Annotated in this window: 49 protein-coding genes, 1 tRNA gene and 1 pseudogene (1 of these 51 only partly in view); 32 read left to right on the top strand and 19 right to left on the bottom strand. The window is 62.8% G+C overall.

Annotated features, from left to right (window positions below):
• Positions 1–272: 272 nt before the first annotated feature.
• Positions 273–1679 carry a signal recognition particle protein gene (gene ffh / locus CEY08_RS08920; protein WP_063639456.1) on the bottom strand — a complete coding sequence of 469 codons (1407 nt, stop codon included), beginning with the start codon at positions 1677–1679 and terminating at the stop codon, positions 273–275.
• A 107-nt stretch (positions 1680–1786) separates the two neighbouring features.
• Here ffh and CEY08_RS08915 point away from each other — a divergent pair, with 107 nt between their 5' ends.
• From CEY08_RS08915 to CEY08_RS08900, 4 genes are all read left to right on the top strand, one after another.
• Complete coding sequence (locus CEY08_RS08915) at positions 1787–2629, top strand: cytochrome C assembly family protein (RefSeq protein ID WP_063639455.1); 843 nt, start codon at positions 1787–1789, stop codon at positions 2627–2629.
• A gap of 1 nt (position 2630) precedes the next feature.
• Positions 2631–2894, top strand: coding sequence for a PP0621 family protein (locus CEY08_RS29930; RefSeq protein WP_042795333.1), 264 nt, complete (start codon positions 2631–2633; stop codon positions 2892–2894).
• Between the two features lie 75 nt (positions 2895–2969).
• A complete protein-coding gene (ampD, locus tag CEY08_RS08905) occupies positions 2970–3548 on the top strand; it encodes a 1,6-anhydro-N-acetylmuramyl-L-alanine amidase AmpD (protein WP_042795334.1) in 579 nt (192 codons plus the stop codon).
• A gap of 17 nt (positions 3549–3565) precedes the next feature.
• Positions 3566–4186, top strand: coding sequence for a glutathione S-transferase family protein (locus tag CEY08_RS08900; protein ID WP_042795335.1), 621 nt, complete (start codon positions 3566–3568; stop codon positions 4184–4186).
• Between the two features lie 23 nt (positions 4187–4209).
• On the opposite strand, the gene CEY08_RS08895 is transcribed toward CEY08_RS08900, so the two are convergent.
• On the bottom strand, positions 4210–5028 hold the full coding sequence (locus tag CEY08_RS08895) for an IclR family transcriptional regulator (RefSeq protein WP_063960801.1): 819 nt from the start codon (positions 5026–5028) through the stop codon (positions 4210–4212).
• A gap of 338 nt (positions 5029–5366) precedes the next feature.
• Between CEY08_RS08895 and CEY08_RS08890 the strand changes: the two genes are divergently transcribed.
• The 4 genes from CEY08_RS08890 to CEY08_RS08875 are packed head-to-tail and all read left to right on the top strand — an operon-like array spanning position 5367 to position 9529.
• Positions 5367–6368 (top strand): 2-dehydro-3-deoxygalactonokinase, encoded by a 1002-nt coding sequence (locus CEY08_RS08890; protein ID WP_042795336.1) that lies wholly within the window; start codon positions 5367–5369, stop codon positions 6366–6368.
• Between the two features lie 9 nt (positions 6369–6377).
• Positions 6378–7031 carry a 2-dehydro-3-deoxy-6-phosphogalactonate aldolase gene (locus tag CEY08_RS08885; protein WP_063639453.1) on the top strand — a complete coding sequence of 218 codons (654 nt, stop codon included), beginning with the start codon at positions 6378–6380 and terminating at the stop codon, positions 7029–7031.
• Entirely contained in the window at positions 7028–8176 is a 1149-nt protein-coding gene (gene dgoD, locus CEY08_RS08880; protein ID WP_063639452.1) for a galactonate dehydratase, read from the top strand. The genes CEY08_RS08885 and dgoD overlap by 4 nt, the downstream gene beginning before the upstream one ends.
• Positions 8177–8218: 42 nt before the next feature.
• On the top strand, positions 8219–9529 hold the full coding sequence (locus CEY08_RS08875) for an MFS transporter (protein WP_063639451.1): 1311 nt from the start codon (positions 8219–8221) through the stop codon (positions 9527–9529).
• 90 nt (positions 9530–9619) lie between these two features.
• Here CEY08_RS08875 and CEY08_RS08870 read toward each other — a convergent pair whose 3' ends face one another.
• From CEY08_RS08870 to CEY08_RS08850, 5 genes are all read right to left on the bottom strand, one after another.
• On the bottom strand, positions 9620–10795 hold the full coding sequence (locus CEY08_RS08870; RefSeq protein ID WP_084738653.1) for an amidohydrolase: 1176 nt from the start codon (positions 10793–10795) through the stop codon (positions 9620–9622).
• A 51-nt stretch (positions 10796–10846) separates the two neighbouring features.
• Positions 10847–12154: an MFS transporter gene (locus tag CEY08_RS08865; RefSeq protein ID WP_104653848.1), complete on the bottom strand. Its 1308-nt coding sequence runs from the start codon at positions 12152–12154 to the stop codon at positions 10847–10849.
• 222 nt (positions 12155–12376) lie between these two features.
• Entirely contained in the window at positions 12377–13576 is a 1200-nt protein-coding gene (locus CEY08_RS08860; RefSeq protein WP_076817380.1) for an MFS transporter, read from the bottom strand.
• A 205-nt stretch (positions 13577–13781) separates the two neighbouring features.
• Positions 13782–14558: an IclR family transcriptional regulator gene (locus CEY08_RS08855; protein ID WP_042795341.1), complete on the bottom strand. Its 777-nt coding sequence runs from the start codon at positions 14556–14558 to the stop codon at positions 13782–13784.
• Positions 14545–15345, bottom strand: a complete 801-nt coding sequence (locus tag CEY08_RS08850; RefSeq protein ID WP_076817378.1) for an IclR family transcriptional regulator — start codon at positions 15343–15345, stop codon at positions 14545–14547. Before CEY08_RS08850 ends, CEY08_RS08855 begins: the two co-directional genes overlap by 14 nt.
• 192 nt (positions 15346–15537) lie before the next feature.
• Here CEY08_RS08850 and CEY08_RS08845 point away from each other — a divergent pair, with 192 nt between their 5' ends.
• From CEY08_RS08845 to CEY08_RS08825, 5 genes are all read left to right on the top strand, one after another.
• Positions 15538–16704 (top strand): acyl-CoA dehydrogenase family protein, encoded by a 1167-nt coding sequence (locus tag CEY08_RS08845; RefSeq protein ID WP_076817375.1) that lies wholly within the window; start codon positions 15538–15540, stop codon positions 16702–16704.
• A gap of 102 nt (positions 16705–16806) precedes the next feature.
• Positions 16807–17790, top strand: a complete 984-nt coding sequence (locus CEY08_RS08840; protein WP_063960806.1) for a Bug family tripartite tricarboxylate transporter substrate binding protein — start codon at positions 16807–16809, stop codon at positions 17788–17790.
• Between the two features lie 29 nt (positions 17791–17819).
• Entirely contained in the window at positions 17820–18989 is a 1170-nt protein-coding gene (locus tag CEY08_RS08835; RefSeq protein WP_076817373.1) for an acyl-CoA dehydrogenase family protein, read from the top strand.
• Positions 18990–19007: 18 nt separating this feature from the next.
• Positions 19008–20003 (top strand): acrylyl-CoA reductase family protein, encoded by a 996-nt coding sequence (locus CEY08_RS08830; RefSeq protein WP_076817371.1) that lies wholly within the window; start codon positions 19008–19010, stop codon positions 20001–20003.
• A gap of 17 nt (positions 20004–20020) precedes the next feature.
• Entirely contained in the window at positions 20021–22135 is a 2115-nt protein-coding gene (locus tag CEY08_RS08825) for an acetate--CoA ligase family protein (protein ID WP_076817369.1), read from the top strand.
• Positions 22136–22296: 161 nt separating this feature from the next.
• Here the strand turns inward: CEY08_RS08825 and htpG are convergent, their stop codons facing one another.
• Entirely contained in the window at positions 22297–24195 is a 1899-nt protein-coding gene (gene htpG, locus CEY08_RS08820) for a molecular chaperone HtpG (RefSeq protein ID WP_042795347.1), read from the bottom strand.
• A 134-nt stretch (positions 24196–24329) separates the two neighbouring features.
• Positions 24330–25733, bottom strand: a complete 1404-nt coding sequence (locus tag CEY08_RS08815; RefSeq protein ID WP_076817367.1) for a DKNYY domain-containing protein — start codon at positions 25731–25733, stop codon at positions 24330–24332.
• 171 nt (positions 25734–25904) lie between these two features.
• Here CEY08_RS08815 and CEY08_RS08810 point away from each other — a divergent pair, with 171 nt between their 5' ends.
• From CEY08_RS08810 to CEY08_RS08790, 4 genes are all read left to right on the top strand, one after another.
• Positions 25905–27293: a uracil-xanthine permease family protein gene (locus CEY08_RS08810; protein ID WP_042795349.1), complete on the top strand. Its 1389-nt coding sequence runs from the start codon at positions 25905–25907 to the stop codon at positions 27291–27293.
• A 120-nt stretch (positions 27294–27413) separates the two neighbouring features.
• Positions 27414–27498 (top strand) — tRNA-Leu (locus tag CEY08_RS08805).
• A 423-nt stretch (positions 27499–27921) separates the two neighbouring features.
• Complete coding sequence (locus CEY08_RS08795) at positions 27922–28548, top strand: hypothetical protein (RefSeq protein ID WP_076817365.1); 627 nt, start codon at positions 27922–27924, stop codon at positions 28546–28548.
• Positions 28549–28771: 223 nt separating this feature from the next.
• On the top strand, positions 28772–29584 hold the full coding sequence (locus CEY08_RS08790) for a DUF5677 domain-containing protein (RefSeq protein WP_126389516.1): 813 nt from the start codon (positions 28772–28774) through the stop codon (positions 29582–29584).
• A 241-nt stretch (positions 29585–29825) separates the two neighbouring features.
• On the opposite strand, the gene CEY08_RS29780 is transcribed toward CEY08_RS08790, so the two are convergent.
• From CEY08_RS29780 to CEY08_RS08775, 3 genes are all read right to left on the bottom strand, one after another.
• Entirely contained in the window at positions 29826–30446 is a 621-nt protein-coding gene (locus tag CEY08_RS29780) for a PIN domain-containing protein (protein WP_076817361.1), read from the bottom strand.
• Positions 30436–31584, bottom strand: coding sequence for a helix-turn-helix domain-containing protein (locus tag CEY08_RS08780; RefSeq protein ID WP_088607628.1), 1149 nt, complete (start codon positions 31582–31584; stop codon positions 30436–30438). Before CEY08_RS08780 ends, CEY08_RS29780 begins: the two co-directional genes overlap by 11 nt.
• Before the next feature lie 533 nt (positions 31585–32117).
• On the bottom strand, positions 32118–32807 hold the full coding sequence (locus CEY08_RS08775; RefSeq protein WP_076817358.1) for a metallophosphoesterase: 690 nt from the start codon (positions 32805–32807) through the stop codon (positions 32118–32120).
• A gap of 59 nt (positions 32808–32866) precedes the next feature.
• Between CEY08_RS08775 and CEY08_RS08770 the strand changes: the two genes are divergently transcribed.
• The 6 genes from CEY08_RS08770 (at position 32867) to CEY08_RS30140 (ending at position 40269) form a co-directional block, all read left to right on the top strand.
• Positions 32867–33178: a hypothetical protein gene (locus CEY08_RS08770; RefSeq protein WP_232033787.1), complete on the top strand. Its 312-nt coding sequence runs from the start codon at positions 32867–32869 to the stop codon at positions 33176–33178.
• Positions 33179–33837: 659 nt separating this feature from the next.
• Positions 33838–34071: an antitoxin VbhA family protein gene (locus tag CEY08_RS08760; protein ID WP_076817356.1), complete on the top strand. Its 234-nt coding sequence runs from the start codon at positions 33838–33840 to the stop codon at positions 34069–34071.
• A 111-nt stretch (positions 34072–34182) separates the two neighbouring features.
• Positions 34183–35469 carry an ABC-three component system protein gene (locus CEY08_RS08755; protein ID WP_126389513.1) on the top strand — a complete coding sequence of 429 codons (1287 nt, stop codon included), beginning with the start codon at positions 34183–34185 and terminating at the stop codon, positions 35467–35469.
• Positions 35466–35948: a three component ABC system middle component gene (locus CEY08_RS29775; protein ID WP_076817353.1), complete on the top strand. Its 483-nt coding sequence runs from the start codon at positions 35466–35468 to the stop codon at positions 35946–35948. The genes CEY08_RS08755 and CEY08_RS29775 overlap by 4 nt, the downstream gene beginning before the upstream one ends.
• Positions 35945–37966 (top strand): DUF3732 domain-containing protein, encoded by a 2022-nt coding sequence (locus tag CEY08_RS08750; protein WP_076817351.1) that lies wholly within the window; start codon positions 35945–35947, stop codon positions 37964–37966. The genes CEY08_RS29775 and CEY08_RS08750 overlap by 4 nt, the downstream gene beginning before the upstream one ends.
• Positions 37967–38118: 152 nt before the next feature.
• Entirely contained in the window at positions 38119–40269 is a 2151-nt protein-coding gene (locus CEY08_RS30140) for a nuclease-related domain-containing protein (RefSeq protein ID WP_076817349.1), read from the top strand.
• 504 nt (positions 40270–40773) lie between these two features.
• Here CEY08_RS30140 and CEY08_RS08740 read toward each other — a convergent pair.
• Positions 40774–41385, bottom strand: coding sequence for a fimbrial protein (locus tag CEY08_RS08740; protein ID WP_232033786.1), 612 nt, complete (start codon positions 41383–41385; stop codon positions 40774–40776).
• Between the two features lie 504 nt (positions 41386–41889).
• Between CEY08_RS08740 and CEY08_RS08735 the strand changes: the two are divergent.
• From CEY08_RS08735 to CEY08_RS08725, 3 genes and pseudogenes are all read left to right on the top strand, one after another.
• A pseudogene (locus CEY08_RS08735) lies at positions 41890–42282 on the top strand (HD domain-containing protein); the annotation flags it as partial.
• Between the two features lie 77 nt (positions 42283–42359).
• A complete protein-coding gene (locus tag CEY08_RS08730; RefSeq protein ID WP_076817347.1) occupies positions 42360–42986 on the top strand; it encodes an HAD family hydrolase in 627 nt (208 codons plus the stop codon).
• A gap of 51 nt (positions 42987–43037) precedes the next feature.
• Positions 43038–43505, top strand: coding sequence for a DUF1294 domain-containing protein (locus CEY08_RS08725; RefSeq protein ID WP_088607627.1), 468 nt, complete (start codon positions 43038–43040; stop codon positions 43503–43505).
• A gap of 229 nt (positions 43506–43734) precedes the next feature.
• Here CEY08_RS08725 and CEY08_RS29770 read toward each other — a convergent pair whose 3' ends face one another.
• The gene (locus tag CEY08_RS29770; protein WP_126389510.1) at positions 43735–43989 is read right to left on the bottom strand and encodes a hypothetical protein; all 255 of its coding nucleotides are present in this window, start codon (positions 43987–43989) and stop codon (positions 43735–43737) included.
• A 658-nt stretch (positions 43990–44647) separates the two neighbouring features.
• Between CEY08_RS29770 and CEY08_RS08720 the strand changes: the two genes are divergently transcribed.
• Positions 44648–45496 carry a DMT family transporter gene (locus tag CEY08_RS08720; RefSeq protein ID WP_076817344.1) on the top strand — a complete coding sequence of 283 codons (849 nt, stop codon included), beginning with the start codon at positions 44648–44650 and terminating at the stop codon, positions 45494–45496.
• A 7-nt stretch (positions 45497–45503) separates the two neighbouring features.
• Here CEY08_RS08720 and CEY08_RS08715 read toward each other — a convergent pair whose 3' ends face one another.
• Complete coding sequence (locus CEY08_RS08715; protein WP_076817342.1) at positions 45504–46634, bottom strand: FUSC family protein; 1131 nt, start codon at positions 46632–46634, stop codon at positions 45504–45506.
• A 189-nt stretch (positions 46635–46823) separates the two neighbouring features.
• Here CEY08_RS08715 and CEY08_RS08710 point away from each other — a divergent pair, with 189 nt between their 5' ends.
• On the top strand, positions 46824–47291 hold the full coding sequence (locus tag CEY08_RS08710) for a MarR family winged helix-turn-helix transcriptional regulator (protein ID WP_076817340.1): 468 nt from the start codon (positions 46824–46826) through the stop codon (positions 47289–47291).
• A 29-nt stretch (positions 47292–47320) separates the two neighbouring features.
• Here CEY08_RS08710 and CEY08_RS08705 read toward each other — a convergent pair whose 3' ends face one another.
• The 4 genes from CEY08_RS08705 to CEY08_RS08690 all read right to left on the bottom strand — a co-directional run bounded on the left by CEY08_RS08705 (position 47321) and on the right by CEY08_RS08690 (position 53450).
• Positions 47321–48637 (bottom strand): MFS transporter, encoded by a 1317-nt coding sequence (locus tag CEY08_RS08705; protein ID WP_042795386.1) that lies wholly within the window; start codon positions 48635–48637, stop codon positions 47321–47323.
• Between the two features lie 62 nt (positions 48638–48699).
• The gene (locus tag CEY08_RS08700) at positions 48700–51681 is read right to left on the bottom strand and encodes a cytochrome c (RefSeq protein ID WP_076817338.1); all 2982 of its coding nucleotides are present in this window, start codon (positions 51679–51681) and stop codon (positions 48700–48702) included.
• The gene (locus CEY08_RS08695) at positions 51678–52199 is read right to left on the bottom strand and encodes a (2Fe-2S)-binding protein (RefSeq protein ID WP_076817335.1); all 522 of its coding nucleotides are present in this window, start codon (positions 52197–52199) and stop codon (positions 51678–51680) included. The genes CEY08_RS08700 and CEY08_RS08695 overlap by 4 nt, the downstream gene beginning before the upstream one ends.
• 93 nt (positions 52200–52292) lie before the next feature.
• Positions 52293–53450 carry an FAD-dependent monooxygenase gene (locus CEY08_RS08690; protein ID WP_042795388.1) on the bottom strand — a complete coding sequence of 386 codons (1158 nt, stop codon included), beginning with the start codon at positions 53448–53450 and terminating at the stop codon, positions 52293–52295.
• 330 nt (positions 53451–53780) lie between these two features.
• Here CEY08_RS08690 and CEY08_RS08685 point away from each other — a divergent pair, with 330 nt between their 5' ends.
• The 4 genes from CEY08_RS08685 to CEY08_RS08670 all read left to right on the top strand — a co-directional run.
• Positions 53781–54617, top strand: coding sequence for an alpha/beta fold hydrolase (locus tag CEY08_RS08685; RefSeq protein ID WP_042795389.1), 837 nt, complete (start codon positions 53781–53783; stop codon positions 54615–54617).
• A gap of 57 nt (positions 54618–54674) precedes the next feature.
• Positions 54675–55748 carry a 2,5-dihydroxypyridine 5,6-dioxygenase NicX family protein gene (locus CEY08_RS08680; protein WP_076817333.1) on the top strand — a complete coding sequence of 358 codons (1074 nt, stop codon included), beginning with the start codon at positions 54675–54677 and terminating at the stop codon, positions 55746–55748.
• The gene (locus CEY08_RS08675; protein WP_042795392.1) at positions 55745–56413 is read left to right on the top strand and encodes an N-carbamoylsarcosine amidohydrolase; all 669 of its coding nucleotides are present in this window, start codon (positions 55745–55747) and stop codon (positions 56411–56413) included. Before CEY08_RS08680 ends, CEY08_RS08675 begins: the two co-directional genes overlap by 4 nt.
• A gap of 70 nt (positions 56414–56483) precedes the next feature.
• A protein-coding gene (locus CEY08_RS08670) for a xanthine dehydrogenase family protein molybdopterin-binding subunit (RefSeq protein ID WP_076817330.1) crosses the window boundary here: on the top strand, positions 56484–57671 show its 5' portion. The gene runs 1122 nt beyond the window's last position; only the first 1188 of its 2310 coding nucleotides appear in the window; it begins with the start codon at positions 56484–56486; its stop codon lies beyond the right edge, outside the window.

Raw genomic sequence — 57671 nt, 5'->3', positions numbered from 1 at the left:
CGCAACGTCTGGCCATTTTTTTCAGTCCGTCGGAGCGCTTGTTTAGTCCCCGCTAGAACGGCCGGCCCGTCGCCGGGCCGCCCCCAAGGCGGGCCAGCCCCCTCGGGGGGCAGCAAGCGCGCAACGCGCGCGCAGCGTGGGGGCAGGAACGCACGCAGTGCGCGCGCCGTGGGGGGCCCCTTTTCCCGCCGGGCCGTCCCAAGGGAAAAGCGCCCCCCTCGGGGGGGCAGGAAGCGAACGCAGTGCGCGCGCCGTGGGGGGGCCTCTCTACATCACTTCATGCCGAAACGGCCCAGGCCCTTCATGCCGCCCATCGCGCGCATCATCTTGGCCATGCCGCCCTTCTTCATCTGCTTCATCATGCCCTGCATCTGCTCGAACTGCGCGAGCAGGCGGTTGACCTCTTGCACCGGCACGCCGGAACCGGCGGCGATGCGGCGCTTGCGCGAGGCTTTGATGAGTTCGGGCTTGGCGCGTTCAGCGGCGGTCATGGAATTCAGGATGCCTTCCGTGCGGCGCAGCTGCTTTTCAGCCTGGCCGCCCTGCAACTGGCCGGCTGCCTGCTGGAATTGGGCCGGCAGCTTTTCAAGCAGCGAACCCATGTCGCCCAGCTTCTTCACCTGGCCCAACTGGTCCCGGAAATCATTCAGGTCGAACTTGTTGCCCGACTTGATCTTCGCGGCCAGCTTCTGGGCTTCGGCGATATCGATGTTCTTCTGCGCCTGCTCGACCAGCGAGACGATATCGCCCATGCCCAGCACGCGCTGCGCCATGCGTTCCGGGTAGAAGGGCTCCAGGCCGTCCAGCTTTTCCGAGACGCCGACGAACTTCAGGGGCTTGCCCGTGACGTGGCGCACCGACAGGGCCGCGCCGCCGCGAGCGTCGCCGTCCAGCTTGGTCAGCACCACGCCGGTCAGGGGCAGCGCTTCGGCAAAGGCGCGCGCGGTGTTGACCGCGTCCTGGCCCTGCATGGCATCGACCACGAATAGCGTTTCCACCGGCTTGACCAGGTCATGCAGCGCGCGGATTTCGCGCATCATGGCCTCGTCGATGCCCAGGCGGCCGGCCGTGTCCAGGATCAGCACGTCATAGTGATGGCGGCGCGCGTGGTCCACCGCGTTGCGGGCGATGTCCTCGGGCTTCTGGCTGGGATCGGTGGGCAGGAAGTCCACGCCCACCTGCGCCGCGACGCTCTTCAGCTGGTCGATAGCGGCCGGACGGTACACGTCGGCGGACACCACCAGCACTTTCTTCTTGCCGGTCTTGCGGCCGTGCTGCGTGTGCTGGCCTTCGGAGAGCCAGCGCGCCAGCTTGCCGGTGGTGGTGGTCTTGCCGGCGCCCTGCAGGCCTGCCATCAGGATGACAGCGGGCGGCTGCACCGCCAGCGACAGTTCGCTGGAGTCGGCCCCCAGGTCCCCGCCCATCAGGGCGGTCAGTTCCTTGTGGACGACGCCCACCAGGGCCTGGCCGGGGCTGAGGCTGCTGGCGACTTCTTCGCCCAGCGCTTTTTCCTTCACACGCGCGACGAACTCGCGCACGACGGGCAGCGCCACGTCGGCTTCCAGCAGCGCCATGCGCACTTCGCGCAGCATCTCCTGGGTATTGGCCTCGGTAAGGCGGGCTTCCCCGCGCAGCGTCTTGACGACGCGCGACAGGCGTTGAGTTAGGTTATCGAGCATGAGAGGCGTTTCCGCTTAAACTAGTTGATTGAACGGTGGCCGCAGGCGCGGATTCTGCGCTTTCGGGCGGCATGCGCCCTAAAGGCCCCATCCAGACAACGGTTTCTATGTCACTAGGCATTGTATTTCACACGGCGGCTGCCTTGGCGTACGCGGTGCTCGGGGGGTCGCTCTGGATCCGCCTGGCCGGCGCCGGCGGCGTGGAACAGACGGGGAAAGTCGCCCGCCTGTGCCTGCTGGGGGCCCTGGTCCTCCATGGAATCGGGCTGCAACAATCGATGCTGGCGACCCAGCACCTGTTCATCGGCTGGGCGCTGGCCCTGTCCGCGGCCATCTGGCTGGGCATGGTGGTTTTCTGGCTGGAAAGCCTGCTGGTGCGCATAGATGGCCTGCAATTGCTGCTGCTGCCCGCAGCCACCCTGGCCAGCGGCCTGGCCGCGCTCTTCCCGCAGGGGCAGTTCGTGCCGCACGCCAACGACGCCTGGCTGCGCGTCCACCTGCTGATCGCGCTGGCGGCCTACGGGCTGATCACCATCGCGGCGCTGCACGCCATGATGATGGCGCTGCTGGACCGCCACCTGCACCGCCCGCTGGACGCCCCCGCCGAACGCAGCATCATCGGCCGCGTGCTGGACTCCCAGCCGCCCCTGCTGGTGCAGGAACAGCTGCTGTTCCGCATCATCTGGATCGGCTTCATCGTGCTGACCCTGGCCGTGGGAACGGGCTCGGTGGCCTCCATGAAACTGACGGGCAAGATCCTGCCGTTCGACCACAAGACCGTGTTCACCCTGCTGTCATGGCTGACCTTCGGGGTGCTGCTGGCGGGCCGCCACATCTGGGGCTGGCGCGGCCGCGTCGCCCTGCGCTGGACGCTGACGGGTTTCGGGTTCCTGATTCTGGCCTACACCGGCAGCCGGTTCGTGCTGGAAATGATTCTGCATCGAGGTTGACGTGGGCAAGTTGCTGTTCTGGATTGTTCTCATCATCCTGGTGCTGTTCGTGGCCCGCCTGGCCGGACGGATGGCGGCAGCGCGGCAAGCCGGCGCGCAGGGCGCCAAAAAGGCCCGGACCGACGCGCGCGGACCCAAGCCGCTGGAGTCCATGGTGCGCTGCGCCCACTGCGGCATCCACCTGCCCCGCTCCGAGGCCTTGCTGCAGAACGGCCAGACCTGGTGCAGCGCGGAGCATGCCCGCCTGGGCCCCGCCAAGCGCTGATCCGCCCGCCCATTAGAGGCTTGCCGCCTTGCACGGCATAATGCGTGTTGGAAATCACACGCATGCACTCATCCCATGGCCTTGCTTCTGGATCGTCATGGCTGGCTGGCGCCGGCCCCGGGTATCACGCTCATGCCCTCCCCCAACCGCGACGCGCGCCCCGCCGGCGCGCAGGTGTCGCTGCTGGTGCTGCACAACATCAGCCTGCCGCCGGGGCAGTTCGGCGGCCCTGAAGTCGCCGGATTGTTCCTGAACACGCTGGATTACGGTTCGCACCCCTGGCTGGAACGGCTGCGCGGCCTGCGCGTGTCAGCGCACTTCTTCATCCGCCGCGACGGCAGCATTGTCCAGTTCGTCTCCACCGACGACCGCGCCTGGCACGCAGGCGTGTCGCGCTACGCGGGCCGCGAACGCTGCAATGACTTCTCCATAGGCATCGAGCTCGAAGGCACGGACACGCTGCCCTACGCCGACGCGCAGTACCTGGCACTGCGCAAGCTGACGCCGGTGCTGCGCGCGCGCTATCCCCTGGCGGCCGCCTGGGGCCATGAACACATTGCGCCCGGACGCAAGACCGACCCCGGGCCCGCTTTCAACTGGACGCGCTTTTCGCGCGACAGCGGCTTTGCGCGGCGGCAATTGCCGCCCGTCTGACACTACAAGGACTGGTTATGTTGAAGATCTGGGGACGCCTGACGTCCGTCAACGTTCAGAAAGTCATGCTGGCGGTGCGCGAGCTGGCCTTGCCGCATACCTTCACGCAGGCCGGCGGCCCGTTCGGTGTGGTCGATACGCCTGAATTCGCCAAACTGAATCCCAACCGCACGGTGCCCGTCATCGACGACGGCGGCTTCGTCCTGTGGGAATCGAATGCCATCGTCCGCTACCTGGCCGCGCGCTACGGCGTGGGCAGCCTGTGGCCGGAGGATGCGTGCATGCGCGCGGATGCCGACCGCTGGATGGACTGGCAAGCCACCGAATGGCAAGGCGCGATGGGGCCGGCCTTTCTGGGCCTGATCCGCACGCCCGAAGACAAGCGCGACAAGGCCGCCATCGACAATTCGGTGAAACGCTCCAATGCGCGCGCCCTGATCCTGGACCAGGCCTTGCAGGGCCGCGAGTTCATCGCCGGCCGCCACCTGACCATGGGCGACATCGCCCTGGTGTGTTCCGCCCACCGCTGGCTGGCCCTGCCGATCGAACGTCCCGATACGCCAGCGCTGTCGGCGTGGTACCGGCGCGTCATGATGCGTCCGGCCCCACAGGGCGTCTTGACGCTGCCGCTGGAATAAGGCGCAAGCGCAGGGCCGCGGCCTTAGCCGCGGTCCACCTTCCACCCCAGTTCCGCTGAAATCCCCGCAGCCGCGCCCTGGACCACGGCGACCATGTCGCGCATGCGTTCCAGCGACATATAAGGCACCGTGCTGGATACGCTGATCGCCGCCACGATACCGCTGGAGGCGTCGCGCACCGGCGCCGCCACGCAGCGGATGGACGGCTCGTTGTCTTCAAGATCGAACGCGTACCCGTTGGCGGCATAGTCGCGCATGCGGTCGCGGAACGCCTCCCAGGTCTGGCTGCCGCCCGGCGCGCGCGACGACACGGGCGCGCCTATGCGGTACAGCGCCTTCCATTGCGGCTCTTCAGTGTCCAGCAGCAGCGCCTTGCCCACGCCGGTGGCGGCCAGCGGCATGCGGTGCCCCACCCGCGAACGCATCTCCAGCCCCTTCTTGCCGGGAATCTTTTCCAGGTACAGCACTTCGTCGTTGTCGCGCACGGCCAAGTGGATGGTGTCGCCCGTCTGTTCCGCCAGGCTGTCCAGATAGGGACGCGCGAGCGTAGCCATGGGAAAGGCCTCGCGCGCCTGGAAGCCTAGTTCGATCAACTTGGGCCCCAGCACATACCCCACCCCAGGCAAAGCCCGCAGATAGCGTTCCTGCACCAGGCAGCTGGCCAGCCGATGCGTGGTGCTGCGCGCCACGCCGATGCGGGCGCAGATTTCCTTCAGGTCGCGCGCGCCTCCCGCCACCGCTTGCACCACCGCCAGGCCGCGCATCAGCGTCTGTGTGCCCGCAGGGGCGGCGGCGTCGGGATCCAGGGTGGGAGAACGGTCGGAAGTTTGTGAAAAGGTCATGAAAGCGGGCGCGGCAACTAAGAAAGTAAATGCAAGCATAACCGCCGCGATCGCAACGGGATGCTGGGAAAAGGCGCATTTTCCAGACGATTCCCTTCCTGGACAGGCTGGAGAGAGCCGTCTGCGAGCGCGCCGTTTATTCCCTGTATGTGGGATTTAATTCTATATTTTGAGATTTTTCAAGCGCTGATCTAGAATTTTTCGCATTGCCTGGCGCGCGCGCCTCCCGCGCACGCCAGGTCTCAGACAACAAGGCTCGCAAGTCCCTTTACCCGCCAAGCACCGCCCCTGGCGCCCCCTGGCAACCGGACTTGCGGCCAGAGACGAGACAGATTCTGATGACTACCGGATCTCCCGCCCGCGCGGCACTTATCGCGCTGGACTGGGGCACTTCCTCGCTGCGCGCCTACCGGCTGGACGCCACCGGCCGCACGCTGGATACGCGCCACCTGCCCTGGGGCATCATGCGCCTGCCGCAGCCGCTGCAAGACGGCGCCGCCACCACGGCGCTGTCGGGCTTCGAATTGGCCTTTGAACAGGCTTGCGGCGACTGGCTGCGGGCCGAACCGGCGTTGCCGGTGATCGCCTGCGGCATGGTCGGAAGCGCCCAGGGCTGGAAGGAAGCCGCTTACCTGGACGTACCCGTCGACCTGCAGCGCATCGGCACGCTGCTGACCAAGGTCGAACGCGCCGGCGGCCCTGCGCTGCATATCGTTCCCGGCCTGATCCAGCGCCATGGCCTTCCCAACGTCATTCGTGGCGAGGAAACCCAGGTCGTCGGCGTGATGGCCGACCAGAGCGCGCGCAGCGCCGACAGCGTGTTGATCGGCCTGCCCGGCACGCATTCCAAATGGGTCAGCGCGCGCCGGGGCCGCGTCACGCACTTCGACACGTTCATGACCGGCGAGGTCTACGCCGCGTTGCGCAGCCACACCATCCTGGGCCGGACCATGGCGGATGCCGCCACTGCCGACATGGCCGCATTCGAGCGCGGCCTGAAAGTCGCCGGGGCGCCCGCCGGCCGCGCAGGCGTGTTGTCCACCATCTTCAGCACGCGCGCGCTCGGCCTAACCGGCGAACTGGCGCCCGAATCGCAGGCCGACTATCTGTCGGGCCTGCTCATCGGCCATGAAATCGCGGCGCTGGCGGACATGCTGCAGCAGCAGGGCGAACTGCCCCGCATCGTGCTTTGCGGCGACGCCGCGCTGTGCCGGCGCTACACGCAGGCCATGCAGCACTACGGCCTGGGCACGCCCGAACAGGCGCAAAACGCCACCGAACGCGGCCTGTGGCATCTGGCCGTCTGCGCCGGGCTGGTCGCCTGGCCCTCCACGGAATAGGAATCGAACATGAACCACCCTGGTCTGCAAACCGCCATGGCCCACTGCGGCCTGATCGCCATCCTGCGCGGCATCACGCCCGCCGAGGCCGAATCCATCGGCCTGGAGCTTTACGCGGCCGGCTTTCGCCTGATCGAGGTGCCGCTGAACTCGCCCGACCCGCTGGACAGCATCCGCGCCATGCGCGCGGCCCTGCCCACGGACTGCCTGATCGGCGCGGGCACCGTGCTGGACCCCGACGATTGCGCCCGCGTCCAGCAGGCCGGCGGCGAACTCATCGTCATGCCCCACAGCGATGCCGCGGTGATCCGCCGCGCCAAGCAGTTGGGCATGGCGTCCTGCCCCGGCGTCGCCACCCCGACGGAGGCCTTCGCGGCACTGGCCGCTGGCGCCGACGTGCTGAAGATGTTCCCGGCCGAGCAGCTCGGCCCCGCCGTGCTCAAGGCCTGGCGCGCCGTCATGCGCCCGCCCATCGCGCTGGCTCCCGTGGGCGGCATAACGCCCGACAACATCGCCATTTACGCCCAGGCGGGCGCCAGCGGCTTCGGCCTGGGGTCCGCCTTGTACAAACCCGGCCTGTCGGCCGCCGCTGTCGGCCAGAACGCGCGCGCATTCATCGCGGCCTGGCAACGCGCCTATCCCGCCCAGGAGACCCAAGCATGAAGATCACCAAGCTCACCACCTACATCGTGCCGCCGCGGTGGTGCTTCCTGAAGATTGAGACGGACGCGGGCATCGTCGGCTGGGGCGAGCCCGTTGTCGAGGGCCGCGCGCATTCCGTCGCGGCCGCCGTCGAAGAACTATCCGACTACCTGATCGGCAAAGACCCCCGCAATATCGAAGACCACTGGACGGTGCTATACCGCGGCGGCTTCTACCGCGGCGGCGCCATCCACATGAGCGCCCTGGCCGGCATCGACCAGGCCCTGTGGGATATCAAGGGCAAACACCTGGGCGTGCCCGTGTCGCAACTGCTGGGCGGCAATGTGCGCGACCGCATCCGCGTGTATTCGTGGATCGGCGGAGACCGGCCGGCCGACACGGCCGCGGCCGCCAAGAGCGCCGTGGAGCGCGGCTTTACCGCCGTGAAGATGAATGGCACCGAAGAATTGCAATACATCGACTCCTTCGACAAAGTCGAAAAGTGCCTGGAAAACGTGGCCGCCGTGCGCGACGCCGTCGGACCCAACGTGGGCATAGGCGTGGACTTCCATGGACGTGTGCACAAGCCCATGGCCAAGGTGCTGATGAAGGAGCTGGACCCGTACAAGCTCATGTTCATCGAAGAGCCCGTGCTTAGCGAGCACTACGAAGCGCTGAAGGAACTGGCGCCGCTGACCTCCACGCCGATCGCGCTGGGCGAACGCCTGTTCTCTCGCTGGGACTTCAAGCGGGTGCTGTCCGAAGGCTATGTGGACATCATCCAGCCCGATCCTTCGCATGCGGGCGGCATCACCGAAACGCGCAAGATCGCCGCCATGGCCGAAGCCTACGACGTGGCGCTGGCCCTGCACTGCCCGCTGGGTCCGATCGCGCTGGCCACTTGCCTGCAGATCGACGCCGGTTGCTACAACGCCTTTATCCAGGAACAGAGCCTGGGCATCCACTACAACGCCGCCAACGACCTGCTGGACTACGTCAGCAATCGTGAAGTCTTCGCCTACCAAGACGGCATGGTGGCCATTCCGCAGGGGCCGGGCCTGGGTATCGAGGTGAACGAGGAATACGTGAAGGAACGCGCCGCGGTGGGGCATCGCTGGCGCAACCCCGTCTGGCGTCACGCCGACGGCAGCTTCGCCGAATGGTAAGCCGCTGACGCGCAGCCAATAAAGAGAAAGAGGAGACTTCCCTTGTCTACAGCCACCCATGCCGGCCTGCAGGGCGCCCAGCGCCCCACGCGCAGCCGGTACCTCATCATGGTGATGCTGTTCATCACCGTCGTCATCAACTACCTGGACCGCAGCAACCTGTCCATCGCCGCGCCGGCCCTCAAGGACGAGTTCGGCCTGGACACCGTGCACGAAGGCCTGATCCTGTCGGCCTTCGGCTGGACCTACGCCGCCATGCAGATTCCCGGCGGCTGGCTGGTGGACCGCGTGTCGCCGCGCGTGCTGTACGCGGCCGCGCTGATCCTGTGGTCGGCGGCCACGTTCTTCATGGGCTTCGCCGGCAGCTTCGTCATTCTGTTCGTGCTGCGCCTGGCCGTGGGCGCGCTGGAGGCCCCGGCGTATCCGATCAACAACCGCGTCGTCACCACCTGGTTTCCTGAACGCGAACGCGCCACGGCCATTGGCTTCTACACCTCCGGCCAGTTCGTCGGCCTGGCGTTCCTGACGCCGGTGCTGGCCTGGCTGCAGCACCACTACGGCTGGCACATGGTGTTCGTCAGTACCGGCCTGTTGGGCATCGTGTGGGGCGTGCTGTGGTTCATGATCTACCGCGAACCGCGCCAGTTCAAGGGCGCCAACGCGGCGGAAATCGAGCTGATCCAGAAAGGCGGCGGCGTGGTCGACCTGGACCGCAGCGTCAAGGAAAAGAAGGCTCCGTTCAATTGGAACGACCTGGGCCTGGTCATGACCAAGCGCAAGCTGTGGGGCGTGTACCTGGGCCAGTTCTGCCTGACTTCCACGCTGTGGTTCTTCCTGACCTGGTTTCCCACCTATCTGGTCAAGTACCGCGGCATGGATTTCATCAAATCCGGCTTCCTGGCGTCGGTGCCGTTCCTGGCGGCGTTCATCGGCGTGCTCTGCTCGGGCGTGCTGTCCGACTTCCTGATTCGCCGCGGCGCCACCGTGGGCCTGGCCCGCAAGCTGCCCATCATCCTGGGCCTGTTGATTTCCACGTCTATGATCGGCGCGAACTTCACCGACTCCACGCCCTGGGTGATCTTCTTCCTGGCCCTGGCCTTCTTTGGCAACGGACTGGCGTCGATCACGTGGTCGCTGGTGTCCACGCTGGCGCCCGTGCGCCTGCTGGGCCTGACGGGCGGCGTGTTCAACTTCGTCGGCAACCTGTCGTCGATCTGCACCCCCATCGTGATCGGCTTCCTGGTCACCAAGGAGAGCTTCGCCCCGGCCATCGTGTACGTGTCGTCGCTGGCCTTGCTGGGCGCGCTGTCGTACATCCTGCTGGTGGGCAAGGTGGAGCGGATCGACGCCTGATCCTGCCTCTACACTGCAACCGGACATGGGCACCCCTTGCGGGTGCCCTGTTTTTTTCGGGGCCGGATGGCAGCCCGGCGAGGTACTTTCCTAACGCAGCAGCGTTTGCGCCAGGTGCACCCAAAAGCTTCCGCCCACCAGGATCAGATCGTCATTGAAATCGTAGTGCGCGTTGTGCAGCGGCGCCCCCTCGCCCGCTCCGATATTGATGTAGCAGGCCGGCACCCGCTGAGCCATGAACGCGAAGTCGTCCGCCGCCATGATCGGGGGATGATCCACGACGCTGTCCGCGCCGAAGTGCCGTTGCGCGACCTCGCGGGCATTCTGTACGGGCTCTTCGGCGTTCACCAGTACGGGGTAGCGGGCCGATGCCGCCTGCACTTGGGCGGTGGTGCCGAAGCAGGAGGCCTGGGACTGAACGATATCCTGGATACGCGCCATGATCAGGCTGCGCTGTGCCTCGTCGTACGCCCTGACCGACAGCTTCATTTCTACCTGCCCGGGGATCACATTGAACGCGCCATCCGCGTGAATGCTGGTCACGCTGACCACGGCGCAATCGTAAGGACTGATGTTGCGCGACACGATAGTCTGCAACGCCTGGATGATGGCGGCCGAAACGACGATGGGATCATGCGTGAAATGCGGCGAAGCGGCGTGGCCGCCCTTCCCGTGGACCGTCACGATCAGGCTATCCACCGACGCCATGATCGGCCCGGCGCCAATTGCCATTTGTCCGAATTTCAACGTGGGCGTCGGATAGTTGTGCAGAGCGTAGACCGCGTCGCATGGCGCTTGATCGAACAGCCCGTCTTCAACCATGGCCAGTGCGCCCGCGCCGCCCTCTTCGGCCGGCTGGAAGATCACATTCAACGTGCCGGAGAAGTTTCGGGTTGCAGCCAGTTCCCGGGCCGCGGCCAACAGCATCACGGTATGTCCGTCATGTCCGCAAGCGTGCATCACCCCCTGGTTCACGCTGGCGTGGGCATGCTCGCCAGCTTCACGGATAGGGAGCGCGTCAAGATCGGCCCGCAAGCCGATGGATCGTTTGCCGTCCCCGGCCCGCAATGTTCCGACGACTCCTGTTCCACCCACGCCGCGCCGGACCTGGTAACCCCAACGCTCCAGAAAATCCGCCACGATGCCGCTGGTGCGCTGCTCTTGGTAACCCAGCTCCGGGTGCCGATGGATATCGTGGCGGATGCGCTTCATCTCATCGAACGACTCCAGCAATCCGGGAACCACGCCCTGATACGCCTTGCTCATTTCTTCGATTCCTTTCCTGGATGCCTGGTAAATGTGTTCAAGGTTTGGCGTTCAGTCATCGCGCCGCTCTTTGAACAGGCATGTCGCTACCAGGCTGATTGCCAGCATTCCTATTACGTACCACGCGGGCGCCATGGTGTTGCCCGTTATCTTCAGCAACCACGTGACCACCACCTGCGCCGATCCTCCGAAGATCGTCACGCCAAACGCATAAATCATCGACATGCCGGTCGCCCGGGAAGCTCGGGGCAAGGCCTCGATGATAAGCATGGTGCTGGTCAGCATATTGATGCCAAGCGCGACGATGAGCAGCATGCGGAACACAACAGCGAGCCACAGATAGCCAGGTATCTCCAGGATATGGAAGGTGGGGTAAGTCAAGAACATGCCGGCCACGATGGACAGGATCATGGCTTTTTTGGTGTTCCTGAAACGATCCACGTATCTGCCGGTGAAATAGACCGATACCACCTGCACGGCTGCAGCAAGGCAGCTGAACAGGTAAGCCGTGGGCGCCGCGATGTGATGCGTCTGCATCATGTACGTCGGCATGTAGAACAGCACGATATAAACCATCACCGTGCCGGACATGATCATCAGGATTCCGAGGACCAGATCGCGCGTGTGGTTCGACAGCACTGCCCGCACCGGCGGCTGTTCCTCGGCGGCGCTCTGTTCGCCGACATAGGTTTCTTCGATGTGGCGCCGGATGTAGACGCCGACGGGCACAATCAACAAACCCAGGATGAAGGGCACGCGCCAGCCCCATGAATAGAGCGCCTGCTCGGACAAGACGGCCGTCAGCAGCAAGCCCATCGACGCGCCCAGCAAAGCGGCAATGCCCTGGCTGATCGATTGCCAGCTGACGAAGAACCCGCGCTGATTGGCCCCCGCGGACTCCAGCAGCAGCGTCGTCGCAGCCCCGACCTCGCCACCCGCTGCGAAGCCCTGCAGCAGCCGTCCCACGACAATCAATGCCGGCGCCAGGACGCCAATCTGGGCATAGGTTGGCGAAAACGCGATCAGGGCGGTGCCCACGCCCATCAGCACAATGGTGGCCAGCATCGCGGCCTTTCGTCCCTTCCGGTCCGCATAGGCGCCCAGTATCATGCTGCCCAGCGGCCGCATGACAAAGCCAACGCCAAACACCGCCACCGCCATCAATAGCGAGCCGTAAGCCGATTCGCTGGGAAAGTACAGCTTGCCAATGATCGTGGCAAAAAAGCTGTAGACCGTAAAGTCGAAGATCTCCAGCCCGTTTCCAAGGCTGGCGCCGAGGATTACCCGGCGATTGCCGGTCTTTTCAACAGGGACTTCCTCAGTATTCCGCACTGCTGCTACCGCCGCTACTCGCTCCACGATTTCCCTTCATTCTGATTATTCCTGGCGCAACGGGTTCAGCGTCAATCGTCTGAAGACGATCTGCGGCCATCATCGCGTCTACTATTGCCATGCCCACATCTTGTATATACAAGCATAGACACGACATTAGTAGTGACGCAACCTAGGGAAACCCCGCTCAGAACACGAAAGAGGGAAATGCTGGCTCGACGTCAATGACGCGCCAGCGCATCGAACTGATCAGCAACCCTGCATCGCCAGCTTGCGGCGACGCGCATTGCCAGCACGCTGCAGCAACACCAGCGCCAGGCCAGCGGCGGCGATGACCGCTCCAGCCACGGGCACGGCGTCATAGCCCAGGCCAGCGGAGATCACCGCACCACCCGCGGCCGCCCCCACGGCATTGCCCAGGTTGAAGGCGCCGACGTTCACGGAGGACGCCAGGCCCGGCGCATCCTTGGCCGCGCGCATCACGCCCATCTGCAGCGGCGGCACCACCGCAAAGGTCGCCACGCCAAAAATCAGCAGCGACACCGCTGCCCCGACCGGGGTGGAGGCCACCCAGGGGAATGCCAGCAGATCGACGATGACCAGCACCAGGAAGGCGATCAGGGTGCCGTCCAGCGAGCGATCCGCCATGCGGCCGCCCACGCCATTGCCTACGGTAAAGCCCAGGCCCACCAGCACCAGCATGCCGGTAATGAACGCCGGAGACGCGCCGGTAATGTCGGCCAACGTCGGCGCGATGTAGGTGTAGAGCGTAAACATCGCGCCCGCGCCCAACACCGTGGTCAGCAAGGCCATGAGCACGACCGGGCTCTTGAGCACTGCCAGTTCGTGGCCCACGTTTGGACGACGTCCCGCTTCGCCCGCGGGCAAGGCCCGCCACAGCGCCAGCATCGCGATCAGGCCCAGGCCGGCGGTGGCGACAAACGACATGCGCCATCCGATCACCTGTCCCAGCCAGGTGGCGGCCGGCACCCCGCCCACATTGGCGATGGTCAGGCCCATGAACATCGTCGCCACGGCGCTTGCCTGCTTATGGCGCGGCACCACGCTGGCCGCGACCAACGACCCCAGGCCAAAGAAGGCGCCGTGGTTCAGGCTGGTGACCAGACGGGCCAGCAACAAGGTGGCGTAGTTCGGCGACAGCGCGGACAACAGGTTGCCGATGGTAAAGATGGCCATCAACAGAATCAGGGCCTTGCGCTTGGACCAGCGCGAGAAGGCCAGGGTCATGACGGGCGCGCCCACCATCACGCCGACGGCGTAGGCGCTGATCAGCATGCCGGCGCTGGGAATGGACACGTCCACCCCTTCGGCGATGACGGGCAACAAGCCCATGGGAGAAAACTCGGTCACGCCGATGCCGAAAGCACCGACGGCGAGCGCCAACAATGGCAGGCCGGCCTTCACCGGCTGGGAGTCCTGGGGATGCATAGGGTTTCCTTGGGTTCGATTGCGCCGACCGGGGAGTCTCTGGTGCGGGCCGGCGCGGAGGGCCGGGGCGCGGGAAAGCCCGATCGGAAGGCAGGCGTCCAGTATGCCGCCCCCATCCTTGCCGAAAAAGGCAGAAAACAGCGAAACACTTTTGACTTGGAGTCACGAATTTCGGATGCGGCCCCAAAAATTCCGACCTATGGAATCAGACCAGTCCTAGCAGCCTCTCCGTCTCCCTGGCCAGGGCGACCAGGCGCGGGCCGATGTCGCCGGCGCGCTCCCGATAGGGGCCATCTTCCGCCGGCACGCCGCAATTAAAGACGTACAGCAGCGACTGGTACGGCCGGCCCAGCGGCGCGGCAAAACCGTAGGCGTCCGGGCGCCACTCCAGGTTATTGCCGCAATAGCCCTTGCGCTCCAGATCGCGGCGCGCTGCCGCCAGACTGGGAAAATGCGTCTCGTAATGCCGGGCATCGGCCACGCGCAGCTGATTCAGCACCGCGGCCCGCTCTTCGTCCGCCACCCGCGCCAGCCACGCCTTGCCCGCGGCGCTGGACAGCAGCGGCAGCGACGCGCCGATATCGGGCCGCGTCTGCAAGGCTTCGTTGGAGCGGGCGGTTTCCACATACACCATCTGCAGGCGGTCGCGCACCACCAGCGACACGGCGCCGCGCGCGTGGTCAGCCAGCTGTTTCATCAGCGGCCGCGCCAGTTGCCGGATCTGCATGCTGGCCAGCAAGGGATAGCTCAGCGCCAGCACCGACGCGCCCAGGCGGTAGCGAGCGGGCTCGCCTTCGCGTTGCAAGAAGCCCAATTCCACCAAGGTGTGCGTCAAGCGCGCGACGGCGCTGCGCGACAACCCGGTCTGTTGCGCGAAATCCTTGTTGGCCAGCACCGGCCTGTCGGCCCGGAAGCACGCCAGGATATCGATGCCGCTTGCCAATGTGGTGGTGAATTCCCGGTCCGGGTCACGCGTCGTCATTCTGGCGCTCCAAGATTTTTTCCACCCGCGCCACCAGCATGAGCAGGCGAGGCGCGATGCGACCGCGCAAATCGCCCGCGCGCAGCCGCGTCACCGGCACGCCGCAGTTGAACACCAGCGTCTGGCCGTCAACGCGCGTGCGCATGGGCACCGCCACCGCATGTACGTCCGAGTGCCAGTCGCCCTGCCCCACGCAGTAGCCATGTTCGGCATAGTCGCGCTGCGCCTGCTCCCAATCGGGCGCATGGCGCCGCCAGACCGCCGGGTCCTGGCGCCGCAGTGCCGCCAGCAGCGGTTCGGCCTCGTCGGCCGGCGCCTGGGCCAGCCAGGCGCGCCCCATGGCCGAGGGCAGCAGCGGCAGCAAGGCGCCAATATCCGGGCGGAATGACACCGCATCGTGGCCCCGGCAAGTTTCCACGTACACCATGTTCAAACCGTGATGCATGCCCAGCGACGCCGATCCGCCCGCGGCATCGGCCAGGCGCTTCATCAATGGACGCGCCAACTGCCGGACTTTGATGCTGGCCAGGAGCGGATAGCTCAACGACAACACGGCCGTGCCCAGGCGATAGCGGCGCAGGCCGGCGTCATAGCGCAGCAGGCCGCGTTGCATCAGCGTGGTGGTCAGCCGGGAAATCGTGGCTTTGGACAGGCCGGTGCGGTCCGCCAGTTCGCGGTTGCTGAGCGCCGGCTCGCCGTGCCGGAAAGCCTGCAGCACCGACAGGCCATGCGCCAGCGTGGTGGCGAAGGCGGGGTCGGCATGGCGCTCGCCTGGGCGGGTGGTCATGGTGGAGGTCCTGAGTCCGGGGCGCGCGGATATGCGCTTGTACTGCTGCCGATCATAGAGCAGCGGCCACGATGCCAGCGCGCGCGATGTTCAAGATATCAAAACACTTGTCTCAAATCCCGCGCCCTTTTGCTAGCCTGGATTCAACACGACGCGGCACCGCCCAGCGTCCGGATAAAACGGAGACTCACCATGATCAGGGACCCAGACGGTTTCCCGGCTTTCCTCGAATCGCTGCGCCGCTATGTGCGCGAACAACTGGTGCCGCGCGAAGCGGAGGTGGCCCGTCTGGACGAGGTGCCGCAGGACCTGGTTGCCAGCATGGCCGCGCAGGGACTGTTCGGCTATTCCATCCCCGAGCAATATGGCGGGGCGGGCATGACGACCGAAGAGCTGATCCTGGCCGCCATGGAACTGTCGCAATGCTCGGTGGCGTTTCGGGCCCGCGTCGGCACCAACACCGGCATCGGTTCCGAAGCGCTGGTAGCCGACGGCACCGATGCGCAGAAGGCCCATTACCTGCCCCGGCTGGCGTCCGGCGAATTGACCGGCTGCTTCGCGCTGACCGAGCCGCAGGCGGGCTCGGATGCCACGGCCCTGCGCACCACCGCCGTGCGCGACGGCGACCACTACGTATTGAACGGCGAGAAGTGCTTCATCACCAATGCGCCGCTCGCGGGCTTGTTCACGGTCATGGCCCGGACCGATCCCCAAGCGCCCGGCGCCAAAGGCATCACGGCCTTCATCGTGGAACGCGGCACGCGAGGCCTGTCGACCGGGCAGCCTTACGACAAGATGGGCCAGGCGGGTTCGCCCGTGTCCGCCGTGCATTTCCAGGACTGCCGCGTGCCCGCCGCCAACATCATCGGCGGACAGGAGGGCCTGGGATTCAAGACAGCCATGAAAGTGCTGAACAAGCAGCGCATCCATCTGGCCGCGCTGTGCATCGGCCCCGCCATCCGCATGCTGGACGATACGCTGCGCTTCGTGGCGGAGCGACAGCAGTTCGGCAAGCCGCTGATGGATTTCCAGCTGATCCAGGCCATGCTGGCCGACTGCCAGACGGAGATCCAGGCCGCCCGCGCGCTGGTGCTGCAAACAGCCCGCGAACGCGATGCTGGCGTGGATGTCACGCTGAACGCCTCGATCTGCAAATACTTCGCGTCGGAGATGTGCGGCCGGGTGGCGGACCGCTGCGTGCAGATGCATGGCGGCTACGGCTACATCGCCGACTACGGCATTGAACGCTTCTATCGCGATGTGCGCCTGTTCCGCCTGTACGAAGGCACCAGCCAGATCCATCAACTGACCATCGCCCGCCACACGCTGACCCAGGCGGGCTACGCGCCCGGCCGCTAGGGTCGGCCCACGACCCGCGTCCGTGTAAACAGGCCTCAAGGCCATCCCGGGACCGCAGCCGCAAGAAGCCGGCGGCCCGTCAAACCAAAGGAGACTTCCATCATGCTGAACAAGCACCTGCCGAAGTGGATCGGCGCCCTGGCCGCCGCTTTCGCCTGCGCCGCCCTGCCCCCGCAAGCCGCGGCCGCGTACCCCGACAAGCCCGTGAGGCTGATCGTGCCGTTCGCCCCTGGCGGCTCCACCGATATCCTGGGCCGCCTGCTGGCCGAAGCCTTGCATCCCATACTGGGCCAGCCGGTCATCGTTGAAAACAAGCCTGGGGCCGGCGGGAATATCGGAGGCGACTTCGTGGCCCGTTCCGCCCCCGACGGGTACACGCTGCTGCTGGCGGCGGCGGGCCCCACCGTCATCAATCCCAGCCTCTACGCCAACATGCCGTTCAACCCGGCGAAGGACCTGGCGCCCATCACCTGCCTGGAGCGCGAGCACAACCTGATGGTGGTGACGAAGTCCATGCCGGTGAAGACGTTGCAGGAGTTCCTGCAATATGCGCGCAACAACCCCGGCAAGCTGTCGTTCGGGTCTCCAGGCAACGGCTCGCCCGCGCAGTTGGCCGGCGAACTGCTCAAGCAGCAGACAGGCATCCAGGCCGAGCATGTGCCGTACAAGGGCACCGGCCCCGCCATCACGGACCTGGTTGCCGGCCATATCGACTTCATGATCGACAACATGCCGGCGCTGCTGCCGCAGGTCAAGGCGGGCGGCCTGCGCGCGCTGGCGGTGCCCAGCGACCAGCGCGCCACGGCCGCGCCCGATATTCCTACCTTTGACGAGGCCGGCCAGAAAGGCTTCGTGGTGATGGCCTGGAAAGGCCTGATGGCGCCAGCGGGCACCGACCCGGCGGTCATCGAACGCCTGCACGCGGCCGTGGTCAAGGCGCTGCAAGACCCGCAGCTGCGCGCCCGCTTCCAGGAACTGGGCGCCGAACCGCTGGCCAGCACGCCGGCCGAATTCGCCAAGCAGATCGCCGACGAAACCGCCTGGTGGGCCAAGCTGGTGCAATCCACCGGCGCTCGCATCCAGTAAGCCCATTGCAGGGAATCGAGGAATAAGCCATGCAGTCCAAGCAAGAACTCAACGGCGGCGACGCCCTGCAAGACCTGTGCGCGCGTGTGCGGCGCTTCGTGGAAGAGGTGGCCATGCCCGCCGAGTCTGCCGCCATCGCCCGCGACGTCGCCGCGCTGGACCATTGCGTTGCCCGCCTGCGCGTCCAGGCCCGCGAGGCCGGCCTGTATGCGCCGCAGCTGCCCAGGGAATGGGGCGGCTTGGGCCTGGGCTGGCGCGACCTGGCCCAGGTACTGGAAGAAGCGGGGCGCAGCTTCCTGGGGCCTGCCGCCCTGAACTGCGCCGCGCCCGACCAACCCAACATGCTGACGTTGCTGCGCCTGGGCACCCCCGCCCAGCTGGAGCGCTATCTTGGGCCACTGGTGCGCGGCGAACGGCGCGCCTGCTTTGCCATGACCGAGCCTGCTCCCGGCGCCGGGTCCGATCCGTCCATGCTGCGCACCCATGCGGAACGGCGTGGCGCGCGCTGGGTGTTGAACGGACACAAACAGTTCATCAGCGGCGGCGTGGGCGCGGATTTCGCGCTGGTTCTGGCGCGCACCGATACCGGCGCCACGCTGTTCCTGGTGCCCGCCGACACCCCGGGCTACCGGGTCATGCGCGACATCGGCATGGTGACGGGCTACCAGATCGGCGGCCACGCCGAGATCCTGCTGCAGGACTGCGAGGTCGGCGACGAGGCCGTGCTGGGCGAACCTGGCCGCGGCCTGGAGTATGCGCAATTGCGGCTGGAGCCAGCCCGCCTGTCCCATTGCATGCGCTATATCGGCCGCGCGCGGCGCGCGCTGGAAACCGCGCAAGCCTATGTCATGCAGCGCGAGTCCTTCGGTTCCCGTCTGGCGGACCTGCAGCAGATCCAGGCCATGGTCGCGGACTCGCACATCGACCTGCACGCCGCCCGCCTGATGACGCTGGACTGCGCCGACCGCATGGACGCGGGCCTGTCGGTGAAGCAACACAGCGCCATGGCCAAGGTCTTCGTGTCCGAAGCCGTGAACCGCGTGGCCGACCGCGCCGTCCAGATGATGGGCGCGTCGGGCCTGTCCGACGACACGCCCGTCGCCATGGTCTGGCAGGAAATGCGCCCCTTCCGCATTTACGACGGCGCCAACGAACTGCACCGCGCCACGCTGGCGCGCCGGCTGCTGGCGCAAGCCTGAGCCTCAACGGAGACAAGCATGGAGAATCCCGAATTCCAGGCCTACCGACTGCACGCAGGCGCGGCTGGTGAACCGCCGCAAGGCCGTTACGACACCTTGACGCCGGACCAGCTGTCCGCGGGCGACACGCTCATCAAGGTCGCCTATGCGGGCCTGAACTACAAGGACGCGCTGGCGCAGGCCGGGCGCGGCGGCATCATCCGCGAGTATCCGCGCATTGGCGGCATCGACCTGTCGGGCACGGTGGTGCGTTCGGCCGATCCGTCGCTCGCGCCCGGCCAAGAGGTCGTCGTTCACGGGTTTGGCATCGGCGTGGACTGCGACGGCGGCTATGCCGAATATGCGCGGGTGCGGCATGACTGGGCGCTGCCGCTGCCCGCCGGCATCGGGCTGCGCGACGCCGCCGTGCTGGGCGCGGCCGGTTACACGGCCGCGCTGTCCTTGCACTGGATGGAGCATTGCGGGCTGACGCCCGCGCAAGGCGAGGTACTGGTCACCGGCGCCACCGGCGGCGTTGCCGGCATCGCCATCGACATCCTCAGCCAGCGCGGCTATCGCGTCTGCGCCATGTCCGGCAAGCCGGATGCGCAAAACTATCTGCGTGCCCTGGGCGCGCAGGAGGTGATCGCCCCGCCCGATCTGGCGGCCGGGATCAAGCCGCTGCTGAGCGCGCGCTGGGCCGGCGTGGTGGACTCCGTGGGCGGCCATCTGCTGGCCCACGCGCTCGCCAGCCTGAAGCCGGATGGCGTGGCCGCTTCCTTCGGCAATGCGGGCGGCGCGGAACTGCCGACCTCGGTCATTCCCTTTATCTTGCGCGGCGTAAAGCTGCTGGGCATCAACGCCAACAGTCCCATGCCGCTGCGGCGCCAGGTGTGGAACAAGCTTGCCACCGAATACCGTCCCTCGCGCCTGGACCTGATCGCCCGCGTCATCGAACCCCGCGAACTGCCGCAGGCGCTGGCCGCCATGCTCGAACGCGGCAGCACCGGCCGCAGCGTCGTGCGCTTCTCTTGATTGATCCCTGCCACACCATGACTCAGCTTCCTGATCCTTCGTTGTCCCGCCTCTTCGACCCGCAAGGCATCGCCATCGTGGGTGCCTCTGCTACACCGGGCAAGATCGGCGCGATGCCCATCACCTTGCTGCTACAGCATGGCTACAGCGGCCGCATCATTCCGGTCAACCCGCGCGCGGACATCATCGCCGGCCTGCCGGCCCTGCCGGGCCTGGACGCGCTGGACGATGCAGTGGACCTGGCCATCCTGGCCGTGCCTGCCGCGCACGCCGCGCAAGCGCTGGAACGCGCCCGGCCGGGGCAAGTCGGCGCGGCCGTGGTGTTCACGTCCGGCTTCTCCGAGACCGGCTCGGACGGCGCCGCGCAGCAGGAGCGGCTTTGCGCCATCGCGCGCGAACGCGGCATACGGCTGCTGGGCCCGAACTGCCTGGGCTTCATGAATGTGCGGCGCAACGTCTACGCCACCTTCTCGCCCGCTCCCGCCAACGGCGTGGTTGCACCCGGCGGCATCGGCATGGTGTCCCAGAGCGGCGCGTTCGGCGCCTATGCCTACAGCATGGCACGCGAGCGCGGCCTGGGCCTGTCGCACTGGATCAGCACCGGCAACGAGGCCGACATCGACGTCGCCGACTGCATTGAATGGCTGGCACGCGATACCGATACCCGCGTCATCATGGCCTATATGGAAGGCTGCCGCGATGGCGCCAAGTTGCGCCGTGCCCTGGCGGCGGCGCGCAACGCGGACAAGCCCGTGGTCGTCACCAAGATCGGCCGCACCCAGGCCGGCGCGCAGGCAGCAGCCTCGCACACCGCCGCGCTGGCCGGCGACGACGCCGTGTACGACGCGCTCTTCCGCCAGTACGGCGCCCTGCGCGCGCGCACCATCGAGGAATTCTTCAACCTGGGCTACGCGCTGGACACATGGAAGCGGCCGCCACAGGGCCGGCGACTGGGGATCTTCACCATCTCGGGCGGCGTGGGCGCGCTGATGGCCGACGAGGCCGCCGACACCGGACTGGCGCTGCCCGAGCCCGCTGCCGACGCCCAGGCCAGGTTGCTGCAACGCGTGCCCTTCGCCAGCGGCCGCAACCCGGTCGACGTCACCGGACAGGCCGTGTCCGAACCCGGGCTGCTGCTGGCCACCGCCGACGACATGCTGGCAGACGGCCGCTACGACGCCCTGGCGGTCTTCCTGGCCGCTGCGGGATCGTCCGAAGCCTTGTGGCCCACTTTCGAAGCCTTTGCGCGGCAGATGCAGGCCCGCCATCCCGGCGTGCCGCTGGCGATCAGCGCATTGTTCCCGCCCGCGCGCCGCCGCGAACTGGAACGTCTGGGGTGCCTGGTGTTCCCCGACCCCAGCGCCGCCATCCGCACGATAGGCGCGGTGGCAGGCCTGGGTTCAGGCCCGGCCCCCGGCGTGGTTGAAGCGAGCCCCGCAACAGCGGACGCGGGCGCCCTGCCGCTGCTGGACGCCTACAACGAAGTCCAGGCCATGGAACTGTTGCGCCAGGCCGGCCTGCCCGCGTCTCCCTGCGTACTGGCCGGCGACGCCGACGCTGCAGTACGAGCCGCCGCCAGCCTGGGCGCTGCCTGCGTGCTTAAAGTGGTTTCGCCCGACATCACGCACAAGAGCGACGTAGGCGGCGTGAAGCTCAACGTGCAGGGCGATGACGCCCTGCGCAGCGCCTACGCCGACATCCTGGCCGCGGTGCGCCAGCACCGGCCCGACGCCCGCATCGACGGTGTCCTCGTGGCGCCCATGGCGCCCAAGGGCGTGGAATGCATCGCCGGCGTGCATTGCGATCCGGTATTCGGACCGGTGGTGATGTTCGGGTTGGGAGGAGTATTCGTCGAGGTGCTCAAGGACGTGAGCTTCCGCCTTGCGCCCTTCGGCCGCGACGACGCCCTGGCAATGATCCGCGAAATCAAGGGCTATGCGCTGCTGCAAGGCGCGCGCGGCGCGCCCCCGTGCGACATCGGCGCGCTGGCCGAGGCATTGGCGGCGCTGTCCCGCTTTGCCCATGCCCGGCGGGCAGACTTCAGCTCGGTGGAAATCAATCCCTTGCTGGCGCTGCCCGAAGGACAGGGAGTGGTGGCGTTGGATGCGGTGGTGATACGGGCCGACGCCTAAGGCTGCCAGCCCCAACGTATCGCGAGCGTTTGGGTATTCGTATTGATCCACCGGCCAAGGCCTGCCCGGACAGAGCGCTTGGGAAACTGTGCCGAACGCCCATCGCCAGACGAAAAAAAGGCGCTCTGGAGCGCCTTTTCTTCTTCCTACCCGCGTCGGGCTTACTTCAGCAGCAGCGCGTTCAGCCGCTTCACGAAGGCAGCCGGGTCGGCGATCTGCGCGCCTTCGGCCAGCAGCGCCTGATCCAGCAGCAGGCGGGCCCACTGGTCGAACTCGCCGTCTTCAGCCGCGCGGATACGCGCCAGCAGCGGATGCTCGGGGTTGATTTCCAGCACCGGCTTGACGTTGGGCGCTTCCTGGCCGGCGGCCTTGAGCATGCGCAGCAGATGCGGGCTGAGTTCGTTCTGGCCCACCACCACGCAAGCCGGCGAATCCACCAGGCGCAAGGTCACGCGCACTTCCTTGACCTGATCTTCCAGCGTCTTCTGCAGGCGCTCGACCAGCGGCTTGAAGTCCTCGGCCACTTCGGCCTGGTGCTTCTTTTCTTCTTCGTCGGCCAGCTCGGCCAGATCCAGGCCGCCCTTGGCCACCGACACCAGCGACTTGCCGTCGAATTCGCGCAGGTAGGAGAGCATCCATTCGTCCACGCGGTCCGACAGCAGCAGGACTTCAATGCCCTTCTTGCGGAAGATTTCCAGATGCGGGCTGTTGCTGGCCGCGGCAAACGTATCCGCCGTGACGTAGTAGATCTTGTCCTGGCCTTCCTTCATGCGCGACACGTAGTCGGCGAAGGACACCGTCTGAGCCTGATCGCCCGTATGGGTCGACGCAAAGCGCATCAGCTTGGCGATACGCTCCAGGTTGGCGTGGTCTTCGCCGGCGCCTTCCTTCAGCACCTGGCCGAACTCGGACCAGAACGTGGCGTAGTCGTCCTTGCGGTTTTCAGCCAGGTCCTCCAGCAGCGACAGGATGCGCTTGGCCGAGCCTTCGCGGATGGCGCGCACGTCGCGGCTTTCCTGCAGGATCTCGCGCGACACGTTCAAGGGCAGGTCGGCCGAGTCGATCACGCCGCGCACGAAGCGCAGGTACGAGGGCAGGAGCTGGTCCGCGTCGTCCATGATGAAGACGCGCTTGACGTAAAGCTTCACGCCGCGGCGGCCGTCGCGGTCCCAGAGGTCCATGGGCGCGTGCTTGGGCACGTACAGCAGCTGGGTGTATTCGCTGCGGCCTTCGACGCGGTTGTGGGTCCAGGCCAGCGGGTCGTCGTAGTCATGCGACACCGTCTTGTAGAACTCGCGGTACTGCTCCTCGGACACGTCGGCCTTGTTGCGCGCCCACAGCGCATTGGCCTGGTTCACCGTTTCCAGTTCGTCGGTCTTGACCTGTTCGCCCTTTTCCTGATCCCACTCTTCCTTGGCCATGCGGATGGGCAGGGAGATGTGATCCGAGTAGCGGCGCAGGATCTCGCGCAGCTTCCAGCCGTTAAGCAATTCGTCTTCGTCGGCGCGCAGGTGCAGCGTGACGTCCGTGCCGCGCGTGGCCTTCTCGGCCGCGGCAATGGTGAATTCGCCCTGGCCGTCCGATTCCCACTGGATCGCGTCCGTCGCGCCGGCGCGGCGGCTGACCACGGTGACCTTGTCGGCCACGATGAAGGACGAATAGAAGCCCACGCCGAACTGGCCGATCAGTTGCGCGTCCTTCTGCTTGTCGCCGGTCAGTTGCGAGAAGAATTCCCGCGTGCCGGAACGCGCAATGGTGCCCAGATTGGCCACGGCCTCTTCACGCGACAGGCCGATGCCGTTGTCGGAGATGGTGATGGTGCGGGCGGCCTTGTCGTAGCTGACGGTGATGGCCAGCTCGCCATTGCCTTCCAGCAGTTCGGGCTGGTCGATGGCCTCGAAGCGCAGCTTGTCGCAAGCGTCCGATGCGTTCGACACCAGCTCGCGCAGGAAAATTTCCTTGTTGCTGTACAGCGAATGGATCATCAGGTGCAGCAGTTGCTTCACCTCTGCCTGGAATCCCAGGGTTTCGGACGTGGAAGACGTGGCGGTTTGGCTCATAGTTCTACGTGGCTAGGTAAAAATTAGGGACGGTTATTGGCGGCCGGGGCATTCTGCCCGCGCGGACGCCGGGAAACCCTACTGATGTGGGGGCCAATCGCGCACTTTCAAGAGCGGGCGAATATCCGCCCCGTTCAAAAGATCGAGAAGATCTTGCGGTAGCGCGTCTTGGCCTCCAGCACGGTTTCGTGCTGCGGCACGGCAAGCTTGCCATCCCGGATCAGCTTGCGGATATCAGCCGCGGTGATCTGCCGGGTCTCTTGCGAGCGCAGCAGGAAATCCGCCGCCGAGCGGTCCAGAATCCGATAGATGGGGTTGAAAACGAGTTGTGTGGGGCCCAGCTCGTCCAGGTAGTAGAGCGCCTCGCCCTTCTGCCAGACCGTGCCGAAGTCGTGATACACGACGCCCAGCTTTTTCCATTCCCCGTCCGGCGCGTCTTGCAGCCGGTTGATCAGCGTGGAACGGGAAATCAACCCGCCACCTCCGCCCCGAGAGGACCGCGCCCACGATTCCTGCGCGCGCAGGAACAGCACCTGCCGGCCGTCCGTGTACACGTAGGGCGACAGCTCGGTGTACCCGCCCGCGGCAAAAGGATCGTCGCCCGCGCGCTCCACCTGGCGCGTCTGCGTGTTGTAGAAATAGATGCCGCCCTTGGCGGCGAACAACGCCTGATACACATGGCGGCCGCGCTCATTCAGCAGGCGGTACGGCGCGTGCGCGGCGTCAAAGGCCTGCGCCCCCACGTACACCATGCCGTCGCGCCCGTCGTACAGATAGGGCTGGCGATACAGGTCGCCCACCATGAATGCGCGCAACGCGGGATCGTCCGACAGCGGCAGCAACTGCTCATGGAAATAGACACGGCGCCCGTCGGCAAAGAAATCATCGCTGGGCCGCACATCGCCGTCCCGGCCTGCGGGCACGCGCCGCAGCAGGGCGGGGTTTGCCTGCGGCATTTCGCGGCCCCGGTAATACACGCGCGAACCGTCCGTGGCCAAGTCGCGGTCCAGCAGCGGCCGGTAGGCCTGGGCACTGGCCGGCAGGGCCGCGTACGGATACAGATAGGTCTGCGGCTTGGGGCCCGCGTCCGCCCGGAACCGCAACTGCTGCCAGACCTCGTCCAGCCTGCCCAGATCCCGGTTCAGCACGCTGTGCAGCGCGCAGTAATACGTGACCGCCCCGTCGCTGAAATAGCTGTTGCCCAGGTAGCGCGTCCGCGCCGGGTCCATGTCGGGCAGCACCCGGTTGCCGCAATACACGTGGCGCCGGTCCCGGGCCGCCTGCCGACCCTCGAAAACCCCGGTATCGAACGCCTGGAAACTCGCCGGATCGGCCTGCTCCACGCGGTAGTAGCCATTGCTGGGAACGGCAGCGTAGACGTCGCCCTGATAGTTCTTATAGATGCTGTTGCCGTACGACTGTCCGCGATCGACGGCCGCGAAATTGTCGCTGTCCATCGTCCACAACAGCAGGCACATCGGCAGCACGGCAATGATCAGCACCAGCGCGATCACGGCCCATTTGGCGCGTTTTGACATGGGGTGACGGACCGGCGGCAAAGTGATCCGGCCCCTTGTTGGAGTCCAGCGATTCTAACCAGCTGGCTGCCGCCCGCCACCCCAAGAGCCCCGCCCCGGACGCCGGCGGGCCTTCCCCGCTAAAATCCCGCACTTTCCTCCCCTTCCCCGCCCCTGGCCGGCCCATCCGCCATGCAACCCGCCTCCCTGACCCAACCCGTCCCCCACGGCGCGTCCGACGCCGCCCCCAGCCACGACCTGGTCTACGGCCCCGACGACCGCCCCGCGCCTCTCGTCACCTTCGTCGCCGCCCTGCAGCACTTGCTGGCCATCCTGGTTCCCATCGTCACCCCCGGCCTGCTGATCTGCCAAGCCCTGGACGTGAGCACCCGCGACACCACCCTCATCGTGTCCATGTCGCTGGTCATCTCCGGCATCGCCACCTACGTCCAGTGCAAACGATTCGGCCCCTTGGGCGCCGGCCTGCTCATCGTGCAGGGCACCAGCTTCAATTTTGTCGGCCCGCTGATCGCCGGCGGCTCGGTCATGGTCAAGCAAGGCACGCCGGTCGAAACCGTCATGGCCGCGATCTTCGGCGTGGTCATCGCCGGCTCCTTCGTCGAAATGGGCATCAGCCGCATCCTGCCCTTCGTCAAACGCCTGATCACCCCGCTGGTCACCGGCATCGTCGTGCTGCTCATCGGCCTGACCCTCATCAAGGTCGGCCTCATCAGCATGGGCGGCGGCTACAACGCCATGGGCAACGGCACCTTCGCCAGCGCCGAGAACCTGACCCTGTCCGGCCTGGTCCTGGGCACCATCATCCTGCTGAACCGCGTGCCGATCGTGTGGGTGCGCAGCACCGCCCTGGTGCTGGCCCTGGCCGTCGGCTACATCGCCGCCGCCTACATGGGCCGCCTGGACTTCACCGGCGCCCGCGAAGCCGCCCTGTTCCAGATCCCCACGCCGCTGCACTTCGGCCTGGGCTTTTCGTGGGCCTTGTTCGTGCCCATGCTGATCATCTACCTGGTCACGTCCCTGGAAGCCATCGGCGACGTCACCGCCACCAGCAAGGTCTCCAAACAGCCCGTCGAAGGCCCGCTGTGGATGCAGCGCATCAAAGGCGGCGTCCTGGTCAACGGCGCGAACTCGCTCCTGGCCGGCATCTTCAACACCTTCCCCAGCTCGGTCTTCGCGCAGAACAACGGCGTGATCCAGCTGACCGGCATCGCCAGCCGCCACGTCGGCGTGTGGATCGCCGGCATGCTGATCCTGCTGGGCCTGTTCCCGGCCGTGGCCGGCATCCTGCAAGCCGTGCCCGAGCCCGTGCTGGGCGGCGCCGCCATGGTCATGTTCGGCGCGGTGGCTGCGTCCGGCATCAATATCCTGGCCGGCATCCAGCTGGACCGCCGCGCACTGCTCATCATCGCCGTATCCCTGGCCCTGGGCCTGGGCGTGTCGCAAGTGCCGGAAATCCTGTCGCACCTGCCCCATGCCGTGAAGAACGTGCTGGAGTCGGGCGTGGCCACCGGCGGCATCTGCGCCCTGGTGATGAACTGGTTCCTGCCCGAGAAAAAGTAAGCGGCAACACCGCGCCAGGGGCCATTTGCGCCCCTGGCCTGACAATTTTTCTCAGACCGCATATAATCGCCGTCTTCGCTTCTCCCGCGACCGTCACCTGGACGTGTCCGCGACCTCCTAGCCCGGGTGGTGAAATTGGTAGACGCAGGGGACTCAAAATCCCCCGCCGCAAGGCGTGCCGGTTCGATTCCGGCCCCGGGCACCATCTTCAAATCTTCTGCTAATTCAAACCGTTAGAAGATTTCGCAGTACAAGCCCCGCATCGGGGGATTATCCTAGCATTGTGGTCAGGTCAAGTTTCGGTCCGCGTGTTCACCGAGTCACTTGCCAACCCCTGCGCCCGCCCGACACCGAACTCGCGTTCTTCGGCGCACCCAGCCAGGATCCCATACGACGCCCCTACCCGTTCGACAAAGCGTGGCCCGATGCCAAGCAAGCAATGGGCCTTAAGGATTTCCGCTTTCACGATCTGCAGCACAAGACTGTTAGCCGGTTCATGGAAGCCGGCTTGAGCGATCCGGAGGTATCCGCCATCAGCGGCCACAAGCCGATGCCAACAACGCATAATCGCTCCATCGCGTTGCCATAATGAACAACCGATAGTCTTAATCTACAGAGGAAGCTAGTTTTGCATACCGCTATCAAGATCGTCGCCATCAGCAGCCTTGCACTTACCCTTGCCGCGTGCGGCAGCGCCAAGGACGCCAACAAGAGCAACTTCAGCAAGGCCATACAGGCATACCTGGACACTCAGAAGGGCCTGTGCGCTGCGATTCCTGGAAAGGGCTTTCCGTTCACCGTGGCGAATCAAGACATGCTGGGCGGTCAGAGCAAGAAGCGCGCCGACGCGCTGGTCGATGCCGGACTGCTGACAAAGCGAGACACCGAAGTCAAAGCCATGTTCGGCAACAAGATGGAGCCGGCCACCGAGTACCAAATCACTGACACCGGCAAGAAATTCCTCGTCGCCAATGGCGCCAGCACGCTGGCTGGGCAAGAAGCCTTCTGCACCGGCAAGTACACCGTAGTGGAAGTGAGCAACTTCACTGAACCCAGCGACATGATGGGCGTAAAGCTGTCGCAGGTGAACTACCGTTATAAGGTAGAGGGAGCAGATGGCTGGGCCAAATCGGAAGGCATGCGTGCCAACTACAAGAATTTTGCGGAACAGACCCAGGGAGATATACAGGGCAAGGCGGCTGTCATCCTGACCAATGAGGGATGGATGCACGAGCGCTTGTTTAAGCGCGGATAAACCACCCTGAGTCAGTTCTAAAACGAAAGGCCTTTCACCTATGGGTGAAGGGCCTTTTCTTTGGGTCTACGCCGAGCTGCGGGGAGGTTGGGGGTGCAGAACGAACCTTTCTGGCCATTGCTCCTGACCCAAAGCGCTCGTCCGATTTTTTTTGCGCCCGCCCCCTCACGCGCCATGCTAGCACCTCTAAAATCGACGCTTTACCGACTAATTGAGGTGCTCAATGAGGAGTCTACTGCCAGATGGATTTCTGTCGCCCAATGTAAATGCTTGGCGGCAAGAGGTTCGCGAAAATGCAGCGGATTGGTTCACCCTTGTTGAGGACATCAATCGTGCCTCAGTAGCCATATTAGTTACCTTGGCTCCCTCAAGTGGCTCAGATCGGGAGCTGGGAGCGGCCGCTATGTTTGCTCGAGCGTTACAGTCTTTCGAGGCGGTGATTTTGCTGACGGAGCGTGGCATGCTGGCAGACGCCGGTGCACTTGCACGCAATGTCGTAGAGAGCGCAATTTATCTTGGCGGCCTAGCCATGGTTGCGGATTTCCCCCAGAGAATGGCTGCATCAAACAACGCTCACTTTGCTTCCATGGCTGCAGCTCTGGCAACTCATCTTGAGGAGGACATGGGAGACGTGCAAGCAGCTGCGGATATGCGCACGCTGGTAGATGACGTCAAGGCCAAAGGTCATGTCCTCAAGGATATTAAGCTCCTTCAGTTGGCAAAAGAAGTTGGCCTCGATCCCTTATATCAGGTGGTGTATAGAAAGCTGTCAGGGGATTCGGCTCACGCCTCTTTAGAGTCTATGAATCGACATTTAGTACGAAATGCATCAGGACGCATTGAGAAGCTAAAGTTTTCACCCCAACGAGATGGGCTTGAACAAATTTTGTCAGCTGCTATATCTGCTTTTCTGGGGGCTCTGGAAGTGCTCTATCTGATCTTCGCACAAGACAACATCAGGCAGACCATCGATATCCACAACACTAGGCACCATGCCCTCTCGCGTCCAAAGGCAAATGAGGAATCCTTTTGGTAGTGAGTTTCCGTTTCGCGCCGAGAGCCGCCTCATGATGGCGAAGGCCGCTCCCGACCGAAGAAGCCTACCGATTGCAGCCCACTGACAATCCGCTTTTGGTCGATCTCGGTCTGACGTCGGAGCACGAAGTGCGGAAGATATCGCGGGATCATAAGAAAGCCGAGAGCGTGGCCTGCTGTGGCATCCGAGTTGAAGGAGCAGTTAGTAGCCATGTCGCTTTAACAACAATTACCGATGATTCTCATTCTGAATTCGTGCCAGCCGTTGGCGAAGACAGGGTTGCGCTCATGCTGGTCATCAGCCGGCAACGCATTGCCTCATCGAACGTCTGATTAAAAAACGGAGTTAGCGGTCTTTTCTCGAAACGCTCGTGCTCTTTGATGACCTCATCGTGATCAGCGCCGCCCAAGTGCTGGTGATAGTGAAGGTAACCATAGAGGCGAGGCGTGGTTTCCACCGACAATCCCAAGTTGTTCTGCGCGTACCTTCTGGTCAGTTTCTCGTCAGTCATTACCGCAATATTGCGGATGCGATAAGCGGCAGCAATACACGACAGCTCCCCGGACCCGAGCTTGCCCGGCGCTCTTTCTGATACGGTGAGCAAGTCATCCAAACTACACTCCTGCACAGGAAATCTGCCTTTTGCTCGATTGGAGACCAAACGCCCCATGAGCTCTTGCTGCTCAGGTGTGATATTCGGGCGAGGCTTGTGCAGGCATTCATAAAGTACAACAGGCGTAATGCAGAAATGCAGCTTCGCCTGAATGGCGGCTTCGTTCAGGCGCAGTGAAGAAAGCATGTTCCAAACCGCGCAGGTATCTACCACGGAAACAACAGCGAATCGTGCCGGATCAAAGCTCATCAACGATGCTCCGGCCGTAAAGGATGGAAATTTCTCGTGTCTCCTTGTGGTCGGCTAACAAGGCCTCCCCTAATCGACCAGCCGAAATCAGCCCTTGTTTGTGGGCCTCGAAACACAAGCCCACGTAGTAATCTGACAGGCCGCGCTCCATTAACTGTAGTCGGCGGTTCAACTGAGTAGCGTTGAGATAGTCGGGGGCTTCAGGATCAACCTTTTCTGCCATCGGCACGCGTGCCGAGCGAATTAACTTTGCAGTGCCTTGGCCAACAAGTTGGGCATCTAGCAAGGCATATGACAAGGCTTCCGTGCTGACCTTAAGCGTTTGTGCCCAATGTTGAGCCAGCGCCGTATCCCAATGCTGATTCCTGGGGAGCAGTTCGGGGGGCATCAGATAACAGGAGGCAAACCGATTCGCCCGTATCTCTTTCAGGTCTTGTCGGTCGTATTTGGAGCTATTCCGCTGGTAGCTGACGCTGGCCGCCTCGGTGGAATCAAAAATGGCATGTGCAGCCTCGTGGCTTGCGGAAAACCGCTGCCGGTAAATGTCTTCTTCGTAATTGACCAAGATGCAATGGCCCGCAATGGGATGCTCAATGTAAAGGCCGGAAATTTCTGAGTTAGCCAGTCGACGCCGAAAAACATGCAATCCGATGCTGCGAAAGTCTGAGTAAATATCCAGTCGAATTTGCTTTGCGCTGTACCCCATTTGACGCCGTAGTGCCTTTGCTGCCTGCTCCCCGTGCGATTTCATATGGGTGCCGGTAGGTCTAAACGGGAATTGGGTGACGCCACCACCAAGCTCCTTCTCAAGAGTGGCCTCAATCTCACAGAGAAACAAGAATTCCTGAATTGCTCGCCGATCTCTGGGAGTAAATGCTTGTCCGTATCTACGGTAAAGGATATCGGTCTGTTTGAACGGCTCTGGGCGGCTTGGATCGACAAAGTCACGAAAATCACGTGCATAGTAGTTAGCAAGGATCAGCAGTTCGTCGCCGGAAGGCACCTGTTGACCGGCTTCGATGCTTGCGAGCCGTCCGGCTTCAATGCCAGTCTGCGCTGCGGCTTCAGCAAGTTCAACAGATTGGAGCCGGCGTGCTTCTGCAAGCCGAGTCGAGATCAACACAAGATCAATCTTCATGTCTTGCCTTCTAGATCGATATGAACATTGAGCGAATCGGGTGCCATTCTATGAGGCAAAACTTTGTTTTAGGGCGACAGTTCTGTCGCATAACGTTGGAATGTCAGATAACTTGTCCTGCAAGTCACTGTTTGGATGCAGGAGCCACGTGCCAGGCAAGATAACAAGACAGGAATAGCAGCGGCCGACAGATTAGTGGGCTGATGCGCCCCATCTGGCACACAGGCGGAGAGCATACCGCCTCGCTTGGATGGCCGCTATCCGGATTGGATGGTCAGTGACGGCTTGTGGCCGAACTCGGCCGTATCTCTTCCGGAGCGAATCATCCCCGCCTACGCGGCGACCGAGTGGCGCGCAAGAGCATCAGGTCTTCAGGCAGGCTGCTACTGCGCAATCTCGAAAACGTCAGGCGAGAAGCCTTCCCCGGAAATCGGCGATGAACCTTTTTTCGCATATCAGATCACTTCTCTGATCCGCCCGTTTGCGGGGCCTTTGAAGGCTGGTCCGTGTACTCCAGAGGTAGCAAAATGGCATTAGCACGGCCACAATTTCAGCGTATGCAAGTCCAGCAACGTAAACCTCCCCTCATCCTGCCATCCACCTGTATCGATGTAGTAAACGTTGCCAAGCTGCGCAGGCTCGTGTAGGGTCATATGTCCATGGACCACCGCACGTACATTGCGGACAGGCTGGGAATACTGCATTCGATAACGATCTACGGACCATAGGCAGGCATCTTCGTCCTCTGGACTAAAGGTAGCGCCGTGAATAGCCTGCCAATCGTCATAGGGGAAGTCGGCATGAACCATACCGACTACACCACTAGGCGTTTCTACCTCGATAGCCAGCGGCAAGGCGCTCAAGCAGGCCGCAATGCGTTCACGAGCATCGATAACACAGGCATCCAACCATCCGCCGCCGTGGACACGATGATCGACGTCCGGAATCGGATCGCCCATCGCCCGCCGCCACGTCATCAAGTCGTGATTCCCACAGATCGCGTGAAACCACGGGCGCTCCAACCATTTCAGAACATCGGCCGATTCAGGGCCTCGGTCTACAAGGTCCCCTACGGAAAACAATCGGTCCTTTTCTGGCGAGAACTTTACGGCAGCCAGCGCGACTTCAAGCCGACCAAAATGACCATGGATGTTCCCCGCCGCAAAATCACGGCCGTTGGCATTCAATTGAAAACACTGGACTCGGACATTACCGGGCGTCATTCCAAGATTCCATATAGTTCCCTAACGACTTGTTCTGCATACCCGTCATGATACGTGGAGTGCAGATCATCGTTCTTGCCTTGACCGTCTTCTTGGCACAGAGAAAAACGAGTGGTTTCGGTGACAAACTGGCTGGCGGCATCGCCTTTGACGCGGTGACATTCAAGAGCATGGCGCAGGATATTGGCAACGTGGTGAATTCCAGAACGACTCGCCGCGATATGCAGTCGGGCATGATGGTTACTGCTGGCCGAACCAACCACATGATCGCAGGCAACACCATGTGGAACCCAGCCTATCGGCAACACGTCTTGCAGAACATGGGCAAGAACTGGGGGCCGGCAACGGGCGGCTCCGTCAACGGTAAGTGATGTGCATGTTGCGTCCGCATCGGCCTCGCCATCAGCGAGGCCTTTTCATTTATGGCCGCACATATCTCCGCGCTACGCTTGGGCAACCCCTTCGGTTGCATCCCGCGTCCGTTCTTGCCGGACTGGCCGCGGGGGCAGGCCCAGCGGCTTCGCCTTGTTCCTCCCCCCGGCCGACAGGCTGCATGGCTTCCAGAGGCATCAAGGGTGAAGGCTTCGCCCGGGATCCTCACCCGTTCCCTGCGCTGCGCTTCGGGCTGCGGCTTCCGGTTCCGCCCTTGACGCCTCTTCCGGCCAAACGGCGTCAGTAGCGGTGCTATCAAGCGGATGACGGGTCAAGGGGTTGGCGCGGCCCGCAGCCCACAGGGCGAGGACAGGGCCCCTTGACGCGGCAGGAGCGCCCTACGCTATGCCCCGGGGGTAAGAGCTCCGGGCCAGAGGCCTGCAACCCCTGCTCCCGAGGCTCCCGCCGGCGAGGGTGGAGAGTCCAGAGAGGCAAAGCAACTTTGGAAACTACGGCTAGTATGCAGCCGATACTGGCGTCCATAGCAGGTAAAACAAGAACAAGACAATTTCAGCGCGCCATCTCTGTAGCTACGTGTACCTAAACCAAATTACCCATACTTCTTGTAAGATCGAGTTACCTACGGCAAGGAGGCACCATGGCAAGCACGGGTAAATGCAGGCAACAGCCCCACAAAACCATATCGGATACCGAACGCAGCCGCCGGCAATCGGCAGTTAACTATGCGCGGGCCTCCGTCGGTCTAGAAGGTTTCTCGCTCAGTGAAGCAGATGAGGCCCACGCTCAGCGTTTCGTCGATGGTCAGATAAGCCTGCAAGAGTTTGTGCAGCCGCGCGCTGATGCATTGGCGCTTCCAAAGTCTTCGTCATGACGAAGAAATTTTGGATTTGGGGACTAGTCAGGATAGGCTGTCGCCGGGATTTGCAATACATGCGCAATTGAGTAAGTTCAATATGACGGTATAGATGCAGGCGTGTCTGTTTTGAACTGGCTGATTTCGGCTTGGAGCGGATATCGTCACGCGTCAAAGGAAGGAGACGGTTTGGGTTCTTCGGAAAACGGTCTGGATGGCAGCCACTCTGCAGCCGACGCGGCGATGGGGTTTTACTACCAGTCGCTTTACGGTCTCCTGCGTATCGTCAGTGCGCCTGATGATGATGCTGCCATTTGTCTCGAGCGTCTGGATGACATCGAGATTCTCGCGAATGGCCAGTCGTTGCTGGCTCAACTCAAGCACTCTCTGAGCACCGCGCCGCCTCCGGTGACCATCAGCTCGGTTGCACTGTGGAAAACGCTGAAAGCCTGGATAGACGTACTCCCAAAACTAAGCCTCAACGAAACGCAATTTCAGCTGGTGACGGTGGCGCCGCTTCCCATAGGCAGCCCGCTTGAACCACTTCGTGATCTGAGTACTCCTCGGGACGAGCTTCTTGGGCTTCTAGAAATTGAGGCGCAGCGCGTCGTGGACGAACACGATGCAGCCAAAATCGTTGGCAAAAGTCCGTTTCCCCACGCTCAACGTGTGCTGTGCTGCGCAGCATTCTTGAACCTCCAAAGCAATGCGCGAAGGAATCTGCTTTCCAGAATCACGATTCTGCCAAGCGCCACCAACATAGAGAATATCTCGGAAGAAATCGCTAAAAGGCTGAGCAATTTTCCGCCCAGTCGTAGGAATGCGATTACACAACGGCTGATGGAATGGTGGGACCTTCAAGTTGTTCACTCGTTCTGTGGAAAGCGAGTGAGAGTGATATCGATGCTAGAGGTTCAACAGCAAATAATCGAAATCGCGGGCCAACTTGAGCGAGACGAAATCCTAGCTGACTTTGAGTTCAAAGCGATGCCTGAAGGCCATACACCACCGTCTATGATCGCTAGGCAGCTTCAGCTTGTCAGGTGTACCAAAACGGAAATTCAAGCTGCGGAGCGCGAGGAGTGGAGGGCCAGGTCGCAGCGACACAAGTGGATGAGTGAACGGGTCGATATGGCGGTTCGCATCGATCAATACGATCAAATGTTGATTGAAGAGTGGGCATATAAGCATGGTATAGCGGTAGAGCAGCACGCAGCCTCTTCGGCAGACGACAAGTGCAGCGCCGGTCTTGGAATCTTCAGATGGTCTTTCGAACAGGCTCACAGGCACGTGTCGCCCTTCGCACCAAACTGGAATGCCAGCTATTACGTACGTGGCTGCTATCAGGTGCTGGCAGTAGAGCTGAGTGTCGGCTGGCACCCTGACTTTAGAGACCTGTTGTTGGAGAAGCCGTGATCAAAGCACGCGACATCTTCGCGGAGACCAATCCGGCGTTCTGCTGCGCCGTTTTCTCGCGATTCTGCTCCGCTTATCAAGAGGCACAGCTTGCAGGACAATATCCAACGAGTGCATTGGTTTACCTAATCGTACCAATTGCAATATCGGAGGAATTTGCGACCACCTTCGTGGGCTGCAATAAAGATACTGGGCTTTCAGTTTGGCTGAGTCGACATCCAGAGGTGACGGTAGATATTTCCAAAAAGGTCAACCTGACGCTTGAGATAACGACTAATGCGATCCGCTTCGGCTGCATTGCTGGGAAGCTAAGACTCACGAGCAATGGCGACTTAGAGTCACTACTGGAGAGCATGCCTACGGCCGTATCAGGTGGGATCGCGGCGGGCGCATTGAAGCGAGCTCGACTACTTGGCATTTGGATGGCGGCAATGGGCTCTCCGAGAGCGGTTTTTGAAGCATTTGGAGTTTCGGTATGAAGCGATGGAACATCGCGAACATCTTCTTCATTGGAGAGGAAGACGCGTTCCGCATGATCGAGCTAAAAGCGGAACGCGTGAACGTCATTACAGGCGCTTCTGGCACGGGGAAGTCTGCGGTCATCAAGGCATTGGACTACTGTCTTGGCTCGTCCAAGTGTCAGTTACCCGTTTACGTGAGACGTCGCTGTGTGGCAGTCGGTGTCAAGTGGGTGCGCGGACAAGACGAGATGATTTCATGTCGTCAAGTTCCACTGGTCGGCAAAGCACCGAATTCCTACATGTACGTGACTACAGGCCGGAATCTGAAAATTCCCCGCTCGGTGGAAGAATTCGAAGGCCGCGGTAATGTGGCCTCCGGCAAGGCGCGGTTGGGTGCTGCATTCGGTATTGAATCAATCTCGGTGAATGAAACTGAAGAACCCGGACGAGACTCCCCAGACCGGCCTTCAATCCGCCAGTTCACCCCTTACGTCTTCGTGACTAAAGAAGTGATCGATAGCGAAACAGTACTGATGCACGGACTCGATGACGCTCGTAAAGCACCGCTCATCATCGCGACTATGCCGTATTTTTTGGGAGTGGTAACGAGTGAAACCGCCGCAGCAGAAAGGCGGCTTCGACAAGCACGCAGGGCTTTGGAGTTAGATATCGCGCGCGAGAATGCTCGAGTCGCCAAGAACAGTCTTGTCAAGCAAAGAGCCCGAATTCTTCTCCAGGAGGCTGAGCGACTCGGTTTACTTGAAAGCGTGCCCGATCCGGCTGATGAAGCAACGTTGATTGAAATGCTACGACGGTCTGCAGGGTCGAATGAGGTTGCAACGCGATACCCCGGCTCTGAGCAACTCGATGATCTTCAGGAGCAACGTCGGTCCACCATCAGAGAGTTAAACCAGGCCAAACGTAAGCTGAGGGCTCTACTCTTGACGGAGCAGGAGTCCAAAGACTACGAGGCAGCAGTGACAAGTCAAGAGCAGAAGTTGCTGATAGCAGAGCATCTGAAATTGCTGGATATTCCCCATACATGCCCTATATGTGAATCCAATACTGCAGCCGGCACCAACGTAGCCGCAGCCATTAAGCGATCATTAGAAACGATTCGGGCCGAGTCAAGCGCGGTTGGACGTTTGCGACCGCAGATCAGTGAGGCTGCCGAATCGCTGACCAAACGTATTGAGGAACTGAGTAATCGCCTGCGCGAACTGGACGCCAGTGTTACTTCCGTTCTAAGCCAACTCGCACAGGCGAAGCAGTTCGCTGATCTGGCTCAGGTGCGGTCATTCTTCCAAGGTAAGGCTTCGTACTTCCTCGAAACGGTTGACGATCATCTCCTTCGCACTGCAAAAGATTTGAGTCAGCAGAAGGAGGAGATTGCAAAACTGGAAGCATTGGTGGATGCAGATAACCGCCGGATACGGATGAGGCGTGCGGAGGAGGTGGTGTCCAGATATGCGTCCGAAGCGTTCTCGAAACTGCCCAAGGTTGAGCCTTGCGTCGATGCTGAACTCCTTTTTTCGGCTCGCGAGCCGCAGGTAAACATCATTGAAGCTGGACCGGAGGGAGCAGTTCTTGCAATGGCGGACCTCGGATCTGACCAGAATTGGCTTGCCGTTCATGTAGCGCTGGCCTTTGGCATGCAGAGATATTTTGAGAAAGCACATAGACCAGTTCCCGGTGTGATAGTGCTGGATCAGCTCAGCCGCCCATACTTCCCAAATCAGACTCGCGACACCGAAGAACTGGATGACGACGAAGCGGATGAACTGAATAGCGACACAGATGAGGAGCGACCAGACGAGATATCTGTGAAGGCTGGCGATGAAGACTACGAAGCCATGCGTCAGCACATCGATTTCTTGTTCGAGGAGGTGCAGATACAGAACGGTCTCCAGGTACTTTTGCTTGAACATGCTTACTTTCCCCTTGACCCCCGCTATGTTGCAGCAACTAGGGAGCGCTGGACTCGCGCTTCGGGGAAGGGGCTGATTCCTCGCGAATGGAAACGGCGCCGAGCTTAGGGGCAGGTACGTGGCTGCATTTGCCGCGAAAAGAACACAGTCATCGCGTCTTGGTGGGCTGAATTGCCACTTTAGGTTGGGAGCATCAGAGGCAGCGCACGGGCGACATTCGTGATTGGCCAACGAGAGTTGAGAACAAGATAGGAGAAGCCATGGACAAACCACGAGAAGAGCTCCGAATCCTTGAAGATCTGACTAAGTTAGTTGGATCTCCGGGATATGCTCATGCACTCGCAAAAATCTGTCATCGGGACAACATCATCTATGTCCAAGGCAAGCTGGCGCCGTCCGACATGGACCGATTATTCAGTAGAGAGCGCCTCATACGGACGGAGCTGACGACACTAATTGGCCTGATGGTAAAAGGGCCGTTGGACCTGTCTCTACAGACAACTGATGTGATTGAGGGCTACGTCACGCGCACCGATGCTCTTTTGCAGGAACTGCATAACTCGATGTCCCACCCGATGTTTGCATCTATGGTCGAGGCGCTCAAGACGGGTGCCGAACCGCCAAATCCATGGCACGGCCCAGGGATGCGGGAACCCATTTTTTATGGCACCGAGTCAGCTTATGCCTTCCAGTACAGGGACCTTGTGCCTGAGAGGTACGGAGCCGATGACGCATGGATGCTCAAAAACAAGGGTTTTGCATCCGGCCAAGCGAGGACTATCGCGAGGGCTATGTGTGCCTTGATGGACAAGAAGGGGACGCAACTACTCGCAGACGCCCGAGCGGCGAGCGCTCCTCCCGTGACTTGGTTGCCTGCATTCGAGTTCTCGCTGGATGAGGTGGCGTTTCATAGTGGCGTTGATAAAGATATAGTGGAAGCCTTCTTCAGCGCGTTCCTCTTTGCGGGCGATAACTCTGGGTTCAAGGAGGTCGGCGACTTCAACGAGGTAGCTGCGCGGCCGCTGCTACCAACCGACCGTGGAACTGTGCTTCTCTTCTCGCACTACGCCATTTATGAAGCGCTATACGAATCTCCCTTCTTTTGGATGTGGAGCGACAAGGCTTACCGTCCCACAGCCGCCAAGCATCGCGGCGCCTTTACCGAACAGTTCGCTGCACGCCGCTTGGTTAAGGTTTTCGGTCGTGAGCATGTCCACACGAATGTGAACCTGCATCGTGGCAAGGACATTGTGGGTGAAGTGGACGTTTTGGTTATATATGGAGACCGGCTTATCATCTTGCAGGCGAAGGCAAAGAAGCTCACCATCGCTGCGCGCAAGGGGAATGATAACCAACTAAAAGCCGACTTCGCTGCTGCCATCCAAGATTCGTATAACCAAGGTTGGCTATGCGCGAACGAGTTGCTTGCCGGCGGATGCCGGCTTTTGGATGACAACAGAAATGAAGTCGAGCTTCCACCGAACATAAAAGAGGTATTCCTGTTTAGCCTCGTGTCGGAACATTATCCAGCGCTGGCCTTTCAGGTTAGCCAGTCGCTAAAGTATCAGACCACCAGTGCCATCCGCCCTCCGTTCGTGATGGATGTGTTTCTTCTCGACACGATGACGGAGATTCTGGCAACACCTTTGCGATTGCTCGGCTATGTGAAATTGCGCGTTGCCGTCTCTGACAAGCTGATGAGCGGCCACGAGCTGACCGTGCTTGGCTATCACCTTAAGCAGAATCTCTGGCTGGATGACAAGCACGATCTCGTCATGCTTGAGGATTCTATCGCCCAGGACCTAGACACAGCTATGCTGGTTCGAAGGGACAATCTGCCTGGCGATGACACCCCCGAGGGCATTCTCACGAAGATGCGCGGCACTCGTTATGAACAGCTCATCCAACAAATCGAAGCTAGGGCAGACCCAGCGACTCTAGAGCTTGGATTTCACCTGCTTTCCATGGACGAACATACATGCAGGAACGTCCATCGCGTACTCGAAATAATCACGAAGCAAGCGCGAATCGACGGCAAGCGGCACGACGTTACGCTCGCATCTAGCAACCCACCTTGCGGAGTCTGCTTCCATTGCAATCCAACGCTATCTCCAGAAGCCGTTGCTGTGTTGGAGACGCACTGTGCCAAGCGGAAGTACCAGCAGCGCGCAGCACAGTGGTTTGGAATCTCAGTGGACCCGACTGGGCAAGTCCAGTTTGGCGTAACTTTGGACAGTCCATGGGAAGCTTCTGAAGAAATGGAGCAGCTGATCGCTGACATGAAACCGGCATCAAAAGTACGCGATGCTCTTCCCCTGCTTTCTAGACAGGTCAACCGCACGAAACTTGGCCGGAATGATCCATGCCCGTGCGGTAGCGGTCGAAAGTACAAGAAGTGCTGCTTGAATTAATCACGAGGTGCTTGCCTAGAAGTCGGTGCACTATGGCTGCACAACAGATGACTGCTCAACCATTAAAATTCGCAGAGACAGTCAAATCGGTTGATTGGAGACTTTGAAGATTTGAATGGTCGCGACATAGCTGAGAGCGCTATTTCGTATTTCATGGCCAATGGACTGCAACGAGTCGGTAACGGTCGTGCAGCCCTGACAATTCCTCTTCAGTACTGAACTGAAATTTCGGTACGATACAGGTACAGCGACCAGTTTTCACCAATTCAGGCAAAATACTCTAACCTACTGATTTTAAACTGGTTTTACCTATTTCAACCTACGCTAGAATTCGCCCCATTTCCCTGTAGAAACACTGTAAATCGCCAACTCAAAATCCCCCGCCGCAAGGCGTGCCGGTTCGATTCCAGCCCCACACCAAAATTCAAAAAGCCGTTGACCTTACCGCCAACGGCTTTTTTCCTGTTTCTGACCTCGACCAAGTTTTCTGCTTCAGAAAGTGCCCTACATGTAGCTCATGACGAACGCGATTTCGCTGTTCGCGGTTCCTGCCTTGTAGACGCGTTCGTTGTAAAGCCGGTAATAGTTTGCCTTCAATGAAATCTGGAAGGTGCCACCATTCTTGTCGTAGGCGCTGAATGCATGCGCAGTGTCCAAAGCAAGTGGAACATCATCTCCATTTCGAATCTGCAGGGCAATGCCTACAGCGCTGGAGCCGTCATTCAAAGCAACAATGCCCTGACTAGCGTCAACCACTGGCGTCACAGCCTTGAGCTTGTAGCTCACATTACTAATGCCTGGCGGGCAGTTGTTCAATGTGAGGTTGAAAGAGACCGGCTGGGTTCTACTGCCTGGGCCGTCGAAATCCGACGACGTATAGTCATTGCCCATCGCCACACGAACATCGGGCGACTCGCAAGAAATGGGAACAACATGGATGGGATTGCTGAGCCCAAGTCTTACCAGAGGTACACCTGCGCCCTTCAAGGCGCCCAAATCGCCCGCCTTGATAGTCGAGCTAGACTCAAGACTCGAAACTTTAACGATTTCCAGGGTGGTGAGACCACCACCGATGGTGTAGTAAATCGCATTCGCAAGGGGATACGGAACTGGCATGGGCGTGCCGCTTGGGAATCTCCACCGAAACGCAAGATTGGAAGCCCCAGTAGGGAAAAGAGAGCCCCTCGCAGGCTGCGTTCCACGTCCCGGGGCAAGATGTATCCCGTAAATCGCCCCAATGCCGCATTCGAATGACACCTTAGGCAGCCACATCCGCTCAGAGTAGAGAACCGTACCGTCGGGCGTATCGCGTGGTACAGAAAGAGTCCGCGGACCGCTGTAGTCCAGTAAAGGGCTATCCGCAAGGTAACAAACTGTCGCCTGAGCCGTGCTCGAAAGGCCTAGTAGGCAGACCGCCACTCCCGCTGGAATCATCAAGTGCATACCAAATCGCTTCATTTCTAAGCTCTACCAAAGATTCACCCACGACCCACAGCGTTACAGATTGAGCTAGAGCAGCGTGTCAAAAAGATTTAAGTGAATTTAGCGGCACCGTTCCGGATGACACATCAGACAGACCTGAAATCTGCCCCATCCGGCGTGTCGAACTTCCGAAACGCGGTCATGCAAATGCTGTTGTTGCATGACATCGTCGAAATCGACGTGGGCGATTTTCCGATACATGGCGGCGCATCTGCCGACATGCAGGCGGAACAGGAAGCCGCGGCCGCGAGGCGGATTTTTGGCTTGTTGCCGCAGCCGCAAGCCGCCGCATTCCTGGATCTCTGGCTGGAATTCGAGGCTGCCGAAACCGAGGATGCGAAGTTCGCCAAGGCGCTTGACCGGTTCCAGCCGCTGCTTATCAACGTGTACACGGACGGCGGGACGTGGAAAGAAAACGGCGTGTCGCTTGAACAGGTGCTTGCCCGCTATGGACCCGTCATTGCCAGAGGCGCCCCGCAACTATGGACGGTTTGCGAGGAATGGGTATCCCGGCATTTTCAGGGGAAGTAGGCACGCGGCGGACTACAATTCAGCCACTGAAATCGCAGTCAAGACGCCTGTTGTGGTCCTGACGAACCGGAGGCCCGATGCCGATAAAGGCCGTCGCATTCGACGTATTTGGAACACTGGTCCGCATTGAGCGGCCTACCCGCCCATTTCGGAAGCTGGTCCGGCTGCTAGGGGAAGCGGGTCGCGAGCGGCAAAGCGACGACGGCGCCAGGGCCATGAGCAACGATCTTGATCTCAGGCAGGCGGCCAGCCTGTTTGGCGGCAGGGTCAGCGAGGAGGCCCTGCTCGCGCTGGAGGCCGACCTGCACGATGAAATCCACTCGATCACCCTCTTTCCTGACGCGGCACCCACCTTGGCCGCGTTGAAGGACCGGGGAATAAAGCTGGCGCTCTGTTCCAACCTTGCCGCGCCCTACGGGCCGCCGGTATTGAAGCTACTGCCCGTACAACCGGAGTTCTGCGCCTGGTCGTATGAGGCCGGCGCGGTAAAACCCCAGGCCGCGATCTATCGCTACCTGTGCGACGGCCTGGCGTGCCGGCCCGAAGAGGTGCTGATGGTCGGAGACACCCTGGATGCCGACATGGAAGGGCCCCGGCAATTCGGCATGCATGGCTATCACCTTGATCGGCGTGGCACGCCAACGCAGGGCCATGGGTCGCTGCAAACGCTGACCGAGGTCTTGCGTCTTGTCGATCAACATTGAACCGCTGCTTGGCCGTGCACGGCATGCGTCCTGGCGCCTGAGTCTTGCCTGATGACCTTTAACGGAAAGCCGCGCGCCGCGTCTGTTCGCCTTCCAGCACGGCAAAAGCCGCCAAGGAACCCTGCGGCTTATCGCGCTAAGCGGCGTACAGGCTGGCAAATCTGGCTGGCACCCGCGTTTATCGTCGTCTACGCATTGGCGACCTTCCTGTGGAGGGTGCCGATCGTCGTGGGCGCATGCTATCTGGTGTTGAGCGCGCTGACTTTTGCGGCCTACGCCGCAGACAAGGCCGCCGCCCGCGCGGACCGCTGGAGGATTTCCGAAAGAACCTTGCATCTGCTCGCACTGGCCGGAGGCTGGCCGGGCGCATTGATCGCTCAGCAATGGCTGAGGCACAAGTCCATAAAGCCGGGCTTCCGCGCCGTGTTCTGGATCACGGTCGCCGTCAACCTTGCGGTCTTCCTGGCGTTGTGTTCACCTTATGGCAGGCCGCTGCTGGGTAGGCTCCTGCCTCAGTAATGCGCCCCGCACGGGCATTGCAGTACTGCCTGAATGCGACCTTGCCATCGAATTTGCGGCATTGCGCCGCGTTCGATCCGCTGTGGAAGCATGTGACCCTGGACATGCGCTCCAAGCACTACTACCAAGGCCCGAGGCGGCGCACGCAAGGCCAATTTCGAAGACAATCGGCAGAAAGAGAAAAATCCTAGCCATCACGAGTTCTCTCTTATACACAAGCCCGCCGCACTTAATTGCGATGCTCCTTACCTCGAGCGAAGCACTTCATAGCCAGAAACACACAAACATATATGGCCAAAGAGAGCATCAAAGAAAACGCGATTCCACTCAAATCCCATTGAGTGCCATCATAAAAATCGACAATAACTGTGCCGAGAAAAAACAAGCTCGCCGCAATAGCAGCCATACGATGACAACGTACACGAGGCTGCGAATCCTCCAAACCTATAAGATAGCCCATGATGGCTGCGAGAATTTCACCCATTATTTTCTTCCGATTTCATTCGAGAACTTCGTCCGTCAGCGGCCGCACATCGGACCATGGTTGGAACTACCGCAGTTCTTTCGCCACACTTGATTGCCCCCAAAATCGGCAGCAACCCTTTTAAGCGCCACATATTTATGCCGACCGAGAATATATGCCCTTGCAGCCGTAGAAGGTCCCACTACTGCCCCGCCAAGCAACGGATTGAGTGCACTTCGGTGGATCTCATTTTTAGCAACGCGCCTGCCATTAGGTCCGCATAAAAATTGCGAAGTCGGACTATTCCGACATGGGACGAACGAATGCCTACCGGCGCGCGCTGCGTAGCCCCCAACGCACGGTCCCCCCCGTCTACTCACTAGAGCGCGCGGCCCTCAATTTCATCCACCGCTCGGCGTAAAGGTGCAGCCCGGAGCCTCCGCCGTCACAGCTGGATGCTGCTGTGGCCAAGTACGCATGCGTTCAGCCAGGACGCGTCTGCACATGGTTCAGTTGACAGAGGTGCGCTGCCAACCATCCGTTCCGGTTCATGAAACCCTCTGCGAATCGGAGTCGTTGGTTTCGCCCACACGCGGGGGGCCGCGCTACGATGCTTCCATCGCACCCCCGCCTTGCCGAGATGCGATGCCCGAAGCTCCGCCCAAGGGAATACCGCGCCATGACGCTCCGCCTGCTCGCGCTCACCGTCCTCTCGCTGCTGTGCTTCGCCGGCAATTCGCTGCTGTGCCGCCTCGCGCTCAAACATACCGAGATAGATCCCGCCACCTTCGTCGCCATCCGCATTGGATCCGGCGCGGTGGTGCTGTGGCTGGTGCTGCGTCTGCGCAAGCCCGCCGGGCGTCTGGAGGGCAATTGGCATGGGGCGCTGGCGTTGCTGGCCTATGCGCTGGGTTTCGCTTATGCCTATACGCAAATCTCGGCGGGCACGGGAGCCTTGCTGCTGTTTGCGTCGATCCAGATCAGCATGATCCTGTATGGGCTGTTCATTGGCGAAAAGCTGAGCATGACACAGGGTCTGGACATAGGCCTGGCGGTGGCCGGGCTGGTCACGCTGATGCTGCCGAGCGTCAGCGCGCCGCCCTTGTTGCACGCCTTGCTGATGATCGTGGCCGGTATCGCGTGGGGCGCGTACTCATTGCTGGGCCGTAGCGCCAAGGATGCCGCGTCGGCGACGGCGGGCAATTTCATCCGGGCCACGCCGGCCGCGCTACTGCTGTTCCTGTTGCACGCCCTGGCATCGCACGTGGGGTACGACACTGCCGGCGTGGCGTATGCCGTCGCATCCGGCGCAGTGACCTCGGGCCTGGGCTATGTATTCTGGTACGCGGCGCTCAAGCAGCTGAAGGTGACCCATGCCGCCACGGTGCAGCTCAGCGTGCCCGTGCTGACGGCGTTCGGTGGCACGTTGTTCCTGGACGAGCCCGTGACCGGCATACTCGTGGTCGCCTCGGTACTGATATTGCTGGGCATTGCATTGGTGGTGCTGGTGAAGAAGCCGGCCGCCTGAGCAGCCTTCAGTTCACGCGCCGAGGCAGCACTGCGCGCATCCAGCGCGACAGTAGCGGCCTTATGCGCTGGTTATGCAGCAGCACGGCGCCTAGCGCGCCGATGAAGGCGCCGATCACCGTGTCCAGGAAACGCGCCTCGATCACCGCCGCGGGATAGCCTTGGCCCAGGTGCGGCGCTTCGGCCAGGAAGATCGTCAGCGGCGTGATCAGCACCACGGCACTGGCGTAGTGGCGCACCACCAGCGTTTCTATGCCGAAGGACAGCACCATCATCACCAGGCTCAGGGTCCAGACGTTCAGTGGCAGGCTCAACAAGGCCCATGCCACGCACAGGCCCACTGCAGTGCCCAGGATGCGATGCAGCTGGCGGTTCCAGGCCGCCATGAGGCTTGCCCCCTGGATGATGGCCAGGCAGCTGACCGGCACCCAGTAAGGACGCGGCAATTGCAGCAGTTCGGCCACCAACAGGGAAATTCCCACGAACAGGCCGATGATCACGGAGTCGTAGACGACGAAGTCGAAGGTGGGCTTGGGCAGCGCCGTTTCGGGCGGCGGCGGTGCGACCCGCGTCATGTGCAGTGAATAGGCAAATGCCACGAGGCACGCTACCAGGCTGCCAAGCGCGACCATGCCCACACGCGTGGGGATTTCCTCGACGCGTCCCGGTGTATAGGCCGCGATTGCCGTGGCCATGATGTAGAACAGGCTGCCCGGCGGCCCCAGCCGATAGCAGCGGCACACCATGTTCACCACCATGGCAATGAAAGTCAGCGCGGCGATCATCACCGTGGGCCAGAACTGCGTCAGCGCGCCCACCGCGTAGCAGGCAACCATGCCGAAGGATGCCGCCAGCAGCATCATCATGCGGTGCTGCAACGAGGAATTAGGCAAGCTCAGGAACACCATGCCGCCCAGGCTGGACATCAGGCCGTAATCCATGCGGCCGAAATAGGCGCCCACCAACAAGGGCAGGCCGGAAGACAGGGCGGCAGCCAAAGGCATTTCCCAGGGGCGGTCGCTGGCGTTGACCCGGATAAGCTCGCGCCATACGCCCAACAGCCGGGCTTTCGCGAAGGCAAAGGAATGCCATGGCTCGGGCTTGTGGCCGGGCTCCTGCGGCTCGTCAATTCTGCTCATGAGGCGACCTGATCTGGGATTCCATGCTTGCTATTGTCGTCGCGTGGCGGCAATGTGGATAGATGCGGGATTGGCGCCCCGCCCGCTGCATCACAGTAAAATCCAGACTCGGTCCGTAGGTTCAGCACGTCCATTGCGTGTGCCGTTGACAAAAATCATGATGCTCATTGCATTGCTTCGGATAGGCTTATGCGCAATATAAAAGGCAAGTCCTCGTCCAACACGGATGGCTATTTGTTTTCCGATCAAGTCGGTCACCTGCTACGGCGCGTCTATCAGCGGCATACCGCCCTGTTCCAGCAGTACATACCCGATTCCCAACTTACCGCCGCGCAGTTCGTCGTGCTGTGCTCAGTACGGGATAAGGGCGCGAGCTCGCTTGCCGATCTGGTCAAGGCGACGGTCATCGACCAGGCCACGGTGCGCGGCGTGGTCGACCGGCTGAAGCAGCGCGAATTGGTGCAGGTGGACCATGACCCGGTGGACCGGCGCAAGGTGGTCATCAACCTGACCCCCATCGGCCAGGAGTTGGTGCAGCAGATGGAGCCGTTCGCCAAGCAGATAACGGAAAGCACCTACGGCAACCTGAACCCCGCCGAGCGCGTGGCGCTGAACTATTTGCTGGCGAAAATGCTGAACGGCGACGAGCAGGACTGACCCGCTCGCCGCCGCCACTTACGTAAAGATCAATCGAGCGCGCGGTTGCGCGACTCTACGTCGACCAGCCAGATGGAAATGGCGCCCGCCACCAGCATGCTGGACAACACGACCAGCGACAGCGTGAAGTGGCTGGCCATGATGGGCGCGATGATGGCTGGCGCAAAGAGCCCGCCGAATCGCGCTACGGCGCCCGCCATGCCCATGCCGCTGGCGCGCAGGTCGGTGGGATAGACCTCGGGCGTGAACGCGTACAGCGCGCCCCACGTGCCCAGCAATGAAAAGCTCATCAGCAAGGTTGACCCGATAACCACGACCGGCGACGTGCCCAGGCTATACAACATGCATCCGGCCGCGCTGAGCAACAGGAAACCGATAAGCGTGGGCTTGCGGCCCCAACGCTCCACGCCATAGGCGGACAACGCAAAACCGGGCAATTGCACCAGCGCCAGGATCACCAGGAATTCCTGTCCGCGCATGAAGGCAAAGCCTTCCGTGCTGAGCTTCACCGGCAGATAGACGAAGACGCCGTAGTAGGCGATGGAGATCAACGCCCACGCCAGGAACAGCCCCAGGCTGCGGCGCCGGTAGCTGCCGGAAAACAGCGCAAACATGGATTTGTTGGCGGGGACCTCAGGTTGCAGGTGAGGCATATCTACATCGCGGCGATTGACTCGGGCCACGCGTTCCAGGACCTGACGCGCATGGTCCGATTTGCCGTTGCGGTTCAGGTACATGGGCGATTCGGGAATGTAGAAGCGCAGCACCACGCCGATCAATGCGGGCAGTCCGGTCACGAAGAAGATCACGCGCCACGCGTCATCGCCCCAGGAGGTCGCCGCCAGCGCCAGCAACGCGAGGAAGATGGTGCCCACGGCCCAGAACGATTCCAGCAACACCAGCCAGCGGCCACGGCGATCGCTGGGCAGGAACTCAGCCATCATCGTGTAGTCCACGGGCAGGGTTCCGCCCACGCCGATGCCCGTCAGGAACCTCAGGAACAAGAGCCAGGCGAACTCCGGCGCGAAGGCCGATGCCACGCCAGCGAAGGCGTCGATGATCACGGCAATCATCAGTACCGGGCGACGCCCGATGCGATCGGCCATGCGCCCGAAAACGAACGCGCCGATCAACATGCCAATGAAGAAGAACGTGCCGCTCTGCAGCGCCTGCGGCACGGTAATGCCGAACGTCTTTGCGATCGACGGGGCGCTGAAGCCGATCGACAGCACCTGCATGGCGTCGGCCATCCAGACCAGGCCGAATATCACGAAGAGCCGGTACTGAAACTTGCCGACGCCGGCCACCAGGATGGCCTTGTCCACGGAAACCAATGAAGCTGACATAGATGAAAAACCCCTTGTTGTGATCAACACAAACTGCCGCGCGCGTTGTGGCCGCGCTTCCTTTAGTTCAGCTCCGCGAGCTCGCGCAGCTTGCTAATCGTGTTCGTCGGGTCTGGCCACGCCTCTTGCTCGAGCGCATGGCGTTGCCGCAAGTAGCCGATCAAGTCGGCGATCTGCCTGTCGTCCAGGCTGTCTTTGAATCCCGGCATGTAGCCCAGCTCGCCGTTGGCGGGCTCCTGAATGCCGTGGAGGATCACCTGGATCAGGTTGTCGGGCGTGGCGGCGTGCAGGTTGGTGTTCGAGGCCAGCGGGGGCTTCACGCCAAACAGCGTCGGGCCGCTGCCGGCCTCATGGCAGACCGCGCACGCGTTCTGGTAGACGCGTTCGCCATTTGCGCGCCGCCCCTGAATGGACTGCAGGGTGGCCGCGGCGGGCGCGGATTGGGCCTTGGCGGCGGTGCCGGACGCCGGCGCCGCGCTGGCAGGATTGGGCGCGCTTGCGCCCGAGGCTTGCGGCAGGTCCAACAGGTAAGTGGAAATGGCTTTGAGATCGCTGTCCGGCAGCTCGGCCAAGCCGTGGATCACTGGCGCCATCGGACCCGCCGCCACGCCGTGCCTGGGCGAATACCCTGTGCGCAGGTACTGGAAAAGCTCGTCTTGCGTCCAGCCCCGGGAGCCCGTGGCCAATTGGTTCAGCGCGGGCGCTGACCAGCCCTCGGCCTCGCCGCCGGCCAGGTAATGCACCCCAGTTTTTTCCGCGCCCAGCGGGTTGCGAGGGGAGTGACATGCCGCGCAGTGCCCCGCTCCTTCCACCAGATAGGCGCCCCGCAGCCATTCCGCGCTGCGCGAGGGGTCCGGCGTGAATGGCTTGGCATCGTGGAACAACGCATTCCAGCCGGCCAGCAGCGGACGAAAACTGTAGGGAAATGCCAGTTGAGTCTTGGGCGGCTCAGCCCGTACAGCAGGCTGCGACATCAGGTAGCCATACAGCGCCTGCATGTCCGCGTCGCTCAGCTTGGCATAGGCTGTGTAGGGAAATGCCGGGTATAGCTGCCGACCGTCCTGATGCACGCCATGGCGCATGGCGCGCTCGAAAGCGGTGTATGACCAGCGTCCGATGCCGGTGTCGTTGTCGGGCGTGATGTTGGTGGTGTAGATCGTGCCAAAGGGCGTGTCCAGCGCGAGCCCGCCTGCATTGGCCTTGCCGCCGGGCGCCGTATGGCAGGCCACGCAATCACCCGCGGCCGCCACCAGCCGGCCGCGTTCGATTGCGCGCGACGAATACAAGGACACGTCCGGGCCGGCGGTCAACGGAAGCGCCGGCTTGACCGGCCAGAGCGCCGCCGCCATGCCCGCCACGCCTGCCATGCCGGCCGCCAGCCACATCCAGCCGCGGCGCAGCGGATTCCGCGTGCGCTCGCGGCCGCGGCTGGCTAGCGCCAAGCGCAACTGCTCGGTGTCAAACGGCGCTTGCCGCAGGCGCACGCCCGTCGCGTCCTGGATCGCATTGGCAATGGCGGCCGCGGCCGGCAGCGTCATGACGCCATCCATCGCGAGCTGCCCCTGGGTCACGACTTCGCCCTCGGCCGGATCGGGGTGCGAAAGCGCATTGGGCGCTTCCGGCAGACTCAGGGCGCGGCCAGGATCCCCGAGTCCACTGGGCGCGGGGCTGATCCAATCATCGAAGGCTGGCGGCCCCGCCAGCAGACGGCGGGCATTGGCCAACAACCGAGGTGTCTGGTGTTCGATAGCGGGCGTTATCGTCGCGCGCTGGGCCGCTCGCAGATGTTGGCTATCGTGGCCGGCCACCACCCGTGTGACATCGACCTGGCCGGTTTGCGGATGCACGGCGACCTCGGCCACCCAGGCGCTCCACACCATACGGGCCTCGCCCGTCTCGTCCACGCATTGCGCCTGCGCGGTGGCAAAGCCCTTGCCGCGCAGCGCGCCGGCCGGCGGCGCGTCATCGCCGCCATCAAGGGGCAAGCCTGCCCGTTCCACGACTTGCCGCGCAAGCTCCAACCCCTGCCCCTCAGGCAATTGTTGCAGCCGCCATGCAAGCGGGTCTTCGCCCAGGGCCAGGGCCTGCTCATGACTAAGGCTCTCCTGGGCGAACACCTGTGCCGCATTCAGCTCATCCACGCTGGCGTGCAAGGGCGGAACGGGCCGCTTGCCGGCATGCACGGCCACGCTGCCCTGCACCGTGGCCTGCGCCGCCGCGTACGCCTGTCCGGGCTGGCTCAACAGCCGCGCCAGACTGGGGCGCATCGCCCAGGGCGCATTCGAACATAACGCCAGGGGCCCGGCCTGGGTTTCAGGGATATCGGACGCCACGGCGCTTGCATCGGGTTCGGACACGACCGGCGTCTGCTCCAGCGGCACGGCCAGCGACAGCTCGCCACGCCCCTCGGCATGGCAGGCCACGCAGACGGGCCGCCCGACGGCCTGGGACAACAGCGCCGCTTCGGCGGCCGCGTCCATCAGATCCAGCGGATGGGGCGCGCCTGTTGCGATTGGCGACGCCTCCCCGGCATCGGCCACGGTCAGCCGTAAGGTTTCCTCGGGCTGCTGCAACAAGGCGGCCAGCTCGCGCCGCAGAATCTGCCGCACGCCGGGCGGGCACGCCGGCAGCCAAACGCCGGTATGCCCGTTAAGGCTCCATGCCGTGACCCGTGCGCCGGCATGCGGCTCGGCCAGCGGCAAGCGCAGGCCGTAGCGGATGTGGCCGGCGCGCGGCCCGGTCTGGAGAGAATGGCCGTCATCGGCGGCCTGCCACACAGGCGTGAGTTCCGCGGCCGCTTGCCGGGCATACAGCGGTGTCACCGCGACGACGCCCGCGAAATGCGCGCGCTGCACCGCCGCCACGACACCGGCCAGGCCACGGACCTCCGCCAGCCTCACGCTCAGCAATTGACTGCCGCGGTAGCGCGCGCCGTCCCACGCCAGTTCGGGCGGACGCAGCGCAACGCCGTGCAACAGATCGGCGGGCAGAACCGCCGGCAGGCCAGCCGCGCCGGCCGAAGCGGATAGACGTTCCGCGCTCATGATGCCGAATCGTCCGCGCCGCTGGCCGCGCGCAATTGCACGGCCCGCTTGGCCGCCAGCATGATTTCCACATGGGTGCCGCAACGGCACAGATTGTGGTGCAGCTCGCTGCGCAGCGCCTCTTCCGTAGGGCAGGGATCGCGGCGCAGCAGCGCCTCGACCGTCATGATCATTCCGTTCAGGCAGTAGCCGCATTGCGCCGCCTGGCAGTCGATGAACGCCTGCTGGGTCGGTCCAGGCCGCTGCCGCGTGCCCAGGCCTTCCAGCGTGGTGACCGCCCGCCCCTGCGCCGCCCTGACGGGAATTACACAGGAGCGCGCCGCCACGCCATCTATCAGCACCGTGCAGGCGCCGCACTCGCCCAGGCCGCAACCATACTTGGGGCTATTGAGCTCCAGGTCATTGCGCAAGACGTACAGCAGCGCCACATCGGGAGCTGCCGGCACCTCGTGCTCGGATCCGTTGACTGTCAAGCGGATCGGTTGCGGGGCACTGCTAGGGTAGACGGAGGATCCCATGGGCGTGGCGCGTGGTGGCTGGTTGAAAGGTAGGAAGGGTGCCGTTCCGCGGGCGGGGGATCAAGCCCCCCGATATCCGGCGCGGCTACGGCGTCACACCGCCACCCGGGCCTTAGGTTCGACCAGCGGTTCATTGAAAACGTCGTAACCGAAGCACCACGAAGGATCTTCATTGGTGCGCAGCCACGTGTTGTCGTGTGAAATGCGCTGCACTTTGCTGGCGCGTTCCGCGCGGTTTGCCTCATACAGCGCGAATGCCAGTTCGTGGTTGTTCACGCCCACTTCCTTGAAACACCGCGCCAGCATCGCACCGTCTTCTATGGCCATGGCCGCGCCCTGCGCCATGTGCGGTTTCATGGGATGGCAGGCATCGCCCAGCAGGACCATGCGCCCGCGGCTCCAAAGCGGCAGCGGATCACGTTCCAGCAAGGACCATTTGGTGACTTCCACCGTGGCATCGATCAGCGCTTGCACGGTCGGGTGCCAGCCGCTGAACGCTTCGCGCATTTCATCCTTGCTGCTGGGCAGCCAGCGGTCGTTCAGATCCCAGTGCTCAACCGGAACGCCGGTCACGTAATACAGCTCGTCGGCCTTGCCCGTCACGAAATAGACCATCATGTGGCGGTCGTCGCTCCACCACTTCACGCAGGCATCGAAGGGCAGCATCCCGTTCTTGACGGCCGGCGTGGGGAATACGGCGCGGTGCGCCAGATAACCGGCGTACTTAGGCAGTTCCGGTCCCAGCAGCTCTTCGCGGATCCGGGAGTTCACCCCGTCGGCCCCGATGACGATGTCCGCCTCTTCGGAGGTGCCGTCCGCAAAATGCATCACCACCACGTCGCCCCGGTCTTCGACCTTGACCAGCGACTTGCCGTAGGCCACGCACTGCTTGGGCAAGGCGTCGATCAGCAAGGCGTGGAAGTCGCCCCGATGCACCGTGAGATAGGACGCGCCATAGTGTTTGAGCGCGTAATCGCCCAGAGGGATGCGCGCCAGCTCATCGCCCGTTTGCCAATGGCGGCTGTACCAGTAGTCAGGATGAGAGCCTTGGGCATTCAGCGCGTCTTCGACGCCGATGCGCCGCAGGATCTTCATGACGTTGGGCCCCACATGGATACCGGCCCCTAGCCGCGAAAAACTCGCCGCCTGCTCATAGACGCGGACATTCAATCCTTCCTTGAGCAACAGCGCTGCGGTTGCTGCTCCGCCAAGACCGGCGCCAACAATGGCGATGCGGGGGGATGTAGACACGGGACTTCTCCTTGCTGGATGGTGACTGACTCGATAAGGGAATGCTTGGACGCATGGCGGGCCATCGCAAAGTGGGCCGCATCAGGGCGTCCTCACGGCAGCCTGGGCCGGAAATTAGGGAGTACACACTTTAATTTCCAGGATTGGCCAACACTAAGCAAAGGCAAGCTGTAAGCCTAAATTCAAAAATATCGCCAAATATTCATTCGTTTAGGTGAAAACCACTACTACAACCGGGTTGGCTTTCCGCATCGCTCTTTGCAAGAATAGAGCGTATACGCTTATTTTGGATTTATCGAAAACCCTAGGCCCATCCGCTCAAGGCAGACCATGACGAAGAACTCCAGCACTTATCTCTACGGCGGCCACGTCCACGCCAACGGCATCCGCCAGCACTACCTGCGCTATGGCGGCAGCACGGACGAGCGCGCCGGCCGCCCCGCGGTCATCATCATCCCGGGCATCACCAGCCCCGCCGTCACCTGGGGCTTCGTGGCCGAACAGATCGGCCGCCAGTTCGACACCTATGTGCTGGACGTACGCGGACGCGGACTATCGGAGTCGGGGCCGGACCTGGACTACGGCCTGGACGCGCAAGCGGCCGACGTGACGGCCTTCGCGCAGGCTCTGGGCCTGGAACGCTACGCACTGGTCGGCCATTCCATGGGCGGCCGGATTGCCGTGCGCGCCGCGAGCAAGAAGCCGCAAGGCCTGGCGCGCCTGGTCATCGTGGACCCGCCCGTGTCCGGGCCGGGCCGCCGCGCCTACCCCGCCAATCTGGCCTGGTACGTGGATTCCATCCGGCTCGCCACGCGTGGCATGACTGCCGAAGACATGCGCGCGTTCTGCCCCACCTGGACCGAGGCGCAGCGCCAATTGCGCGCCCAGTGGCTGCACACCTGCCACGAACCGGCCATTGTCCAGAGCTTCGAGGATTTCGGCCGTGACGATATCCACGCCGACCTGCCCCGCATCGACCTGCCCCTGCTGCTGATGACCGCCGAAAGAGGAGGTGTCGTCACCGACGAGGACGTGGCCGAATGGCAAGGCCTTGCGCCGCAGACCCTGCATGTGCGTGTGCCCGGAGCAGGCCACATGATTCCCTGGGACAACGAAGCCGGGTTCTACGCCGCCTTTGGCGACTTTCTTGGCCGCCCCCTGGACTGACACCGCGAGCGGGGCCCCCGCGCTCCGCCCCCCCACTCTGCCGCCCAAGGAACCCTCATGTCCGTCAGCGATATCGATCTGATCCATGCCTGGAAACAGGTGCTTGCGCTTTCCCGGCTTGAAGCCGGCCAGATAGTCACCGTGCTTACCGGCGCCGACACGCACCCGCAGACCCTGCGCTGCGCCATCGCCGCGGCCACCGACATGGGCGCGCGCGTCAACCGGCTGGACCTGCCGCCCGTGAACGCCGAAAAGTCCATCAGCCGCGACGCCCTGGCCTATCTCGGCACCACGCCGCTGACGGGCAATGCGGCCGCCATCGCCGCCCTGACGGCCAGCGACCTGGTGCTGGACCTGATGACGCTGCTGTTCTCCCCGGAACAGCACGAGATCCTGCAGACTGGCACCAAGATCCTGCTGGCGATCGAACCGCCCGAAGTGCTTTGCCGGCTGGTGCCTTCCGAGGCGGATCGCACTCGCGTGCAGGCTGCTGCCCGCCAGATCGAAGCGTCCCGCCAGATGCACATCACGTCCGCGGCCGGCACCGACCTGCGCTGCAAGCTTGGCGACTTCCCGGCCATCTCCGAATACGGTTTCGTGGACCAACCGGGCCGCTGGGACCACTGGCCCAGCGGCTTCGTGCTGACCTGGCCCAACGAAGGCCAAAGCGAAGGCCGCGTGGTGCTGGACCGCGGGGACATCCTGCTCCCCATGAAAGACTACGTGACCGAGCCGATCGAGCTCGTCATCGAAAAGGGCTATGTCACCCGCATCAGCGGCGGACTGCAGGCCGACATTCTCAAGGAATACATGGCCGCCTACGAAGACCCCGAGGCCTATGCCGTGTCGCATATCGGGTGGGGCCTGCAACCACGCGCCCAATGGTCGATGCTGGCCCACTACAACAAAGAGGCCCATATCGGCATGGACGCGCGCGCCTTCGAAGGCAACTTCCTGTGGTCCATGGGCCCCAATAACGAAGCCGGCGGCAGCCGCACTACCGCCTGCCACATCGATATCCCGATGCGCCGCTGCAGCGTCGCGCTGGACGGCCAGCCTGTCGTGATCGAAGGCGTCGTGCAGGATCCGCCCGGACTGGCCCGTGCCGCCCGCCTTGGAGCACCCAAATGAACCCGACCAAAACTTCTCTTTCGCCAGACCCCGCGGTTGCCGGCGTGGCAGGCGATATTTCCGCGTATGCGCGGCAAGGCTTCGGCACCCCGCTGCCCCTTAAGCCTCCCTTCGGGCTGCTCATCATCGACTTCGTCAATGGCTTTGCCGACCCGGCCGTCCTGGGCGGAGGCAACATCCCTGCCGCCATCGCGCAGACACGCCATCTGCTGGCCCATGCCCGGGCTTGCGGCTGGCCTGTGGCGCACAGCCGCATCGTGTTTTCGGACGACGACGCCGACAGCAACATCTTTTGCCTGAAAGTGCCCGCCATGCTGGCGCTGAAAGAGCACAGCCACAACAGCGCCATCGTGCCGGAACTGGCGCCTGCCGCCGGCGAGTATGTCGTGCGCAAAAGCACGCCATCCGCGTTCTTCGGCACCATGCTGGCGCCCTGGCTGGCCCAGCGCGGCGTGCAGACGCTGTTGGTTGCCGGCTGCGTAACCAGCGGCTGCGTGCGGGCCAGCGTGGTGGACGCCATGCAGGCGGGATTCCGGCCGTTGGTCGTGTCCGACTGCTGCGGCGACCGCGCGCTGGGGCCCCATGACGCCAACCTGTTCGACATGGCGCAGAAGTACGCTGCCGTCATGCCCCTGGACCAGGCAATCGCCGACACCCGACAATGACACGGCCCAGCGAACCTGTGGGCCCCCGGTGCCTGCATAATTCCCTATCGGCCAGCACTCCGTCAGCCTCATGAACCTGCCTCAGCCCAAAGAAATGCTTGGCGCGCTGCTTGCGCACCCCAACGCCCTGCTGGTCGTGCGGGAGCCCTCGGCTGCGCCGCGGCCCGCGCCCGGCCAGCCCGGGGTTGCGTCGGACTACGTGCAGGCCACGCCCGAGGTCTTCATCGCGGTGCTGGGCGGCAGCAGCGAACCCTTACAGGACGCAAGGTCCGAGGGCTGGCGCGTGCTTGCCTTCAACGGCCATGTGGACCTGGGCACCGGCATCCGCACTTCGCTCGCCCAGATCGTCGCGGAAGAGCTTGATGTCCCGTTGTCGCGCCTGGACATGGTGTTGGGGCACACCAATGCCGCCCCGAACCAGGGCCCCACCATCGCCAGCGCCACCATCCAGATATCGGCGGTGCCGCTGCGCCGCGCCGCGGCCCAGGCCCGCGAGCATCTGCTGACCCTGGCAGCGCGCCAATGGAATGTTCCACGCGACGCGCTGCGGGTGCGCGACGGCGTGATCCGGCTTGCCGACGCTGGCGACTCGCGCCGGCTGCACTATGGAGAGCTGTTGCGCGGCCAGCACATACGGTTGCTGCTGGCGCCCCCGGACCAGGAAGTCCGTCTCAAGCCCGCAGAGGAATACCGGATCGTGGGCCAGACTGTTGCCCGCGTGGACATTCCCGCCAAGGCCACGGGCGAACTCAGCTTTGTGCATGACGTGCGCGTGCCGGGCATGCGGCATGGACGCGTGATCCGCCCGCCCCACCCCGGACGCGACGCAGGCGACTTCATCGGACGCAGCCTGGCCGAACTGGACCGCGAATCCATCGCCCATCTGCCCGGCAACGTGCAAGTAGTGGCGCAAGGCGATTTCATTGGCGTGGTGGCGGACCGCGAAGAACAGGCGATCGCGGCCATGCGTGCATTGAAAGTGCGCTGGAAACCCATCCCCGCCGCGCCCCGTTTGGACAAGCTTGAGGCTGCCATCCGCGCCAACCCCTCCACCGCCCGGCCCCTGATCGACGAAGGCGACGTGGACGCCGCCTGCGCCGCTGCGGCCACGCACCTGCGCCGCAGCTACGTGTGGCCCTACCAGATGCATGCGTCCATAGGCCCGTCGTGCGCGGTCGCCGACTTCAGCGATGGCCGCCTGACGGTCTGGACAGGCACGCAGAATCCCCACATGCTGCGCGCCGACCTGAACCGCTTG

It is taken from the genome of Achromobacter insolitus, from assembly GCF_002209555.1.
Classification (GTDB): domain Bacteria; phylum Pseudomonadota; class Gammaproteobacteria; order Burkholderiales; family Burkholderiaceae_B; genus Achromobacter; species Achromobacter insolitus.
This window is presented reverse-complemented; position numbering and strand designations above follow the sequence as displayed.

Excerpts from the sequence above, each read along its gene's own strand:
- ffh (WP_063639456.1), bottom strand. The coding sequence starts at position 1,679 with ATGCTCGATAACCTAACTCAACGCCTGTCGCGCGTCGTCAAGACGCTG.
- CEY08_RS08915 (WP_063639455.1), top strand. The coding sequence starts at position 1,787 with ATGTCACTAGGCATTGTATTTCACACGGCGGCTGCCTTGGCGTACGCG.
- ampD (WP_042795334.1), top strand. The coding sequence starts at position 2,970 with ATGGCCTTGCTTCTGGATCGTCATGGCTGGCTGGCGCCGGCCCCGGGT.
- CEY08_RS08900 (WP_042795335.1), top strand. The coding sequence starts at position 3,566 with ATGTTGAAGATCTGGGGACGCCTGACGTCCGTCAACGTTCAGAAAGTC.
- CEY08_RS08895 (WP_063960801.1), bottom strand. The coding sequence starts at position 5,028 with ATGACCTTTTCACAAACTTCCGACCGTTCTCCCACCCTGGATCCCGAC.
- CEY08_RS08890 (WP_042795336.1), top strand. The coding sequence starts at position 5,367 with ATGACTACCGGATCTCCCGCCCGCGCGGCACTTATCGCGCTGGACTGG.
- CEY08_RS08885 (WP_063639453.1), top strand. The coding sequence starts at position 6,378 with ATGAACCACCCTGGTCTGCAAACCGCCATGGCCCACTGCGGCCTGATC.
- dgoD (WP_063639452.1), top strand. The coding sequence starts at position 7,028 with ATGAAGATCACCAAGCTCACCACCTACATCGTGCCGCCGCGGTGGTGC.
- CEY08_RS08870 (WP_084738653.1), bottom strand. The coding sequence starts at position 10,795 with ATGAGCAAGGCGTATCAGGGCGTGGTTCCCGGATTGCTGGAGTCGTTC.
- CEY08_RS08860 (WP_076817380.1), bottom strand. The coding sequence starts at position 13,576 with ATGCATCCCCAGGACTCCCAGCCGGTGAAGGCCGGCCTGCCATTGTTG.
- CEY08_RS08855 (WP_042795341.1), bottom strand. The coding sequence starts at position 14,558 with ATGACGACGCGTGACCCGGACCGGGAATTCACCACCACATTGGCAAGC.
- CEY08_RS08850 (WP_076817378.1), bottom strand. The coding sequence starts at position 15,345 with ATGACCACCCGCCCAGGCGAGCGCCATGCCGACCCCGCCTTCGCCACC.
- CEY08_RS08845 (WP_076817375.1), top strand. The coding sequence starts at position 15,538 with ATGATCAGGGACCCAGACGGTTTCCCGGCTTTCCTCGAATCGCTGCGC.
- CEY08_RS08840 (WP_063960806.1), top strand. The coding sequence starts at position 16,807 with ATGCTGAACAAGCACCTGCCGAAGTGGATCGGCGCCCTGGCCGCCGCT.
- CEY08_RS08835 (WP_076817373.1), top strand. The coding sequence starts at position 17,820 with ATGCAGTCCAAGCAAGAACTCAACGGCGGCGACGCCCTGCAAGACCTG.
- CEY08_RS08830 (WP_076817371.1), top strand. The coding sequence starts at position 19,008 with ATGGAGAATCCCGAATTCCAGGCCTACCGACTGCACGCAGGCGCGGCT.
- CEY08_RS08825 (WP_076817369.1), top strand. The coding sequence starts at position 20,021 with ATGACTCAGCTTCCTGATCCTTCGTTGTCCCGCCTCTTCGACCCGCAA.
- htpG (WP_042795347.1), bottom strand. The coding sequence starts at position 24,195 with ATGAGCCAAACCGCCACGTCTTCCACGTCCGAAACCCTGGGATTCCAG.
- CEY08_RS08815 (WP_076817367.1), bottom strand. The coding sequence starts at position 25,733 with ATGTCAAAACGCGCCAAATGGGCCGTGATCGCGCTGGTGCTGATCATT.
- CEY08_RS08810 (WP_042795349.1), top strand. The coding sequence starts at position 25,905 with ATGCAACCCGCCTCCCTGACCCAACCCGTCCCCCACGGCGCGTCCGAC.
- CEY08_RS08790 (WP_126389516.1), top strand. The coding sequence starts at position 28,772 with ATGAGGAGTCTACTGCCAGATGGATTTCTGTCGCCCAATGTAAATGCT.
- CEY08_RS29780 (WP_076817361.1), bottom strand. The coding sequence starts at position 30,446 with ATGAGCTTTGATCCGGCACGATTCGCTGTTGTTTCCGTGGTAGATACC.
- CEY08_RS08780 (WP_088607628.1), bottom strand. The coding sequence starts at position 31,584 with ATGAAGATTGATCTTGTGTTGATCTCGACTCGGCTTGCAGAAGCACGC.
- CEY08_RS08775 (WP_076817358.1), bottom strand. The coding sequence starts at position 32,807 with ATGACGCCCGGTAATGTCCGAGTCCAGTGTTTTCAATTGAATGCCAAC.
- CEY08_RS08760 (WP_076817356.1), top strand. The coding sequence starts at position 33,838 with ATGGCAAGCACGGGTAAATGCAGGCAACAGCCCCACAAAACCATATCG.
- CEY08_RS08750 (WP_076817351.1), top strand. The coding sequence starts at position 35,945 with ATGAAGCGATGGAACATCGCGAACATCTTCTTCATTGGAGAGGAAGAC.
- CEY08_RS30140 (WP_076817349.1), top strand. The coding sequence starts at position 38,119 with ATGGACAAACCACGAGAAGAGCTCCGAATCCTTGAAGATCTGACTAAG.
- CEY08_RS08740 (WP_232033786.1), bottom strand. The coding sequence starts at position 41,385 with ATGCCAGTTCCGTATCCCCTTGCGAATGCGATTTACTACACCATCGGT.
- CEY08_RS08730 (WP_076817347.1), top strand. The coding sequence starts at position 42,360 with ATGCCGATAAAGGCCGTCGCATTCGACGTATTTGGAACACTGGTCCGC.
- CEY08_RS08725 (WP_088607627.1), top strand. The coding sequence starts at position 43,038 with ATGACCTTTAACGGAAAGCCGCGCGCCGCGTCTGTTCGCCTTCCAGCA.
- CEY08_RS29770 (WP_126389510.1), bottom strand. The coding sequence starts at position 43,989 with ATGGGTGAAATTCTCGCAGCCATCATGGGCTATCTTATAGGTTTGGAG.
- CEY08_RS08720 (WP_076817344.1), top strand. The coding sequence starts at position 44,648 with ATGACGCTCCGCCTGCTCGCGCTCACCGTCCTCTCGCTGCTGTGCTTC.
- CEY08_RS08715 (WP_076817342.1), bottom strand. The coding sequence starts at position 46,634 with ATGAGCAGAATTGACGAGCCGCAGGAGCCCGGCCACAAGCCCGAGCCA.
- CEY08_RS08710 (WP_076817340.1), top strand. The coding sequence starts at position 46,824 with ATGCGCAATATAAAAGGCAAGTCCTCGTCCAACACGGATGGCTATTTG.
- CEY08_RS08705 (WP_042795386.1), bottom strand. The coding sequence starts at position 48,637 with ATGTCAGCTTCATTGGTTTCCGTGGACAAGGCCATCCTGGTGGCCGGC.
- CEY08_RS08700 (WP_076817338.1), bottom strand. The coding sequence starts at position 51,681 with ATGAGCGCGGAACGTCTATCCGCTTCGGCCGGCGCGGCTGGCCTGCCG.
- CEY08_RS08695 (WP_076817335.1), bottom strand. The coding sequence starts at position 52,199 with ATGGGATCCTCCGTCTACCCTAGCAGTGCCCCGCAACCGATCCGCTTG.
- CEY08_RS08685 (WP_042795389.1), top strand. The coding sequence starts at position 53,781 with ATGACGAAGAACTCCAGCACTTATCTCTACGGCGGCCACGTCCACGCC.
- CEY08_RS08680 (WP_076817333.1), top strand. The coding sequence starts at position 54,675 with ATGTCCGTCAGCGATATCGATCTGATCCATGCCTGGAAACAGGTGCTT.
- CEY08_RS08675 (WP_042795392.1), top strand. The coding sequence starts at position 55,745 with ATGAACCCGACCAAAACTTCTCTTTCGCCAGACCCCGCGGTTGCCGGC.